The organism is Nitrospira sp. Ecomares 2.1 (assembly GCF_965152585.1).
In genome coordinates, this window is the sequence record NZ_OZ224219.1 from 1,843,807 (window position 1) to 1,900,621 (window position 56,815).

A 56,815-nucleotide genomic window follows, 5' to 3' on the forward strand; every position below is an offset into this window, starting at 1 on the left:
ACTCAGAAACATATTCTGATACCGCTGAATAGGCTGCAATTCCCCCTTTCATGGCTTCCTTGGCCATGGACCGCACCCCCGAAGTAACTGTCGAAATAAGTGATGGGGCTGCTACCGCTGCAATCGCACCAACGACTATACCACCAATGATTGGTAACATGAATTCTTACTCCCTTCTTGAATGAATTTGCGTTGTATCCTGAAGGCTGAACCCGGCCAAGCTGACAAAAACCAGGTACATTCCTCAGGTCTGAATCCCTTGCCTTACGCGGAAAGCTCTATGAGTTCTTTCTCGGAAACCGGCTGACGTTCTTCTGCTGTCTCATTTTCCCAACTGTCGCTTTTTATAACCTGTGATTCCAGAACCCGTATGGTCCGTGGCGGTTCGGCAGGCTTCCCCATAATAGGTCGAAGGCCATTCAAGGTGGCAATGATGGCTGAACCATTACTGAGTAGGGTGGCACCGATGGGTCCGAGAATTCCAATACAGGCCAATCCCAGTGCAACGGTATTGGGGATAGAAATTATTTTCCAGTTCTGATGGATCAAGCTGATGGCTTCGCGGCTAATATCAATGGCTGCGGGAATTTTCCACAGGCCTCCATGTAACAAGGTCACATGGGCCGTATCCTGAGCCACCTGGGTTCCCCCCTCCACGGCAATTCCGACATCGGCAAAGGCAAGGGCCGGTGAGTCGTTAATTCCATCTCCTACGACCGCCACCTTGTATCCCTGTCGCTGAAGGTCCTTCACCACATCCGCTTTATGGCCGGGGAAGACTTCGGCAATGTAGCGGTCAATCCCTAAATCCATGGCCACCCGTTTCGCGACTTTTTCATGATCCCCTGTGAGCATGACGATTTCTTTAATTCCGCGTTCCTTGAGAGCGTGAATTACCTCAGCGGCCTCTGGCCTGATAGGGTCGGTGTAGGACAACAAGCCTGCCAGTTTCCCGTCCACGGCTACACAGAGGGGAGAAACGGCACGGTCTTCCAATTCACTGATTTGCTTTTTGATCTTTTTCGAAAGAGGAATGCGTTGTCCGGTCATATACCGGTGATTCCCAACCAGCACGATTCGACCGTCCACTATCGATTCAACACCCAGTCCCAGTGTGTAGTCCGAGGTGGTTCGCTCCGAGATGATCAGCCCGCGTTCCTGCGCTGCCCTGACAATCGCCTGGGCCACAGGATGTGTCAATCGATTCTCCGCAGCCGCGGCCAGACTCAGGACTTCATCTGCTGAGAATGAGCCAAGTGGGCAAATGTCCACCACGTCGGGGTGTCCCATGGTGAGGGTGCCCGTTTTATCAAAGACCACGGCATCAACCTCAGCCAGATTTTCCATATGGCGCCCGCCTTTAATCAAAATGCCATGGCGGATCGCCTTGGTCATGGAACACAGGACTGTCGTGGGAGCCGCGATTCTGATTCCCGTTCCATAGTCCACAATCAACACCGCGGCTGCGCCGGGAATACCTCCGCCAATCACGGCTCCGACCGCACCTAGACCAAAACTATAGGGGACCAGGTCATTGGCCCATTTCACGGCATAGTTTTGAATTTTGGTCTCTCTGGCGGGAGCGCCCTCCACCAACCGCACAATTCGAGCGGCCTCTGTTTCATCGCCGATTTGCTCAGCCTGAATGTACAGTTCCCCTTCACGGAGGACTGTAGCGGCATAGACCGGATCGCCGGTATTTTTTTCGACCGGCATGGATTCGCCGGTTAAGGTCGCCTGATCCACCAGGGCTTTACCCGATTGGACAGTCCCGTCTATGGAAATCCGTTCCCCGGGAAAGACCACCACGGTTTCTCCGCGTTGAATCTCGCTGACAGGAATCTGAATTGTTTGACCGTCCCGAATGACCCAAGCCCGGGTCTTCTGGTAGGCCAGAACTTCTTCGATCGCCTTTTTGGACTGTAACACCGTCAGGTCACGAATATAGTCCGCCACATTGATTAAAAAGACCATACCGGTCGCCATGGGAAAGGCGCCTTGTATCGACATCAGAGCGGTCGCAGAGGCATCGAGAACATCCACATTGAGTTTCCCCTCAACCGCGACGGAATGGTAGGCCCGTTTGAGCATCGGCAGTGCGGCAGCCAGGAGGAAGGCGGGAACAGCGATAGCAGCTAGGGGTTCAACGAACAGAGCGATGGCAATTCCGGTGCTTGAATACCACAGTTCCGGGCCAGATTCCTCATCGACGGCATTCTCTTCCTGTTCTTGCATGACCTGTTTGGGCTGGTAAGCCTCAATCTCTTCATGCCGAAAGCCCCGGAGAAAGTGACATAACTTTTCTCCATTCCACGTGATCGAGTCAAAGGTCACCGTGACGCTCGAGCAGCTGGAGTTAACACTGACTTCCTGAATGCCTTCCTGGTCCTGTAAAAAGATAGGGAGGGCATCGGCAAGCTGGGCACGAATCTGCAAGGCAGGGACACGAAGACGCACTCGCTCTGGAAGTGAGTGGACGACCTCAATGGAGGCCAGGATGTTGGGCATTGTGGCAGGTAATGTCACAGGTTTTCTGTTGGAAGCTGGCTCCACGCCATTCCCGTTCCTCTCGTCATGCTCTGCTTCCCCTAATGCTGTGTTGAAATTGTCGATGCAAATATCCTTGGGTGAAACTCCAAGGGTTTTCGCGATCATGCGAAAGAACTTCGGATTGGTAGCCTGATATTGGTCATAGTGAAGAATGAGGTGCCCTGTCGCTGGATTTTTCGAAACTTCATCCACCCCGTCCAGTCTGGACAGTTTGAGATCGATCCCCTCTCCGGAGTCAATGTGTTGTTCAAATCCCGACAATTTTAATCGAAGACGGCCGGGGAGAGCATGGACGATGGAAGCCGAGGGGGTGCTCATTATGATAAATCCTTTGCAGAAGAGATGAGAAATAAAAGGGAAACCAATTGAAATCCGGACGCAATTTTTCAGTCGCTTTTCATCTCGTGGGATGAATCAACCGGGTTGGTATACCCACTATTGTTAGATCTAGGATTTGCCTCGTGTTTTCTTTAAAGGCTTCTTTGGTAAAGCCTTTTTGGATGCTTTTGCCTTGTCTGTTCGCGCTGTTTTTGAGGATGTCGTGTGCTTTTCTGAGCGGGAACTTTTCCTGACGGTGTTTTTACATTGGAGAGAGGTAAGCCTAAGAAGGACGCAACAGAAGAATGGAGGCCTAGGACTTCTACAATATTTTGATCGTATTCAATGAGGAGGCTGCTTGTTTGGGTATTCGCCGCCACATGTTTCATTCCCGACATTTCAAGAAGGTCGCGTTGAATTTCAGCAGCATTCGCAATGTTGTTTTTCAGCCGGTGAAGCTTAAGACGCACCCGACCGGGCAGGGCATGAACAATCTGAGCATCACTCTCCTGATTCATCTCTTTTCATCCTTGGCCTTTTGTCCCTTTTGTCGGTTGGCATCAGCTTTTCCCCGGGCCATACTTCGCTTTCCCGGTTTTACTTCCCCTGGCTTTTTTATTCGTTCCTCCCTGGGTACTGTCAGGGGAGGGTGTTTTGAGAGTTTCCGAGCGTGCCTCTTCCAAAAGTTCATTGAATTGTTTCGTCACCATTGAAGTCTTCTCGGAGACTGTGTCGAAAGCCACAAGGCCGGCTTTGACAAGCTCTTTGACTAATGGGCGAAATGCACCGGAAATTCCGGTGGAACCGTCCTCGGATTGCGGGTTGTCCGTTGAGGCAGAATCTTCTTTATCTGGCTGAGACATGGTCTAACCTATTTCTGCTTCATTTTGAGGATTTGGCTTTTGCTGGTTTAGCAATTTCTGCTTTTGCTTCAGCGACAATGTCATTGAATTGTTCCCCGGTCTCAGCAACCATTTCCGAAACGGCGGCATAGGCCACAATGCCTCCCTTTAAAACTTCCTTAATTAAAGGACGAAATACTCCACCGAAACCGGACAGAAGGGACGGGGCTGCTACTCCTACCACTGCTCCAACAACCGCACCGCCAATTACAGCTTCCATTTGTCAAACCCTCCTTCAAGAAATGGTTATTCACACCTTTTCCACGCAGCGATTACTTCTAAATTAAAATCAAATTTTTTGCAAGGGATTTTTCATGAAATAGGTGAGGTTTTCAGGGAATTACACATTCCATATTCCAAATTCGTCACTAAGGTATTAGCACTTAGGTGTTTGCCTGGCGCATTCACTCTACTCCAAAACAATGGTATGTCGATTTCCGTCGCGAACCCAGTAGGTCTCTCCAGGCCAGATATACTCCATGCCCTGGGGCCCATGAATTTGGATGCCCGTGAGAACTGCATAGTCATTCTGCACGGGATCAACGGTTAATTGGATCATTCTTTCAAGTTCCTCAAGAATGACAGCATACGCGGTTTTCGTCAGACTCAGGAGGTCCGGAATGTCACCGTAGGTGAGTTTGCGAAAGAGATGTTGCTTCAGCAGGCTTTGTTCGATGTCATCAAGATCGATTCCCAAAGAGACGCACCGATTGGCCAGTTCAGCTTGGAATCCGTGCAATGCCCCGCAGGCATGGGACGGTTGCAAACGCCCGGGACGATCATGGCGACCAATTTCGCCTTGTGTATCCACGCCGATGTGCGGCAGGGCAAAATACACATAGCGTTCACGCCCATCTTCATTCGGCGCATGGTGTTGCGCGGCTAAAAATCCGGTCTTTCCCAGAAAGAGCATGCCGCCAAGACTGGAAAAAATAAAGGCTTCTCCCCAGGTTTTTTTCACGTCCTCGACGAAGGGCAATGTCAGCTCATCCCGGCACAGGCTGACGAAGGCAATGGTGTTTTCAGCCCGGAAGCCTTCAGCCTGCAAGAGATCATAAGAGCGTTTGACAAAATCCCCTTGTGGTATCGCCTTCGGAAAGTGTGTGGAGAGGACTGTGTTAAAGCTTGCCATGGATTTGCCTGGCTACATCGGGAGAAAGAAAAATCCAATGCCCAAAATTACATAAACCCCCAATAACATCACGCCTTCCATCCAGTGGGATTCGCCATCTTTGGTGAGGTTCCCGTTGACGAGAATCGCGATGACAATGGCCGCAATTTCAAATGGCACGAAAAGCAAATCCAAGGGTTTAGGGCCGAGAAGGTAACTGACGAAAACGAGCATCGGCGCCACAAACATCACCACCTGAATACTCGCCCCGACGGCAATGCCCATGACCAGATCCATTTGATTATTCCTGGCGAACCGCACCGAGTTCATTAGCTCTGCCGCATTCCCGAATACGGCCAGAAAAATCACACCGGCAAAGATGGGGGTAAGGCCGATGCCTGCGGCGGCGGGTTCAATCGCTCCGGTTAATATTTCGCTCATGAAGGCAATGCCCACTGTCACGGCGGCCAACATTCCAATGGCTTTGTTTTTACTCCATACCTCTTCTTTTTCTTCCTCTTTTTGTGGTGCGCTCCCTTCGATCGGTTCTTCGGCTTCCGTGCGAAATAAATGCTGATGAGTTTTCAGGGTAAATACCAGGCTTAGGAGGTAGGCGATGAAGAGCACAACGGCGATTTCGGTACTGAGTTCTGTTTCCTGTTTGGAAGTGAAATGAAACAGAGCAGGGACGATGAGTCCGACACCTGCGAGGGTTAAGAGTCCCGAACTCATCCCGGCCGCCGTCGCATTGAATTTTTGTTGTTTATGGCGAAGACCCCCGAGGAGTATCGCAAGCCCCATGCCGAGCAACAGGTTTCCCAAAATGGATCCCGTGATTGAGGCTTTGACCACATCGTACAGCCCCGCTTTCAAGGCAAAGATCGAAATAATCAATTCCGGGGCATTTCCCATTGTGGCAGCGAGTAATCCTCCCAGGGTGGCCCCGATGTAGACCGACAGGTTTTCCGTCGATCGCCCCATCAACCCGGCTAAGGGCACAATGGCGAGGCCCGAGACGATGAAGACGAGAATGGGGTTGGCTTCATACCAGTCCAGTCCTATTGCAATGGGGATGAAGACCAGGAGTAAATTAAGTCCCATCGTTGCCCTCTATATTGAAGTGGTTAAGGGAACCCGAAATTTCGGCAGTGTACTTAATACCTACCACACTATTCATTACCTGTCTGTATAAAAGTATTTTCGCGAGCGAGAATTGAAACCTCCTTGAGGGCGGGATGTAATGGACCTCCAACTCACAAAGAGAAAAGGAATCCGAAATAGAGTATGGCGCTTCCGCTCAACAGCCATGGCCGCCAATGTCCAAGCCATTTCAAATGGACATAACATACGCCCATAGCCAGGAGCGACAATATCATTGGCGTCAGAGCTTGAGAGTCCAGGTTCCAGTCGGTCCCCACCAGTCCTATGGCCACAGGAATGGTCCCCTGAAACACCATGGCCCCGGTGATAATACTAATCGCGAGGGTATCTTTTCGGTGTTGGAGCCAGAGCACACTATTGGCTAATTCCGGCAACTCCGTGGCCAGTGGGGCAATTAATAAGGTGAGAAGAAGTGGTGAGACCGCTAAGGTCGATGCGAGATTCTCCGCCACGTACACGAAGATTTGAGAGCCTAAAATCAAGGTTGTGACGCCAACCATTCCTTGTAAAAGAATGATACCGTAAGAAGGGAGTGTGGTCTTTCGTGCAAAAATCAGGGGAACGGGATTGAAATCTCCACCGGACTGACCGGAAAGCTTTTTTACGACATAGTAAACATACAGACCAATTAAAAATACTGCGCCAATCAGGTGCAGCCAGCGATAAGGGAGAAAGGCGCAACCAATTCCCAAACTAAATGCCAGGAGGAAACAACGCAAATCGGTTCGTACCGCTAGGACATTCAGCTTAAAGGTTGGTGGACGTCTGCCGTATCGAGAGAACACCAAAAGCAGGATCGCCAGGATTGGCAAAATCAGCGTACTCTGGGTGAAGGGAGCACCAAGAATCGCGCCCATTCCCACATTTGTTTTGGGAGCACCCGCAGTTAAAAAGAATGCACTAACAGGAATGGCCGTTTCCGGTAGAGTCGTACCCAACGCCGCATAAATGCTACCCACGGCACCTTCTGAAGTGCTGGTCCGTTTCCCCAGCCACTCAACAGCATTGGTAAAAACGGAACAACCCCAAAGGATGATCAATACCGCGCATAGGAAACCACCCACATAAAAAATAATGTTCATGATTCAACGCGGAAACGATATTCGGATTATGTGTAAGGGGAGAAAACGGTAGGAGTAAAGGTCCGTCCGCGACTATAAATAATTCAATTTTTCAATGACAAAAAAGGGATGATAGATAACAAAAGTGCGTGGGGAGTGGCAAGTGTTTCCAGGACAAAAAAATTTCCATGAATTTTTATGCCTGAAAATCTGAGGCATGAACTCCCAGACAGCATCTCATGAAAGGGGATCATGTTGAGTGTCGAAAATGGAAGACCTTTTACTGTTCTTTCGGGTAAATCGTGATCTCTCTTCTTCGTCATTCCCGACAACCTTTGGTATCTAGGCTTTCCTTTGGATGGGTACCCGCCTGAAACCGCGGGTATGACGGCAACAGGATGAATACCTGCCAATGACTACAGGGCAAGCTCCATCTCCGGAGATATGAGCCAGGGTGTTCTGTCAGTGCTGGTGAAATCTCAATTGTTTCCGACGGTGTCTGACAACTGCATGTGTTTCTTACTCTGGGATCAATGAAGTAGGAAAGTCCGAGCGTTGCACAACCTTATCGACCTGAAGGCACCCTGCACCTAAGACGAACAACGCTAGTTTTTCCGACTCTTCGCAAGGTTCCGCCCAACTTCGACTCGGTCGGTATGCCGGTATCTTCTATGCTTCAGGTATTACACAATTCGATTCACCGCGCAGCATGCACAACCGATAGCGAGAAGCGGCCGCCCAATAGATGTAAGCTTTCTCCACATCATTCCATTCGTTGGTCATTCCGCTGAGATCTTTGGTCCCCCCGCGCCGGTCGACGGCCATCGCCAGAATCTTTCCGGTCTGGGCGTCAGTAATCTTGACCTCCATACCGGCCGTTCCCACAAAGCCCGGCTTGCCGCCCACGACCAGGCCTTTGACGCCGGTCAGGATTCTGGTTTGAGGAATAATCGACGTCACCACATCCGCCCCCGGACTTGAAGCCTCCGCTTCGGTAATGGCAAAGGTTGCACGCATGACGCCAGGTCCGGGTAGGCCCACAATGGCATAGTCTTTGGTCAAGGCCTCATGGAGGTGGCTATAGGCAAAATCGGTCAGCATTTGAAGATTCTCGGGAGAGACATCTTTCGTTTCTTTGTCTTTCCAGACCTCCACGGAATCAAGAATTATCCTGTCGTAGGAACGCCAGTCTGCATCTGGGTTGATGTAGCGAAGCAGGGCCTCGTGGTCACCCTTCCCTTCTGTGAGCATGGATTGTTCACTCGCACTCAGAAAACCGGTTTTGACTACGTCTCGTCGTTGTTGCGTGGCCGCGCATCCCTGTAAAAGGAAAAGAAAGATGACCAACATCAGGGTTGTGCGATGAATATTCATCTTCATGAAAGTATTTCTCCTTTATGTGTAAGGAAAATTAGTACGTTGTACAGTTAAGAAGAACACTACCTTAGCAATTTCAGGGAAACATCCCAAATAAGTACATTCAGAGAACGTAGGGTTCATGTCGTTCAATGTACGTCGCTACCAAGCCTCTGAATGGCCAACGTGTTAATCCGGGAGTCTCGGTCAATAATTACAGCGGACGCAAAAGAAATGTTGGCAGTAAAGAAAGTCCTCTTGGGTCTATGGCATGTGGCAACGGACCGAATATTTGAGCTATGCTGGCGCCATGTATTTCGCCATGTAGCTATGGGGATATTGGGTTGGACCAGAACGACAGCCCGGGTTAGCCTGCCCGTGAAATCTGCCCTCGCATGTCTGTCCTGTCGCGCGTCGACGCGCACGGGGGAAGCGTGGTGCAGGCACGAGAACGGATCTTTTGCTTGGTGAGTTGTCAGGAGGGAGGAAACGCATGACCAGAGGTTGGGCTACACCCTATCCCTATCCGGTGAGAGATACTCGGGGATGGACATGGTGCGGGGAGACATGGTTTCTCACGATGGTGATGATCGTCGCGGGGGTCTTGAGTCTGAATCCAGCGGTGGCTGCAACAGGGGAGGAGAGCTTGAAGAAGCAGAATTCCACGGTGCTGCGTCTGAGTTTGGATGATGCGATTGCCTTGTTTCTCCGTCAAAATCTGGATCTTCTTCAAACCAAATATGGCATTGATACCGCCAAGGCCAAACGAATTACCGCCGGCCTCTTCCCGAATCCCGAACTCTCCATCAATACCCTCAGCGCGTACACCCAGGATTGTAACCTGAGTAAATGCGGAGGAATTATGCCCGTGATCAGTCAACTGTTTCTGGTGGCGGGTAAACGCGGATTCCGTGTTGAAAGTGCGGAGTTCGGGACGCAATCAGCCGAAGCCGGATTCGAAGATACGCTTAGACAACTCAGTTTTGCCGTGAAGGATGCCTATTATCGGGTTCAAGTGGGGCATCGCCTTCTGGAGGATGATGAACAGAGGTCCAGCCGGATCAACCGTGCTATCGAGAAACTAGGTGGTACATTGGCAAAGACACAAAATCCGGAGGATTTAATCCGCCTTCAAATTCGAGCGGTTAAAACACATGCTAATATTATCCGGGATATTCAACAGATTGATTCGGACCGATCCGATCTCCTCCTGCTCTTGGCCCTCTCACCGGAAACGGAATTAGAACTGACGACGGATCTGACGTTCGAGCCGATCGCCCCCGATATTGTGGCTCTGAAGAAGCGCGTCGAGGATGCCAGACCGGATCTTCGCGCCAAGCGTCTGCTCTTGGCCAAGCGGCGTTCAGAATCGAAGCTGGCGATAGCCAACCAGTACCCGGATGTAACGGTGGACCTCGGGTACAATGTCCAGGGACCTCAAGGACCTGACAACCAGCAACAATGGACCATCAATTTGGGCATGCCTATTCCCGTGTTCGACAGAAATCAGGGAGGCATCAAGGAAGCAGCCGCCACAGTGCATATTGCAGAAGCCGACCTGCGCAAGACCGTGAATGAAGTTCATCACCAAATAAACACGGTCTATCGGCATTTAGGCCAAAGCCGTCTGCTGGTCGAGACCTACCGCGCGGGTGCCTTCGAGGCCAGCGAAGCCTTGTTCAATAGGGTGGAGCAGGACTTCCATTCGGGAAAGACGACGATTCTGCATTTGCTCGATGCCTTTCAGGCAAAAATTGATATTGATAAGGCATACATCAACGCACTCTATGAATATCAACGCGATATTCTGCTTCTTGAGAGTGCGGCTGCTCAGCCAGTCAGCTAAAGATCCCGGCCTATGATGTGTTCCCAATCTTCCTTTTGTCCTTTTTCACGCGTTCGCGACCCCGCAAAACCAGTGCCGGTGATTCGGTTCTTCCTGAAGGCATGCATCATCATGGGCTTTCTTGGCTGGCTGGGGTTGGGAAGCGTTGGCAGCGTCATGGCGGGAAAACAGGAAGACAGGCCTGCAGAACAGAAGCCCGCAGTCCAGCCTCTGAGTCTGGATGATGCGATTGTCTTGTTTCTCCGTCAAAATCTGGATCTTCTTCAAACCAAATATGGCATTGATACCGCCAAGGCCAAACGAATTACCGCCGGCCTCTTTCCGAACCCGGAATTTTCTATCAATACCCTGAGTTCCTACACCCAAAATTGCGAACTCTCTGATTGTGGAGCGATTAGCTCCGTCCTGAGCCAACAGTTTGTCGTGGCGGGCAAACGCGGGTTCCGTATTGAAAGTGCGGAGTTCGGCATGCAATCAGCCGAAGCCGGATTTGAGGACTCGCTTCGACAGCTCAGTTTCGCCCTGAAGGATGCGTATTACCGTGTTCAGGTCGCACGTCGTCATTTGGCTTTCGATCAAGAGACTCGTGATCTCCTCTCTCGTGTGGTGGAAAAAATGACGGATGAGTTACAAGGGATGGGCAACTACAAAGACCTTACCCGGCTCAAACTTCAAATGGTGGATGCACAATATGAGTTAATCCGTGATGTTCAGCGAATTGATTCCGACACCGCCGACCTCCTCTTGCTCTTATCCCTCTCCCCCGAAACTAAATTGGACCTCACAACGGACCTCACGTTCCAGTCGATCGCCCCTGATATGAATGCATTGAAAACACGGGTTGAAGAGACACGACCGGACGTTCGAGCCAAGCGTCTTTTGTACGCGAAGCGTCGCGCCGAATTGAAGCTTGCTTTCGCCATTCAATACCCGGATGTGACGGTGAACCTCGGGTTCATGGTCCAGGGATCCAGGGGACCTGACAACCAACAGCAATGGACCTTCAACGTGGGTATGCCCCTTCCCGTGTTCGACCGGAATCAGGGCGGCATACAGGAAGCTGCCACCGTCGTTCAAATCGCCGAGGCCGATTTGCAGCAGACGCTCAATGAGGCGCATGCTCAAGTTGACTTGGCACATCGTCATCTGGTCCAAAGTCGTCGGTTAGTGGAAGCCTACCGGGCCAGGGCGTTGAATGCCGCTCAGTCCCTGTTCGATACCGTGAAGAAATCTTACGAAGCCGGGAATAGCGAAATTCTGTCCTTTCTTGATGCCCATCAGATGAGAAACGATATTCAAGAGGCATACCTTGATGCTCTCTACCAGTATCAACGTGATATCCTTCTCCTCGAAAGTGCGGCCGGACAAACCATTAGCTGAGTAGGATGGAGTGACCAATCCCAGTTCTCCTTGACTTTTTAGCCGGCTTTGCTGAAACTCGTCCATGTCTTTTTTATGTTCCACTGACCGTTTCCTGATCCAATAACAGGGGCATTCCCTTTCTCAAGCTATGGGTCGCATCATTGCCATCACCAATCAAAAGGGCGGAAGCGGGAAGACGACAACCGCCGTAAATCTTGCCGCGACACTTGGCGAACTCAAGCGTCGAGTTCTGCTGGTGGACCTCGATCCCCAGGCCTCAGCCTCCAACTGGTATGGGATTTCCGAAGAGGGAAAGGGGCTCTTCGAGGCCTTTACGGAATCCAAAAATCTCAAGGATCTCATTCAATCGACCTGTGTGCCTCGGGTTGACATGATCCCCTCTTCATCCTGGCTGGTGGGGGTCGATAAGGCGTTGGCCGGGGAAGTCGGGGCAGAGATGATTCTCAATCGTCATCTCGCTGATCTGTCTGATCAATGGGATTATATTCTTCTTGATTGTTCTCCCACGCTTGGCATTGTGACCATCAATGCGTTGGTAGCCGCCAAAGAAATTCTCATTCCCGTAGAGACACATGTGATGGCCTTGCGTGGATTGGCTCATCTGCTTCAAACGGTGGAGACGATTCGTGTCAGGTTAAACTCGGCTTTAGCCATTTCCGGGATTCTAGCCTGCCGGGTCGATGCTCGCACGCGGCATGCATTAGAAGTGGTGGCCCAACTCCGTGAGCGTTTTAAAAAGCAAGTGTTTAAAGTGGTCGTCAGAGAAAGTATTCGGTTGGCGGAATGTCCATCATTCGGGAAACCCGTGACATTGTATGATCCACAGGGGAATGGCGCAAAAGACTATCGGGCTTTGGCAAAAGAGGTAATCAGGCAGGAACGGGTGTGACTGATTGGGAAGTATTCAAGGTACCCTTTTTTTTTTAGGAGAGGTCGCGTATGACGAAACGACGTACAATTGGAACAAATCCACTGGATGAGATCATTCCGAATCCATTGGGAGCTGCGATACCTGGTCAACAGGAAGGTCCGGACCAATTCGCGCTTCAGGAATCGCGAAAACAAGGAATTGCAGGCAAAACCGCCGGTCAGCATTCTGTGCCCGATCGCGTGCAACATGACAAAAAAGAGGTGAGATTCCTTCATCTGGTTTCAAAGGATGAGGGTCTAAAAGGGAATTTCAAGAGCTCCCAAGCGGTTCCTGCAGCAGCACCTCAAGTAAGAATTGAGATGCATCCGGCGACCGGTCATTTATCGGAACGCCTTGTTGAACTCGAAGAGGAAAACCTTTGTCTGAAGTGGGCATTGGGATTGATTCTCGCGCCCTTTGTCCTTTTAGCCTTTTTGGGCTAGATCCGATTCAGTCAGATGACACCTCTATGCCGGGTAAAAGGGGCGGGTGCCTTTTCTGGTTTTCCTCAAGAAGAATCTTGCCGGACCTTTTTGAAATTCCCCTGAGAAACCTGCTTAAGGTCATGGGCAGTTTAGTCACACACACATCCCCCATTTTTATGCGTTCTGCTTTAAACAGGATCAACTTCACCGTGATCTTGGACTTCCAAGGTCTTTGATAAGATTCATCAGCATCGGAAGGTGCTCCTCATGAAAATCCATTGCTTCCGACTCCAAGAAAAGGGTTTGCTTCAACTCACCGAGGAAAGACCTACGGCATCATGGCTTGAGGATGGAATCGTCCGTTTATTGGATGTGGATTACCCAGATGTTACCAAAGATCTGCGTGAACTCCTTTCCCCCCTGAATCTGGAAGGCGCTCTGCTGGACAAGATCGAATCCCAAGCCGACGGTGTCTGTGTTGAAACATTCTTGAACGCCTTGTTTCTTCGATACCCACGCCCGGCCATTCATGATTTTAAGGATCTCTATATTTCGATGATCTGTGTGCGAGAAACCCTCATTATTCTCCACAATGGAATGCCCTTGCCCCTGGAACAAATTTTCGCGAGGATCGACCGGTTCGGAGGGATCGGAACCACTGCCATCACGGACCTTCTTCTCCATATCCTGTTATTGGTCATTAATCGTGATATCGAATTGTATCAGCAAACTCGACAATCGATCGGGGAATTGTCAAATAACTTTGATCAGTGTCTTAACACCGAAGTACTCAATGATATTCAGAATCTGACCAATCAGGTTAGTCGTCTCCAATCAACGACTGAAGATCGTCTCATTTTCTTGGGAGGCTTACTCACGTTGAAATCCCCTCTATTGGAATTGCATGACGTGCGATTGTATTTTAAAGAGGCCATGAACGAATTAATGCAAATGCAGCGTTGGTTGGAACGTCTGGAGGGAAGGCTACAGGGTTTATCTCAATACTACAATTTGTCGCTGCAGAATAGCACCAACAATCGTCTTCAAGTCCTGACAGTCATTTCGGCCATTTTTATGCCACTCACCCTTATTGCCGGTATTTACGGCATGAACTTCACAAATATGCCCGAACTTCAGATGCACTACGGCTACTTTATCATTCTCGGTTTCATGGTTTTGCTGGGTGGGGGATTGGGAATATTTTTTTATGTACGGGGCTGGTTTCATTAAAGGCCCCTTTCCATTGGCGTGACATTCTTGAAAGAGTGGTTGGGAGGCCTTTTCATTCCCAATGGTCAACCCTATTTGTCAGGGGATCGCTCATCTCCCGGTTCCGTGGCCTCACTGGCCTTGGTTTGCGGGCTGTCATCAAGAATCGATTCAAACTCATCCCAGGAAATGGCACCGTCCTTGTCCTTGTCGAGTACCTTCAGGACGCCTTCCATCCATAGTTTTCGGGTCAGGAAGTTTCCGACCTTGGCATCGGCTAAGAGTTGCTCCAAGGCGGATGAGCCGATCTTGAAATCCTCTCCATCGATTTTATCGTAGTGGTCGAAGCCTTTACGAAAGTCACCGTCAAACCGTTCATTGACCAGTTGACGAATTTTTGTTTTCAACTCTTCCTCTTCGGCTCCCACTGGTATCTCCTTTCTATCGTTTGCAGGGCTTGGCATCCGCATCGGCTTGGTGCGGGACCTTTCGAAAATCGAACATAAAACCATCCGGGCTTTTCAGTTGGAGTTGATGACCAATGAAGGCATACCGGAGGATGACTGTTTCACCTTCCGGCTCAGTCAAAAGGAGGGTGTGGTCTTGGACACGATAGGTTCCGAAGTGGCAAACCTCTTGGGGGGCAAGCCACACAAACCCACCGGCCTGGTCAAAGATAAGGGTGATAGGTTTGTGCCGGTCGTCGCCCAGAGTCTCAGTAAAGAAGGGCGACGGATGTGTCATTTCTGCACTCACCCACGACCCTGTCAATACCAGGTCCTGGGAGGCACAGGCAAAAAGGCCGACCCCCCACCATATGGTTAATATGACCCAGAATCGGCTCAGTGATAGCTGTTTCAGTTGATTGGAATTCATCATCTTTTTCTCTGACCGGATGTGTGTTCTTGTTCTAAGTCCGATTACTTCTGTGAGAAAAGACGTGTCCAGAGCGGGGCGAGGAACCAGAAGGCAATCGCTCCATTGACGCTGTTGAAAGAGATGAGGATAGAACCTATCGCGAAAAGTGGTGCGGGGTACATGGCCCACAAGTTCGGGTTCGTCCAGAGCTTGGGAGCACCCTCCAGATGCCAATCGCGTTTGGCGGCCACATACTGGTGGAGGATAAGTAAAGAAAAACTGGCCAGACCAAGAGTTGAGGAGAAAATGATGACCGCAACGGCATCTTCTTCGTAATGTCCGAGCAACGAGGCCGCGTACGGGATGAGGGATACAAACATCAGATGAACAAAGTTTAACCAGAATGTCTTTTCATCGCATTTCCCAATGTGCTTGAGAATCCAAAAATTCCGCATCCACAGAAACGCCGCCATATAAAAACTGAGTATCCAGGCAGCAAAGTTTGGGATCTGCTCCTGCAGATCGGAAAGAAGCTGTCCTGTGGTCAGTCCAGGAGTTTCCGGCACCTTCAGATCCAACACCAGAAGCGTGATCACAATTGCGTACACACCGTCAGTGAGGGCATTGAGCCGTTCCAGTGAGGTGAGATGGCCTAAAAAAATCCCTCTGCTCCAATTCCTCATAAGCGCGTTTGGTTCATGAACATGAGTGGATTCCTACACCCCTCTGGTCTTGAGCATCCAAGGGTGAGTGATGAATTTGGGGACGTTGAGGTGGTTGCCCGGGTGATAGAATCGGTGAAAATTATAAACGGAAACTGGAAAATATTACCCCAAAGAATACTACGAGTGCCACTCCGGCCGTCCCCCGGTTGTATGGATACTCGCAAAACGCCGCCCAATAGATAAAATGGAGGGTCTTGAGAACAACATAACGAAGAGATAGCTTCAAGTAATCAGAACCGGTAAAGATTGGGGGACAGGGGAGGAGGTCGATATGACCATGTGGAAAAGAAACTGGAACATGTCATTCCCCCTGACAATCTGATAAATTATCCTCGCGGTTAAAGATATGGCATGTTGTTTTTTCCGGCTTATCATTCCAAATTCAAGAAAGAGATTTGACGAATGCGGAACAACGTGTTCACGAACACATTGTTACTCGTGTGTGTGGTGGGTCGTTCGGTGGCTGTGGCGCCACTCGCGAAGCCCGGTCGGTGGAACAGTCGGGCTTCCTGGGTGATGTGTATTCCCAGATGCATGCAGGCAAGGACGATGAAGCCCTGCTGGTTTATCGAAATGAAAAGGCCGACTGGAAGTCGTATGAAAAGGTGATGATTGCCCCGGTGACGGTTTGGGTGGGGACGAAAGATTCCCAACTTGAGTACGTGTCCCCGCTGGATCGCCAGCGTCTGGCAAACGATCTTTGGGGTAAGCTGCATGAGGCTCTTCAAACCGATTACGAAATCGTTGATGAGCCGGGTCCTGGTGTGCTGCTCATCAAAGCGGCTATTACGGAGGGGGAAGCCTCCTGGCCGGTTATCGATGCTGTTTCGACCATTGTGCCGCAAATGCACGTCCTGAGTGAATTGAAATATCTGGCCACGGGCACGGCTTCCTTTGTAGGGAAAGCCAGCGGGGAGATCAAGGTGACTGATGGCCAAACAGGAGAGCTGCTCTTAGCTGCGGCTGATCGTCGAGCAGGGGGCAAGAGACTGGAGGGCGTGACACATTCCTGGGACGATGTGGAAGAGGTCTATCGCTATTGGGCAGAGCAAAGCCGATGGCGGTTGTGCAAATTACGTGATGCACCAGATTGCGTCGAACCAGAATCATGAGAAGGCGGTTGATATGTGATCATTGGCCTTTTGGCGTCAGAACGTCTAACGTCCTGTCCTGATGACTGACTCTCAACTGTCCTGACCCCATACCTCATTCTTCGCAGGTCGGAGAGTTATTCGAAAACGTTCCCACTCAACAACGTTCCTCGCTTTCCTCCCTTGAACAGGCGTGGTCAGCTATGCTATGCCTTCCGTGTTAATGGTTTTTGTCAATTACTAGGGAGAGGCCCATGACCAAGGCTATTCACAGAATCGCACGAACACTGGTCTTCATGGTCCTTATCGTTCCGGGCATTGGCCTCGCACCGGCACAGGCAATGACCGCAGCTGAAATTAATTCGGAAGTTCAAGAAGCCCTGGCCAAACTCTATGCGCATAGCAAAACCGCCAAAGACTTTGGCGCGGTCGCCAAGGGAATTCTTGTTTTTCCGGACGTCTATAAGGCTGGTTTTTTGGTAGGTGCAAGTTTTGGCGACGGTGCGCTTCTGGAAAATGGAAAGACTGCAGGGTATTACCGTACGGTTGAGGCTTCATATGGATTACAGGCCGGTGTCCAATCTTTTGGCTATGTGTTGTTTTTTATGCAGGATGAGTCACTTGATTATCTCGACAAAAGTGATGGATGGGAAATCGGGGTGGGCCCGAGCCTCGTCGTCGTGGACAAGGGCTTTGCAGGATCCATGACGACCACAACTGCGAAAGACGACATCTATGCATTCATTTTTGATCAGAAAGGGTTGATGGGGGGTATCGGGATCAAAGGCTCCAAAATTACCCGTATTCATCCTGACTAGGGAAAGCCCGTGATGAATTACAACGTGTAAGTACAAGTCTTCGTCGAAACGGCGGTCTCCTTTGAAGTTGAAGTCATACCGGGAAAATCCCATTACAGGTCCTGGTTGATCTGAAAGGCGGCGCCGGTACGAAGCGAGCTATTGTTCCCATCACTCCCAGAGTCATCGTGGAAATCCCACGTGCTTCCGAAGCCTGTCTTGTTTCAATCAAACCGGAATTTGCCATCCACTCCAAAAACTGTGGGGAATGTAGAGGCCAAAGGTAATTTCGCAGCCGACGCTTTCCTCGCCGTCCTCGCAATACATCCGGATGCGAATGGGTTCCCATCGACCGGTGTTTTTCACGGTTTCTTGGATTGTCCTGGTGTCACCTGCTTGACAACTCTTCTGAACGCTGAGTCTGGACATTCAGGAGTCAGCAGGTGCAATCCCGGTTAATTCACCCAGTGCAGGACGTCACGGATGACGGACCACCGGAGAGTTTTCTTCTTTGCCCCCCTGCCCAAAATCCAATGTTCAAAAACCGCGTCAAGCGTTCCATCTCGTTTTTTTAATCTCAGCCAGGCATTCACAAAATCCGCAAAGTTCCGATGACTTTTGGGCATGGGATACACAAGAGGGATTTTGATGGGGTTGGGTAGAGGGACTGCCACCGAATAAGCCGGGTAGATTAAGGTCCAAGCCGAGCCGGCTTCGGCGATATACATGAGTGCGTCAAAATCCTTTCCGTGTTCCTTGAAGAACTCACGCGGCGAATTGACAGGTATTAACGTAGCCTGGGGCAACAAACTTCGGGCAAAGGCTTGATAGTACTGTGAATGAGAGGAAACTCCGATCTTCAAATCACCAGCACTCCGAATTTTTTCCCACGAACTAAAGACATCATGGTCATGATCTCTCACCAGGAAGGCTATTGTCGCATCCATGTAGCCGTCGGAAAAAATTACACTTTCGGTCATTTCCGGTCTGAGCGCTGAACCGGACATCACGATATCACAAACATTGTCGTTTAAATATTCCACAATCTTGTCCCGATCCGGAAGCCGGACAAATTCAACATTCACTCCGAGATCATTGGCGAGCAAGTGGGCCATTTCGATGTCGAATCCTACTAGTTCGCTCGTCTCATTCTGGAACACAAACGGCAGACTGTTCTTGAAAAATCCGACTCGAAGCACGCCCCTCTGCCGTATGGCTTCCATGTCCGTGTTTTCTGACGGTGCAACGGTTTTCTCATCGGGAGTCAACTCGCGAATCCCGGTTTCTGCAGGTTCAAATCTCAATGCCATTTCGACAAAGGATTGATACTTGGTGTATTCGGACTCGATCGCATAGGTAAAAAACAGACGTGTTCCTCCGAGAAGGACGATGCCCGTCAGGAAACAGACAGTCAGATAGCCCGCTAGTTTTCTCCATCGAACCCGCAATTTTCCAGCCAGGGCGCAACTTCCAAGAAGACCAAGCACCCACATGTGCATGGCGGCTGTCATGGTCCCCAAGCGCCCGGTGAAGACATCCACGGTCACGAAAAGCTGAAACATGTCTGCAGGAATACGGAATAGGTCTAACAAAAAGGGAATACCGATCATCGAGCCCCCGAAGAAACTCGCCAGACCCGATACCAGGAACCCCGGGTAATGCGCCGGAGAAAGAGTCGACCCGGCAAACCATCCGGCAAACGGAATGAACGCCAGGCTGAGTAACAAGCCGGAGGAAGGAAACGTATACGAAGTCGGCACAATGACTTCAATTGCGGAGGTCGTTTCTTCATTGGCCAATTCGGCTTCTTCCAGCAATTTCCGGCCTCCCTCAGTCAGCAGGGGAAGAATGATCATGGAATTACCCGTCGCAAAGGCTGTCACGAGTGCGCCACGCACCGACCGAAGAATTTTCATGTAAGGCAACGGGGTGAGGCTAGCTACCAGAGCCGGCAGGACCCAGAACGTGAGGAAGACCGCCGCAACCATCTGGGAAATGAGGAATATTTGTAAACGTCCCAATTCCTCGAAGTTCAAGGTTCCCGCCGCGCTCGCGGCGATGGCGAACACACCGACGGGGGCCAATTTCATCACAAATTCCGTCACTCTGGTCATGACTTTCATGATGACCGATAGCAGATCAAGCATGGACTGTTTTTTTTCGATGCCGATCAACGCAATGCCTACCACGATGCTAAACAGCACCACGGCCGGAACGATACTGTTGGCAAGAGAAAAAAATGGATTGGAAGGGATATACAGTTGAAGGAAATCGAGCGGTTGAGTTTCTTCGATCAGGGAGGGGCTGAAAAACATTGCCGATGGCCACTGAGGAAAGGTCAGGGGAAGAACCGCCACCACGGTTAGTGCGATTACCCATAAGAGCGCTAAAATCCCTCCGGCCTTCTTGCCCATGGAGATAGCATCTTCATACGTCAGGCTCCCTAGTCCGCTCATCAGAGAGGCCATCAAGAACGGCAGAATAGCCATCTGCAATAATTGAATAAAAGCCTGGCCGACAATACCGATCGGTTGGGTTAGTTCCCCGAAAAAAATTCCGGCGATAATGCCTAGACCCATTCCAAGAAGAATTTTGGCAGAAAGGCTCAGGCGGGGAGTTTTGGGAAGAGGCTGTTCCATAGTTATGAACTAAGAGGAATCCCGATATCTTTCCATGCGACCTCTTTTACCCTAATTCTTTCACTCAAGTACAGATTGTAAGCTTCCCCCAATCGAGGACAAGTCAAATGTAGACCTTTTTGGGGGTGACGTCAGGGGCGACGTCAGCACCATGGCGCCAGGAGGTTCTTCTGAAACGGACGCGGTTCAGTGAAACGCAGAGCTTGTGGGGATCCTGTAACAAGTAGAGGCGGGGATCAAGGTCAACGAGATCTGTCGCGCGCATGGAAGCAGGGGGCCCTCCTCTCAGAGCTAGCACCGAGGACCACATGTCGTAACCCCGCAGGTGTCTACTATCCGGATTTTGATTTTTGGGAGCGGACCGTGCGAAATCCAAGATGACTGGTTCCCGTGTTGATTTCACCCTTGCCGCGCGTGCCGACCATGTAGCGGGAGCAGTATTGCTCGGTGCACAAAAACGACCCGCCACGGTGCACGCGTTTTTTTTCGCCGGGTTCGGTGGGATCGAACGGGGAGTCGGGCCCTTGGGGATTGTGGGCGACCCCGCCTGCTATTGTGAGTCGTGCGTAATAATCGGGCCGATACCAGTCACTCGTCCATTCCCATACGTTCCCGGCCACATCATACAGTCCGTACCCGTTAGGTGGAAATTTCGCCACCGGTCCGATGCCCGTATACCGATCATCTCCCGTGTCTTGTTGTGGGAATTGACCTTGAAAGCTATTGGCCATCCATTGGCCGTCTTTTCGAAACTCATCGCCCCAGGGATAGACCTTCCCGCTTAATCCCCCACGCGCGGCGAATTCCCATTCGGCCTCAGTAGGGAGGCGCTTCCCGGCCCACTTGGCATAGGCCTCCGCGTCCTCATACGCGATGTGAACAACGGGATATTCTTCCCTACCATTAAGGTCGCTGGTTGGACCAAGAGGATGACGCCAGTTGGCACCCTTAATGTAGCTCCACCATCGAAAATGGGTATCAAGCGGCACGGAATGGTCCGGTGGAGAAAACACAACGGAACCGGCCACCAGGTTCTCCGTCGGGGCACCTGGAAAATCCTCCGCGCGCGGTGTGCGCTCCGCGACTGTGACATAGCCGGTGGCGTCGACGAACAGGGTAAATTGGGCATTGGTGACTTCGGTTTTATCCATCCAGAATCCATCGACGTAAACAGGATGGATCGGACGGGAATCGCGCGTGGCCTGCATGCCCACGTCATTCATTTCATTATCCGAAGAATCGGCTGCCCCCATGGAGAATTCGCCCCCAGGAATCCAGACCATGCCATCCGGCGCCGGATCGGACGGAGGCGACGAGTGCGCGGAGCCTGATGAAGCATTTGCGGATGGCACCGATGTGTTCACAGACGTGAGTGGAGGCGCACTCGGGGTGGCCGGGACTCGTCCGGACTTCGCAGCAGTAATCCCCATATCGCAGGTTATGCCGACTTGTTGATTCGGCACGGATGACCTGTCTGATTGCGCCGTGCTGTACCACCAGATTCCCAGTCCCAGGATTATGGCGAATGCTGCAGCGCCAAGGGGTATGAACGGGTGGGATGGCTTGGGTCCACCTTCTTTTTTCAAGCGACGGTCGGATTTCATGATGATCTTACAAACATTTGGAGATAACCTCGGTAGTCCGCTTCCATTACTTTTCGATTGTAGGGAATACTATTGTAACATGCACGCTCAGGGCATCGTCGACATACAGGACGGTGGAGGCGCGGTTCCCGTTCTGATGCGTGCATGATGTTCAGTTCGACCACGCTTTCATGCGCCAAAATTTCAAGAGATAGCCCCGGATCACGATATCGTTGGTTTCGGGTTTTGTGCCACTTGAAGCCCGCAATCCCGGCATTCCCATGCCGCGGATCTTTTCGGGGGTTTGGGGCGTGGGGGTGATGGACATGTTGCCCGGCGAATCCCGAGTCGGTCGGAATCTCGGCGGGCGTGGCGGCGAAGTCGTTCACCTAGATGTGACCAGGTCGAGGAAGCATTTCGCCCACGGTCTGTGGCTGGGTGATGAACTTGGTTGAGGCGCATTCGGCAGCGATGAACAATACGAAGAGACAGGAGTAAATATGAATACAAGAATTCATGGTGAATGTCCTATGGTGAAGTGGTGGGGGTGGAGTTGCTTCCGATAGTCCTGGAGTTTTTAGAGGACGAAAAATAGGATACCGATTTTCAAAACGATCAATGGTTCACTATTACGCTTCTGTTCTTTCTCAACTTTATGCCAGGCCTTTTTCCCAGCCATTTCGGTATTTGAAATAATAGATGATACGTTCCGGCGCCTGCTTGATTAACTCCTTGAACACGGTTCATGTGGGCTACATGTTGTTGGAAACGCATTCTTGGTAAAACTTGGCAAGTAGGGTCACGGCGTAACTGCATTAGGCGCGGGCTCAGCCAGCTCTTCACAGACCCAGGCTTGAAGCAGGCGGTATGAGACCGCCAACAGCATCGGACCGATAAAGATCCCTACCAGACCGAATGCGATGAGTCCTCCAATCACCCCTGTCAAGATTAAGAGGAGCGGCAGGTCGGCGCCTCTTTTTATGAGGATCGGCCGGATCACATTGTCCAAAGTACCGACCATAATCGACCAGACCAGCAGAGCCGTCGCCCAGCCCGCGAATCCCGCCCAATAAAGCCATCCAACTCCGAACAGCAACACAAGTAGCGGTCCGATCTGTGCTATGCAGAGCAGGAACATCATGGCTGTCAGGATCGTCGCGAAGGGCACGCCGGTGACGGCAAGGCCTATGCCTCCTAGTGTGGCCTGGACGAATGCGGTCCCAACCACTCCGAGCGCAACGCCTCGAATCGCCTGACCGGCAAGGATTACGGCATTCTCCCCGTGGATTCCGGCCAGCCTTCGTCCAAAGCGACGCACGCTTTCGGTCACCGTCTCTCCGGTCGCGAACAAAATAGCGGCCATGACTACCGTGAGCAGGAACTGCATGGCGATCATGCCGAAACTACCGAGCTGGTCCACGGACCAACGAACAAGCCCCGCTGCGTAAGGCGCGAGCCTATTGGCAAGGTCCTCCTGCCCTGAGGCAGCCCATTCGCCCCACGTCTGCGCCGCTTGCCTGCCGACGAGTGGGATGGTCTGAAGCCAATCCGGTGGTGGTGGCAGTTGAAGCGTGCCAACCGCCTCGACCCAGCCAGCGATGATGTTGGAGTTGGTTACGATGGTGACGATTGCCAGCGAGAACGGCACGACAAAGATAAGGAGGAGTATGCACGTCATCACGGTGACGGCGAGCCACCGCCGCCCCCATAACCACTCTTGAATTCGCAAGAGGACCGGCCAGGACGCGACGACGATCATCGTCGCCCAGATCACCGCAGGAAGAAACGGCCGAAGAATCCAGAGCGAACCGGCGATGAGCCCGCCAATGAACAACACCGCCAATACCGTGCGCGTGATGTCCTGTGTGTGGAAAGGACTATTCATGAGCGGAACCCATTCCCTATTCCAACGAATACGTCACAATTCATAGGAAGCCTCTTAACTTGATTTGGTGTGTGATCACGGCTCAATTGGCCTGGATCGTGACGAGCGGGGATGGGCCTGCTCGCCGGTATCGACCATGGTCATAAAGCCGAAAAGCCATGTGAATGCCATTTCCCTTTTGCCTCCGGACCATCCTGACGAAGATACAACGGCTCGTATATATCAGCGATCGCGGCGGGCGAAATAGAAATAGGCGCCCACACTAGAAATTCGTCGCCACCGCGATGATGTGCCAAAGGATCACGGGTCTCAAAACGATTAACAACCCATAGTAAACCCAGAGGATTTGGAGGGCGCCCATAATGGCAGCCATCCTCGGATTCATTCCCTTGCTTGACCTCCGCCTGAGCATTCCGATTAAGTCGGGAAGGGCGGCAAAGGTGGTTCCTAAGCCCGCCACAAAGCCGATGATTTCAGACCGTCGAAAGTTGTGGATTAACAGGCTTTCCGTATCCGGTGGCTAACTCCCCACAGCCAGCAAGAATGAACGCGCTGAATAGAACACTAAGGATTTGAAGTCTCTTTGGAAATACCATGGTTATCTCTATTTTCGTCAGGCACTCTCTTTGAGTCCTGACTCTTTCGATCAATTCGGCCTCCGTTAGAGCCGCCACTGTACCACTCCTCTTGCCTCCACGATCAAGTCCCGACGTTCACCTCGAAGACGTGATAGCCCCAGGCCGGCAGATCGAGATAAAAACCTTGTGAGAAAAGATCGTTTCCATCGCGATTATAGGAGGTGTCGCCCATCTGGTCCTTGAGCCGTATGGTGCAACCCATCAGTTCCGGAAACGGAAAACGGATATAGCATTGGCTCGGGTTGGCGGCAACGTTCACCATGACCAGCAGCCGCTCCTCTCTTGGGCCTTGCCAGGCATAGACCAGGAAACTATCCGATGTTCCGTTACCCTCCCACGCGGGTAAGCCTTCGAGCAGGGCCCAGTGACCTTCACGAATCGCCGGTTGCTGGAACACCGTGAGCAAGCGCTCGTAGAATCGATGAAGGGATTTGTCCGATGATTCCCCTTCGGCGCGCGGGCCAGATCTAGTTCGCTTCCAGCGATGGAATACTCGGGATGCGTTTCCACCCAAGGATGATCCAGACCGGTATGATTGGGGACGAAGTCAAGCATCAGCTTCAAACCCCGCTTGCGGAGTCGTTCGCGGAGACGGGCCAGCGGGGCATCGCCTCCCAGATCGGGATGCACAGTATAGCCGGTAATGGCAAAGCCGGAACCGGCAATATCCTTTTCATGTAAATCCGGCAGCGTCTCTTCGAACTCTCTGCGCCATTCGTGATGGCTGCGCGATACCTGTTGTCCTGCCGGGCCGGTTCGCCAGACGCTCAAGAACCAGATCCAGTCGAAGCCCATTTTCGCCAGACGGTCCAGTTCGGCGTCAGGAAGGTCGTCCAGCGTCGCCCGGCGGCCAAGAGGTTGGGATAACTCCGTCAACCACACCCGGGTATTGATCTGATAGAGCGAAGGAGAGATCGGTGTGGTCATGATGGGGAATCAGCACGCGGACCGCACGGCGCTCAACCATCCCATCGAAGTCTCCCCTAATTTCCCTTGACGGGATGGGCAGCGCACGCCGTGGTGGTGAAGAGCAGCAAGACGGCGGCGAGACAAAGAGACTGCAATGGGGGGAACTCTTTTAGGTGCGGGATGTTGTCCTCTGATTATCTCTGGATATCGGAGACGCTGTTCATTTTTGCTCAATCTCACCTTCGTCATGACGGAATCCAGGCTCTTCCAGCGCCGCCTGTTACCGTTCCGGAGCCTCGGATGAGGATAAAGGCGATGATATATATCATCATCAGTATTGTAAATTGCCGGACTGTGAGCGATGCGCACTGGTGACAACTAGACCGATGATCGATGCGGATACTTATGGCTCCCCGCGTGGCGCCTTTCATCAAGCTCAACTATGTTGACGGCTGTTGGGATGGTGCGGCTCTTTCGGTTGAGGGGTTTGGCTTGGCGGACCCACATTCGGTCTGATCCGGTTTGGTTACTTGATCCACCCCTGTTGCTGGAATCTGGGCTTGATCTTATCGGCGATTTCTTTGGCAATCGCCTTTTCCCGGCCTTCAATTTTGGCGCTACCGCTGTATTCCCCGTATGCCTTCATCCCGCCTCCAACGATAAGGCCTACGGGGTTGGCCGTGGCAATGAGGGCGGCGGTTCCTACTGCGGCTCCGGGGGTTTGACTGCCTCCGGAATGTACGGTGCCGGATCCAAGTTTTCGTAGCCCTTGGGCCGTCATTTGGAAGCCTTCGGCCGCCACCGTCAACTCCGACCCACCGGAGCCAAATCCCACCGCGACGCGCTTGACCACACTGCCTTCATCGATTGCGAGGAGGTAGCCCCGGATCACGAGGTCGTTGATTTGCGGGGTGGTTCCACTCAAAGCCCGCCTGGCCGGCAGTCCCATGTAGCGAATCTCCTCGACCAGTTGTTCTGCAATGTGAGTACCCACCTGCCGACCGGCCTCGATCTGCTCGGGGGTTTGGGGAGTCGGATGATCGGTATGTTGTCCGGCGAGCACGGAGTCGGCCGGAACGTCGGCGGAGCTGGCGGCGAAGTCGTATACCCAGATGTGAGCGGGTCGAGCGACTTTTTCGGTCACGAGTATCTCGCGGTTCGATGTCTCGGTCGAGGCGCATCCTGAAGCCACGAGGGACAACATACATACTGCGGACCGCATTAAGACCTTCATGGCGGATCTCCTTTGGTTAGAGGGCATATGCAACGCCTTCGGTTTCATACCAGACATCGGGCGGACCTTCCAATGGGCAAGGAGGAGGACCTCGCCGCACATGATATTTTGAATATAGAAAATTAATGGATCGACCAATTCATTTTCTGCCGGTCGATTATGACCGTTTCGATAACTAAGGTTATTCCTGTTTTCGAATTTATGTTCCCGGACTGTACCAGATGGGTGAAGTGTACGCCCGTTCCTGGGGCACCATTTTGGTATCCGGTAGGGGGTTCACGTCAAAACGTTTGGCATCGTAGGCGGTCCAACGAGGCGTCGGAATCCCAAGGACACGTGCATAGTAAAAGGCACGAACCGATGGGTCAAAGTCCGGATCCGTCCTGACCGTGATTAATTCCGGATCGCCGATATTGTTAGTCCAGGTGGCGTTTTCGAGATCCACGGTGCTACCCACAGGTGGCAGTTTGTCATCAGACCCGGGCTGACGTTTTTCGACGTCTCCCCAAACAACATCGTAGACCTTTTTCCGAAAAGCCCCGTCCATGGCCAACCATCCTTTGATAATTTGGTTTCGAGCGAGGTTAGCCCCGACACATCCTTGAGTGCGGCGACGTTCCCTCCGACTTGAATTGACTGTCAGGTTGGGCAATAGCTTAATGGATCCACCCCTGTTCCTTGAATTTTCCCTCAAGGTGCTCGGCGATGGCCTCCGCCGTTCGTTTCCCTGCACCTTCAACGGTATCCTTTCCGGACATCTCCCCATACACCTTCGCGCCTCCACCAACGATCAATCCGATCGGATTGGCAGTGGCTGCCAGGACGACAATAGGTAAGGCAACCCCGGGCATTTTATTTCCTGCGGAATCCATCTTCCCGGATCCGAGTTGACGGGGACCATTGGCTGTCCACTGGTAGCCTTCCGCTGCCGTGGTGATTTCGGCCGCTCCGGATCCGAACCCTAATGACATCCTTTTGAGTCTGCTGCCTTCGTCAAATGTTCCAAAGTACCCCACAATCAACAGGTCATTGACCCGGGGTGTGGTCTGTTTACCAGCCACCAAGGACGAAAGACCCATCTGCTGAATTTTGGATACCAGTTCCTCCGCGACGGTGAGCCCCAGTTTGCGTCCCGCCTCGAGATGTTCTGGCGATGGGGGTTCGCCAGGGGGATCATGGTGTTTGGCGGCCGAGGACCAGGCCGGGAGATCTCCCTGGGTGGCGGCAAAGGGATACACATAGATGCGGTCCGGCTTGGGAAGTTTCTCCTTCCCGTACATGGGATGTGTTTCGGTGATCTTGGTTGAGGAGCAACCTGCCGCCACAGTCATGGCAAAGATACCTAGGACGAGACCCGTGAGGGATTTCATGACAGACCTCCAGTGGTTGGATGATTATTGAATTTGCTAATTGTTTGTGCAGGATTTTCCGTTAGGGTATTGGATTAGCAAGAATGCTTTTCAATCGGTAGTAGTGACAGTTCAAAACGGATCAGGAAAAATCTGTGAAGCTTATCAGTGGGGCATTGTAGGTTAAGCAGTCCTAAAAATCGAGAACATGCCACAGGCTTTTTGGTCTGAGCTTTTTCCCTTACACAATTTTGTGAGTCTGGGGGCGGAAAATATCGTGGCGAACACAAATTGGCTGCCGTTCGGCTATTGAAGTGATGACGAGTTGAAGTGCCGGTTAGAGCACGGGCTTTTTGATCGGATTTTTTAGACGAAAGTGCGGATCAGGCTTGGTCATGCGTGGCATGGGAACCGGCTATCATTATTCATGACAAGCCATTAGATTTTGAAAGATACCGAACGCGCTTTGCTTTTCCCAAAGAACGAAGTCGCTGCTCGAATGTGCTGTATGGAAATAAAGGATTTTGTGGTCCGGCATGAGATGCAGCTTTTGCCCTCGTAAAAAATTTTGCTATATTGGCCTGCATCGTTACATTTTAGCTTATACAAAGGAGAAAGAATCTATGAAGCGATTGGTGAGCGGAATCATAACAATGACAGTTCTCATTGCGGTCACGTTGGTGCTGAGCGTGAATGGTTATGCAGAAGAAGGCAGCGTTAAAGCGATGTCCCCGTGGAAGGGGGTCGGCTTTGCCTTTCCGGTTGGACCTGATCAAGTGTATATGGTGGCCGTTTACAGTGGCGTGATGTTGATGGATGACGCCAAGGGAGCGCTCCATGCGGCGTCGATCGTCTGTCCAGGCACCGTAGATGCCGATATGAAAAAGGGAACGAAAACGGGTTATGCCAAATGCGTTATCACGGGAGAACAGGGCAATCGTGTCTTTGCGGAGTTCAATTGCACCGGTGATGTGGAAGGGTGCCGGGGGATATTTAAGATCACCGGCGGCACCGGCAAATTTGCCGGAATTACGGGTGAGGGCGAAATGATTTCGAAGATCCAGGCGCGAGAAATTACGATGGTCAGCGGGGTTGAGTCGGCCCAACAACTCGGAGAGGGAGTCGCGGTGTGGCCTAACCTGACCTACCATATTCCTGACCAGAAGTAAGTGCTGAACGAATCATTCTCTAGATGTGGAGGCATTGATGCGTACGTATATGGTCTTGGGGCTGGCGCTTGGATTCGGGATGCTTCTCCATGTGTCCCACTTGTCGGCGCAGACCTTTGTGTTCCCTGAAAAGGGACAGAGTCCGGAACAGCAGGAATTGGACGACTTTACTTGTTTTAAATGGGCCAAGCAGCAGACGGGCTACGATCCGGAACATCCGGACCTGGCCGCAACGCCGCCGCCGCCATCGGGCGGTGGTGCGATGCGTGGGGCGATGGGTGGTGCCGCACTCGGAGCCATTGGCGGCGCCATCGCTGGCGATGCAGGTAAAGGTGCGGCGATCGGTGCCGCTGCCGGCGGCGGAATGGGCATGATGCGACAACGGCGGGTTGAGCGAGGGTATCAGGAAGAGGTCCAACAAACCTCGGCTAAGAACCAGCAGACCCGGGCCACCTTTGATCGTGCGCATAACGTGTGTATGGAAGCCAAAGGCTACAAGATTGGTTAGGGCATTGGTCCTTGACCGAATAAAGGAGAAAACGATGAGGGTACAGCGGTCGTGTATTATCCTGTCATGCGTGGTCATGCTGGCAGGCTGTGTGGGCACTCAGCAGGGTGGGCGACAGCCATCGGGTTCTTCTGTCGACTCCGCGCCTCCTCCTCAGGCGCGGACCTTTGTATTTCCGGAAAAGGGACAGAGTCCGGAACAGCAAGAGCAGGATGATTTTATTTGCTATAAATGGGCTAAGCAGCAAACGGGTTACGATCCGGAACATCCGAATCTGGCTGCAGCGCCTCCTCCGCCATCAGGCGGGGGTGCGTTGTTCGGCGCGATGGGTGGTGCCGCGCTCGGTGCTATCGGAGGGGCCATTGCAGGCGATCCAGGTATGGGAGCCGCCATCGGTGCCGCTGCCGGCGGCGGGCTGGGCATGATGGGACAGCGGGGTGCTGAGCAAGAGTATCAGCAGCAGGTCCAACAGGCAGGAGCCCAGAATCAGCGCACCCGGGAAACGTTTGATCGTGCCCATCGTACCTGCATGGAGGGAAAAGGGTATAAGGTCGGCTAAAGCAGACGGTCCCTGACCACCGGGATTGTGCCGCAAAAAAAATTCATTGCCCCGTGCTTCATCTGTTTGTAACGTAAGTGGGCCAATGCCAAAGCGGTGGAACCCCAGGCTCATACAGTCAGTCGAATATACCTTGCCCTTTCCACCGTGATCAGGCCGAAAATGGGCAGATAGCCATCATGATCCAATACCAGGTGCAACTCCACCAATAAGCCTGTCGGACTTAGGATGAACCGGCTGCAAGAGCGTCTAAGCAATCCATATTTCGCCGCTTTCCTGGTCCATAGTCCCATTATGGGCCGGCAAAACCGTCAAAATTCGGATTCGCTCATCCGCTTTTTCGCTCTCGATCCCCTAAGTCCGACAGGTTCCTAGCCCTTGGTGCACCTAAGCTTCCCTCAGTTATTCCGCAAAAGACACAGATCGATCACGGAGGAATGCTAGCTGACCGGTGTATGTTTGAATCGGAACTTGCGTGTCCGGCTTCCTTCACCCGTGACAACTTCATGGGGCCTGCGGCTTATCCGCGCAAAGGGCATTTCCATTCGGCAAATTGGCTTAAGACAGGGACGAATGAGAGGGGGCAGTCATACCCAAACGGACCAGTTTCCCTTCACCGCTTTTCAGGCCCCCCTTCGATCTGCACCGATGCTTGGGGCAATAAGGTCGAGCAGATTTCTTTATGAGAGATCCTGGACATCGGGAGATGGAAGGTCCCGTTCGTTCCGCTTGATAGCCGCATATGGATGTAAGGAACAAGTGAAAGTTAACCGTTCTGTAACAAACCCTTGACCCTTCCGCAATAAGTTCGAGGTAGGCTAGGTCTCTCAAATGAGAAAAAAATCGTCCATGCAAGGGGAATCAATATCATGCTGTTTCCTTCTGCATTGTCAGGACTTTTTGCTTAACACAAAGGAGGATGTTCATGAGGACAGGGATGATCGCACTTGGAATATTTGGACTCGTGAGTCTGCAGATGGGATGCGCGGCATTACCAGGCTCTGATCTTTTGTCGTCCAAAGCGAATGGGACAAAGACGGTGACCACCGACCAGCAGTTCGATGAATTAGCTGACAATTCGTCAAGTTTCCTGAACGAGGAAAAGAAGCTCGCAGGTGCAGTGGTGAGTATTGATCAAACAGACGAAGGGTATCTTATATTAGCTGAATGGCTGCCCTATCCAAAAACAGAACTTGCGGAAGGACCCAAAATCGGTCAATCCGATATGAGCAGACATTTTCTTATTCGTTTTATTGGAAAACGGGAAAAAGAATTTTACACCACTCGGGGGAATATATTTCTTTTAGAAGGGACGGTTGAAGGAACAAAAAAAGCATTAGTAAATGTTTTTGGTCCACGAAAAGATCTGCTCTATGTTAAGGCGAAATGTATCCGTATCTGGGACACCGGACAAGATAGGGACCCCTCCAGCCAATTGGACTCCCAGTATCCTCCACGGATAAGTAGAACACTCTGTGCGGATTAACATCAGAGTCCTCTTGGGTTGGGGATTGTACTTTTGCTCCATGCCATGGCCGCAAGGGGATGTTCTTCCTCCCTATACGGCCAAGGAGGTTCCGAAACAGCGGGAGGATAAAATGGAAAAATGATGGATGCCGGTTAAGCGGGCTTATCTGGAAACAGGATTTGAAATTGGAGCTGTAGCGTCCAATCGGGCGCCCGGTCAGGTTTTTCCAGATAATAAAATCCCTGGAGTTTGATGTTGATCGGACGTTTTTCTCCACGGAACACCACTTTTCCGAATCCGCCTCCAAGGGGTACCGTCCACCGGTTCCTCCTGTCCTCCGCCTCCCAGTTTGCGGTGATTGCCGGGGTAGAGGTCAGGTACCAACCATTGGAAAAGTTGTAATTCACAAATGGCTGAAGTGTAAACAGGTTGACCTTCGGGCGTTGTTTCTCTCCCGCAAATGACCAGACATTTCTGATGACGGCCCCCACTACCCATGGGTCCGGTATGCTGACAAGCGCAAGTGTGGGACCCACGCTCCATTTTCCCAGGCCCAGATGATCATCAGTCGCGGTATTCAAAATAAAAGTCGGGCCTATACCACCAATCAGTTTAAACCGTCGTTTGGATTCGTCACGGGCAAAGAATCCCGTGTACTCAATATCTCCTAACCCGGTCATACTGCCCGTTTTATCCTCTATGGCATTGGCCGGAATATATGGGATGGGAATAGTGAGGCGATTGAGGAGGGCCCAGTTGCCAAATCTTCTTGTGGTGGAGGCCTGAAGATTGAATACATTGACGAGATGGTTGTTGGCCCCGGCCCCGAAAAGCGTACCATTTACAAACCCCACCCGCACAAGGTCGGACACGGGGTTCTGCACTTCTTCGGCTAGTTTTGTAATCTCCTCCGCATGGGTTGATTGACTTCCGAAGAATCCCAGGATCACTCCTATCATGACCCAGCTTCTACATGGTTTTTTCGAGGCCACCGAATATTCCTTTGAGCCCACTAACAATCATGCAGGTGATAAATCGTGGGGAATAACCAATGGGAGGGTTGGGTAGAATCATGAATCGTGTGATTTTTGGGGAGTGTAGCATGGACGTTTGAGAAAGATCTGTCTTGTATTCAGCCACCTATTCCCGGCAAATTGAAAACCCCAGGTAGGAGGAACCTTCGGGGCCATGCGAGTAGATTCGCACCTTACCGGGTTTTTCTCCTCAGAGACGAGCTCCCGACCGTTGTCGACTCCTATGGCGTAGGTGGCACACAACTGTGTTCGCCGCGCCATTGGCACAGGCGATAGCGTAGAGTATTGGCCCAGTATTCAAATGATTCTTCGACGTCATTCCATTCTGAAGTGACTCCTGACAAAGATTTTGCACCGCCCCGGCGATCGACCGCGGCGGCCAAAAGCGTCCCAAGTTCCGCATCCGAAATTTTAGCTTCTATGCTGGCACTGCCAACAAATGTTCCGGTCCCGGTTGTGAGAGATTTGGTGCCAGAAATGACATACCCGGTTGGGAGGACACTGGAAAGGGTATCTAACACCGTATTTGAGGCTTCGGCTTCTGTGAGTGCCACACTCAAACGCATGACACGAGGCCCGGCCTTACGAACAATCCGGTAATCTGCCAAGAGCGCATTCTGTAGTTTGCCCGAGAGGAGCGAGGTCAACCGAATACGGTCTTCTTGGGGAATGTCCCGAAGAGAAGATCCCTCTCCCAGCCAGAGCTGGATCGGGTCAATCATGATTTTGGAATAGTGTTTCCAATCTGCAACCGGGTTGACGTATCGCAGAAGGGCTTCACTGTCTCCCACGCCTTTTTGAAGCATCGAATAATCCTCGAGAAACCCGGATCTGTTGACAGTGTTTGCCTGTTGAGTTGTCGCACAAGCCGTCATGGCAAAAAAAACAAGAGCCAGTAAAAATCGCTCACTCCTGGGCATGAATGCTCTCCTTTGTTTCGACAAATGGTTTGATGATTTGGAAAACGGCGGAATGAAATTTTTTGTTTCTCCGTTAGCTTTCTTGGTTCTTGAGAAGCCTGGCTGATTGCAGAAAGGGGCATATGTGAAATTGTCCTTATGTGTAGAGGCCTTTTCCAATAACATGGGCAATGGTAAAAAATAGGATAGCCGTTGGATGGCAATGTCAGGTGAGATTGAGCCTGTGGCTAAAACAAAAAACAGACGTGTGATCAATCCCGGTAGTTCGTAGTGGAGGTTCAGATTGTGGTTTCATTTGATCTTAACTGTAATCAAGTGTTGGATTCCATATATTAAAAATAGTCATAATGGCACTTCGGACCTTGCACATGATAGGTTTTAGGTATATGACCACGCTGATTCCAAAACTTCAAAAGCCCACATGGCTCGCTTGTCTTGCGCTGTCGATCCTGATCCTTATTCCTGGCTCTGAGTTAGGGGCTTCTCAGGAGTCGGAGAATCAACTGTTCAGCCCGAAGTTTCCTCAGGCTCTGAAGCCGTGGACGGGCGATTGGGATGGGATGGTCAGCCGCAATCAAATTCGGGTGCTTGTTCCCTTTAGCAAAACATATTACTTTTTAGACCGCGGCAGACAGCGTGGCCTTACATACGACCTTATGAAAATATTTGCCAAGCAGATTAACGAAGATTTGCAGCGGAAGATCGTGCAGGTTCAGTTCATTTTCATTCCCGTGAACCGTGATGAACTCATTCCGGATTTGCTCAATGGGGTAGGGGATATTGCCGCTGGTGCTCTTACGATTACACCTGAACGAAAGAAACGTGTAGATTTTTCCGACCCGCTTCTCACCGGGGTACGCGAAATTATCGTCACGGGTCCTAGCAGTCCTCCGCTCTCTAGTCTGGATGATCTGGCCGGCAAGTCCATCCATGTGCGGAAGTCCAGTAGTTTTTACGAACACCTTGTTCGCTTGAATGCCTCGTTCGCCACTACCGGGAAGCCGGAGATCACGCTCATCCCTGAGGAGGAGAATCTTGAAGACGAGGACCTTCTCGAAATGGTGAACGCCGGTTTATTGCCAATGCTGGTCATGGATAGCCCCAAGGCGGAATTTTGGGCGAAAATTTTTGAGCATATTCGTCTGCATCCGGACATTACTCTTAATACCGGCGGGGAAATCGCTTGGGCCTTTCGCAAAAACAGTCCAAAGCTGAAAAGAGTAATAAACCGGTTTGTGAGTAAAAATAAGAAAGGCACCTTAATCGGGAATTTGTTATTCACCCGGTATTTAAAAAACACCCGGTACGTTGAAAATGCCGTGTCAACGCAAGAACGCAAAAAATTTCAGAATCTCATGCATGTATTTAAACAAAGTGCCCGACCGTATGGGTTTGATTGGGTGCTTGCCATGGCCCTTGGCTATCAGGAGTCCATGTTGGACCAACGAAAGCGAAGTTCTGCGGGTGCAATTGGTGTGATGCAGCTCTTGCCCAGTACTGCTAGGGATCCCAACGTCAATATTCCCAATATTAAACAGCTTGAGCCTAATATTCATGCCGGAGTCAAGTATTTGCATTTTCTTCATGACCGGTATTTTAAAGACCCCAAAATCAGCCTGTTGAATCAATGGCTTTTTGCCGTAGCCTCCTATAATGCGGGACCTGCCAGGATCGCGAAACTTCGGACGAAGGCGCCGTCGATGGGCTTGAATCCGAATCAATGGTTTAAAAATGTGGAGATCGTGGCGGCGAAGCATATTGGTCGGGAGACCGTTCAATACGTGAGTAATATTTACAAATATTTCATTGCATATCGCCTGATTCTGGAAAAAGAGGAAAAGAAATCAACAGTGCAATATTAAGCTCTGTGAGGGGCACCGACCGGAATAGTCTTCCTTGGGTAAGTGTGGACATTTAGGAGCATCTTGAGACATTCCCGCCTCATTCTTCCCATTCATCCCGCTCCCGGCTCCACTTATTTGAAATAGAATACTGCCTGCCACATCAATGGCAACCCGGCCACTTTCATTCCGTTTCTTCCCTGTTCTATGGGTTGACCGAATTCACGTGCGAGGTCGTTTCGCCAGCATAGCCTTGGGTCTGGCATTAGTCACATGGACATTATTGGGACATGTGGCAATCAGTGAGGCTGATGTCGTTTTTCTTGAAAACGGTGACCGCGTGAGTGGGGACCTTATCGCCTTTGATGACACGGTTCTCGCTATCGACACGGATTACGCCGACATTGTCAATATCGACTGTGATGATGTTGCGGGATTAACTCCTGACAGCCCTCTCTGGTTGGCGTTTCATGATGGGGCTATAATTCCAGATGGCTTAGGCACTCGGGATGGCGATCGCCTGATTCTTCCGGCCTGACCCGGATGGCCCGATTCAACTAAATCAGGTCAGAGCGATTCATCTCTTTGAACTGTCCTACCGCGGCAACATTGGGCTTGGCAAAAACGTTTTTTCCCAACATCAAACCAACCAATAACAGGCTCATCCTCATTGTCATCAGTTGTCCTGCCAGTATGGTTCCCATACGCTTTTCCTCCTTTCGGTCTTCATTCTCTGCATTCGTATACGTTGGGAGTGAGTCGGGAGCCCTTAAAATAAAACTTGAAGTTCAACATGACATATTGACATGTGTGAATCGTAGTGGGCTTTTTGCTTTTTCATGGTTACTTTTATGAAAGGATTTTGTTAGGATTTTCCGCTCTCAGGGATACTCGAGAGGTTCCTTCAGGTTTTCGCAAGCTTGCGTTTCATTGCCCTCAAACAAAAAGGATCGGTTGCCTGAGGACGTCGCCAAAAACCTGATTGGTGAAGCGCTCAAAACCGAAGGAGCGGACGTCAATATGCGGCACGAATATGCGGAAAAATTCACTCACGTGATTCCTGTGATCAACGTCGCACGGTATTCTTCAAACGGAGAACAAAAGCCGGACTGCGATTCAAGGGCAAACTTGCGACGAATATTCACTTGATCTATTCAGGAACAAACGGAACGGTGTGGTTGCTCTTGCCTTCAATTAACTTTCAATCTTTTGATGAACATTGTGAAGTTTTCCATTTTACTCCTTGTTGAAGAAAGGAAATTGCTTATGGTTCAAAAACGCCTCGCGAATATCTCGGGTCACAGTCTTCTGGCCTTGGCCGGGCTGGTGTTATGTGCGGGACTGTCGCCCGCTTTTGCTCAGGACAAGCCCAATATCCTGGTCATTTGGGGCGATGATATCGGGCAATCCAATATCAGCGCTTACACCAAAGGCATGATGGGGTATCGGACCCCCAATATCGACCGGATTGCCGATGAAGGGATGATTTTTACGGATTATTACGGTGAGCAAAGTTGTACGGCTGGACGGTCCTCATTTATCACGGGCCAAAGTGTGTATCGTACCGGTCTCAGTAAAGTCGGTTTGCCCGGCGCAGAGCTAGGGCTCAAAGGGGAAGATCCCACGATTGCGGAAGTGCTCAAGCCCTTAGGTTACGCAACAGGGCAATTTGGCAAAAACCATCTCGGAGATAAGGATGAACATCTACCCTCCAATCATGGGTTCGACGAATTTTTTGGGAATCTCTATCACCTGAATGCCGAAGAGGAGCCTGAACTTCCTGACTATCCAAACGCCAAGGACTATCCGAATTTTCAAAAACGATACGGGCCTCGTGGTGTGATTCATTCCTATGCCGATGGAAAAATTGAAGACACCGGTCCATTGACGAAGAAACGGATGGAAACTGTCGATGACGAGACTTCCGCTGCGGCGCTTGATTTTATTGATCGCCAACACCAAGCGAAAAAACCATTTTTCGTCTGGTGGAACGGGACGCGGATGCATTTCCGCACCCATGTGAAACCTGAACTTAGAGGGATTTCCGGCCAGGACGAGTACAGCGACGGCATGGTCGAGCATGATAGGCACATCGGGCTGTTTTTAAAAAAACTGGATGATCTGGGCATCACCGACAATACCATCGTTTTTTACTCGACCGATAATGGCCCACATATGAACAGTTGGCCTGATGCGGCGATGACGCCGTTTCGGGGAGAAAAGAACACCAATTGGGAAGGCGGCTGGCGGGTGCCCGCCATGGTCCGGTGGCCAGGTAAAATCCAACCAGGGTCGGTCTCGAATGAAATCATGCATCATATGGATTGGTTGCCCACATTCGCGGCAATCGCCGGAGATTCCGACATCAAGGAAAAACTGCTGAAGGGCCATCAGGCCGGTAACAAAACCTTCAAGGTTCATTTGGATGGGTACAATTTTCTTCCATACCTCACGGGGAAGGAGAAAAAAGGCAGCCGGGACGAAATTTTTTATTTTACCGACGATGGAGATCTCAGCGCCTTGCGCTACAGGGATTGGAAATTGGTCTTTTTGGAGCAACGGGCGGAAGGAACATTGAAACTTTGGTCCAATCCCTTTACCTCCTTACGGATTCCCTTAATGTTCAATTTGCGCCGTGATCCCTATGAGCGAGCACAACTCACCTCCAATACCTATTACGATTGGTTGCTGGACCATGTCTTCCTGCTTGTTCCAGCCCAGGAGTATGTCGGAAAATTCCTGGCCACGTTCAAGGAATTTCCACCACGCCAAAAAGCGGCGAGTTTTAGTCTGGATCAGGTAATGGAAAAACTTAAGGAAGGGGGAGGATCCCAATAATTCTTCTGGTGCAGGAACGGCCCCGGTCAGAATGTCTTGGTCGGGGCCGTTTTTTTACGGGTTCACCAATGGTTTTTGGACAATTGAGGACACTATGATTGCTCGCGATTCCATTCTTGAGTTGAAGTCCAGGATGTCGCGCTCCATTCTCGGACAGGAGCATGTGGTTGAGCGGCTCCTGATCGGGCTCCTGGCCAATGGAAACCTGTTGGTTGAAGGTCTCCCGGGCCTTGCGAAAACCCGAGCAGTCAAAAGTCTGGCCCGCCAACTTAACGCTGATTTTTCCCGCATTCAATTCACTCCGGATTTGCTTCCATCCGACATTACCGGGACCGAGGTCTACCATAATGTGGATGGGCGTGGGGAGTTTCATTTCGAGCCAGGGCCTTTATTTGCCAACATTGTTCTGGCCGACGAAATCAACAGGGCTCCGGCCAAGGTGCAAGCCGCGCTTCTGGAGGCCATGGAAGAACGGCAGGTCACGGTCGCGAAGAAAACGCATAAGCTCCCTGATCTGTTTATGGTCATGGCCACTCAAAATCCGATCGAACAGGAGGGAACGTATCCTCTGCCTGAAGCCCAGATGGATCGTTTTCTCATGCACGTCTATATCGACTATCCCGACGAAGCCTCCGAGATCGAAGTGATTCGCCTGGTACGCAGAGAGGAACGGCCACAGCCGGCTATTCATGAGGCGAAGGCGTCCTCAGCAGAGGCTGCCCCTATTTCGCAGGAGGTGGTCTTCGCGGCGAGGGATGAAATTCATAAAGTATACGTTTCCGAAAATATCGAAAAGTATATTATCGACCTGATCAGTGCCACCCGGCATTCCGATCGCTATGGCGAGGAAATGGGAAAGTTGATTCAGATCGGCGCGAGTCCGCGCGGGGGCTTGGGACTTGATAAATGTTCCCGGGTTCATGCCTGGCTCAACGGGCGCGACCACGTGACTCCGGATAACGTGCGCGCCGTGGTCAACGATGTGCTGCGGCACCGGATTATGCTGAGCTATGAGGCGAATGCATCCGGGGTGACAGCGGATCAGGTGATCGAGAAATTGATCAAGGTGGTGGCGGTAGCCTGAAGAGCTGGCGTCTGGCCGGCCGTGAAGGTTGGAAATGCAAGAGCTTACCGGCGCGGCACATTCCCATAGTCGTTCACGATCACATCACTCCGGGATCATGAAGGTATGATGATCTCATGCCATTTCTGGATGATCTGAGCCGGAAGTTTTAACCCGGTATGTTGAGTAGAACGCAGGCAAATCTCACATGGAAATCTTGACCCGCGATGATCGACACCGGCGTTTACGTAGAGCTTAACGAACTCGTTGCCCTTCAATACAAAGCCCGAGGGGTTTCCTTCCTGCCTCGTCAGCCTGTTCACAGCATCCTTTCCGGACGACATGCCTCACGAATGCGCGGACGTGGCCTGGACTTTGAAGAAATCCGCGGTTACCTCCCCGGAGACGATCCCCGCACTATTGATTGGAAGGTCACGGCTCGAACACGAAAACCCCATGTTCGTGTCTATACGGAAGAGCGGGATCGGCCGGCAATCGTGGTAGTGGATCAACGACTTGAAATGTTTTTCGGGAGCAAGCGGGCCATGAAATCGGTAGTGGCCGCGCAGGTCGCGGCACTCGCCTCCTGGAGAGTTCTCAGCATGGGCGATCGTGTGGGGGGCATCCTGTTCAACGATTCCGATCTGGTGGAAATCAGGCCGCATCGTAGCCGTCGGAATGTCCTTCATATTCTCCGCACTCTTGTGGAAATGAACCACTCGCTCCAGGCTGATTCCGATGTGGGCTCCAACCCCTCCATGTTGAATCGGGTACTGAAGAACCTTCTCCGGCTGGTCAAGCACGATTGCCTGATTATCATCATCAGTGATTTCGACGGAATCGATGGAGAGACCCGCCCCCTGATCACTCAACTGTCAGGTCATAACGATCTGATCGTCGTGCCCGTCTTCGACCGGTTGTCGAGGGAACTGCCGGATCGCGGCCGACTGGTGGTAAGCGACGGCACTTTGCAGGTGGAGGTGGACACCGCAAAAGGGTCCATACGAAAGAAGTTACTGGAAACGTGCGAACGCCGGATGAAGACTCTCATGGAATGGTGGGAGGAATTGGCTATTCCGGTGGCGCCCCTGTTGACTGATCGCGATCCGGTCGACCAGATACGTGAATTGTTAGGTCAGGCGCAGGCTCGAAGGAGCAAGAGGCGGTAACCATCTTTAGAATGAAACTCTATGGACGAGATACACGGCCGACAGGACTTCCCATCCCTCCCTGGGTTGCATGATATTGTCATGCCGGAGCCCGTTGCATGGGTCCCGCAGACGCCCGGGTGGTATTTGGTGGCTTTTCTGCTCAGTGTAGGGCTGGTATGGACTGCTGTATGTTTTCGGCGCCGTTGGATGCTCAGCCGGTATCGAAAATCGGCCTTAATCGAGCTTGATCGTATTGAAGCTCTTGCCCTCCATCCTGAGTCACAGGTCAAGGGCCTGGCCGAACTACCGGTGTTGGTCAAACGAACCGCTCTTTCCTTTAAATCACGAGAAGAGGTCGCAGCCCTCACGGGTGAAGCATGGCTTCGCTTCCTGGATACCTCCTACGGAGGCACCGGATTCGCTCAAGGAGTCGGTAGACTTCTTATCCACGCCGGGTATGAGGTCCCAACAAGCTCCCCTCATGAGAAGCAGGAAAAAATTGTAGACTTGTTCCGTCTGGTCCGGTATTGGATCAGGAGGCACCATGCTTGAATTCGAATATCTTTGGATATTCTTTCTGCTTCCTGCCCCTCTACTCATTTGGTTGTTTTTTCCGCCTTACCATGAACCTCAGGAATCCGTACGCATTCCGAGGTTCGAGCTATTAACGGGCGCTATCGGGGGCAGACCGACACGCGGGGCAGTGGTTTTGCGTCGGAATTGGCTTCAAGGATTCCTGGCGCCTGTCTTTTGGATTCTGATCATCATCGCCTTGGCCCGACCGGTGTGGATTGAGGAGCCGATCGAACGGATCGAGTCCGGCCGGGATCTTTTGTTGGCCGTTGATCTCTCGGGCTCGATGGAGACCCGCGACATGCGGGATCTGGATGGACGGCAGATAGAGCGTCTTGAGGCGGTGAAAGGAGTCCTTGATAATTTTATCGCCCGGCGCCCGGGAGACCGGATCGGGTTGTTGTTTTTCGGGACCGCTCCGTTTATGCAGGTTGGTTTTACCCTCGACCATGAAGTGGTTCGCACGCTTCTTTCCGAGGCCGAGGTGGGAATGCCCGGACCGCAGACGATGATGGGAGATGCCATCGGCTTGGCGATTAATGTCTTCGAAAACAGCGAGGCCGAGGAACGGGTGTTGGTCCTTCTAACCGACGGGGTAGATACCAACAGTAAAGTTCCACCTGAAAAAGCTGCGGACCTGGCCAAAACCAAGGACATCACCATTCACACGATAGGATTCGGTGACCCGAGCCTGGCCGGGGAGGACCTATTTGATGAGGCTGTACTACAGACCATCGCGGAGAAAACGAAAGGGCTTTCCTTCATGGCAGAAAATCGTGAAGCACTGGAAGCCGTCTACCGTGAACTGGATAAACTGGAGCCGCAAAATTTTGAGACACTCTCCTATCGCCCGACACATCCGCTGTATTTTTGGTCTTTTGGAGCCGCTGTGATTTTACTTCTTTTCTATCATGCCAGCTTGACCGTATGGCTGGCTTTGCGGAGTAGGGGAGGGCGCGATGCTTGACCAGGTGACGGAACTGCATTTTCTCCGGCCGCTCTGGTTACTGGGTCTGGGAGCCGCCCTTTTTCTCTATCTGCTGATTCGCCTGAGGACAAGTGTCGACCGCCAATGGCATGGAATTATTGAGCCCCACCTGTTGAAGCATTTAAAAATTCATGGCGATGGAGGCTCCCGATTCCAGCCCTTGCACCTGATCACTTTGGTGGTTGCCCTAGGATCCCTGGGGATGGCGGGACCGGCCTGGGAACGGGAACAGACGCCGTTTACCGAAGATCTTGCTCCTCTCGTCATTGTTCTTGACCTTTCATCTACGATGAATGCCATTGACGTGCCTCCTACACGGCTTGAACGGGTCAAACAAAAAATCCGCGATCTTCTCGCGCAACGCAAAAATGCCCGTACGGGACTGCTCGTCTATGCCGGATCCGCCCACTCTGTATTGCCTCTTACCAATGATCCGTCGATTTTGGATTTGTATGTGTCGGACCTCAGGACGGACGTGATGCCTGTACAGGGGAAAAATCCGGCTCTCGCCTTGCAGGTTGCCGAAGGCATGTTGCAACGGGATACCGTTGCCGGAACGATTCTTTTTGTGACCGATGGAATTGCCCTCGAGCATCTGCCGGTTTTCAGAACTCATCAGGAATCCACCCGGGATCAGGTCATGGTGCTGGCCGTCGGCACACGGGAAGGCGCCCCGGTTCGCATTGGCGATAACCGGTTTCTTAACGACGCCAATGGCCGTCGCCTGATAGCCCGACTTGACTATGAAGGGCTTGAAGCATTGAGCAAACAAGCCGCCATCAAGGTCATCAGCACGACTATCGATGACAAGGATGTGGAGCGGATTCAAGACAGTGTTCAGAGTCATTTACAAGCTGTGCTGGCTAAGGATGAGCAGGTTCGCTGGAAGGACTTCGGCTATTTTTTCACGATCCCGGTGGGATTGCTTGCATTATTCTGGTTTCGAAAAGGCTGGACAGTCCCATGGATACCGATGTTTTTGCTCTTTTTGCTTCCCGGATGCTCCGCCAACGACGGCGAATTTTCCTTCATAGATCTGTGGCTGACAGCGGACCAGCAGGGCCGGTTCTATTTGGAGCGACAGGATTATGCGACGGCGGCAGATCGTTTTGATAATCCGATGTGGAAAGGCATCACCTACTATCAGGCCGGTGAGTATGAATCCGCCATTGACTGGTTTGCACGCCTCTCTACGCCGGAAGGGTATTTTAATCTGGGCAATGCCTACGCGAAAATCGGCGATTATCCTCAGGCGGTGCAGTCCTATGACATGGCCTTAAAACTCCGGCCGGATTGGTCGGAGGCTCTGGAGAATAAGGCATTAGTCGCGGGGCTTATTCCTGCCTCTCCGGAGGAGCCACCCGGGTCGGATGACCCTGGCGGACCAACCTTCGATCCGGATGCCATTGAATTCAGCGAAAAAGGAAAAGAAGGTCAATCGGGCGAGGTGGAGATGGAGCAACTGAGCGATGAACAGATTGCCGAAATGTGGCTGCGCCGGTTACACACCACCCCGGCTGATTTTCTGCGAACCAAATTTGCGTTGCAAGCGGAGCAGCCGGGTGAACGTTGAGGCAATGGGTAAACTCAGGACCAGGAGGGTGGGAGGCTGGTGGAGGGCATGGGTCCCGCTTGTCATCACTCCAATAATCCTGATCATGACCGTGCCTCCGGCAACCGCGCAAGAGCCTTTTGCCAGAGCCCGTATTCACCCCGAAGGTCTGGTGACGGTGGGTCAGCCTGTCGAGCTGGTAGTCGAGGTATTTGTCTCCACCTGGTTTGCCGGGGCGCCGCAGTTCCCGAGTCTCAATATAGATAACGCCCTCGTGATTCCTCCCGGACGCTCCTCCAACCTGAATGAAGAGGTCAACGGTGAAAAATTTTTCGGTATCACCCGTTCGTATACCCTCTATCCTCAAGTCCCCGGTCGTTATCAGGTACCCTCGATCGAGGTGAGAATAAAGCCTGGTCTTGCCAAGACTACCACGGTGGTTCGAACTCCTCCACTGACCCTGGAAGCCGGCATTCCCAGGGAAGCCAGAGGGCTGCCCTACTTTATCGGGGCCAAAGAACTTACGGTTTCCCAAATCGTGCAACCTACAAATCGCCTCTTCAAGGTTGGGGACGTTATCACCCGGACAGTGACCACCACCGTATATGATTCGTTATCCCTGGTGCTGCCATCCGTTAAGTTCTTGGCGCTTCCCGGTCTGGCCGTCTATCCCTCTCCCCCTGTCGTGACGGATGAAGGCGGGGAGCGAGGCGAACGTATCAAGGGCCAACGGACCGATGCCGCCACCTATGTCATGCAAGAGGAAGGCGATTACGAGTTGCCCGCAGTTGAAGTGGTCTGGTGGGATGTGGCGAACCTACGAATTCAACGGTCCACTGCTCCTTCTATTTCGTTCCATGTTGACCCTGATCCCGCCTATGGGGCCGAGTTTGCTCTTTCCGACAAGCCCGATTCGGGGTTAGAGAAAGATATGTCAGGTGGGAACGGTCGTGAGTGGGGGCCGTGGGTTCTCACCATCATCCCTCTTATGGTGGCGGCTATCCTCTTAGGGTTGAACTTTCGCTACGGATCACATCTCACCGCCTGGTGGCAGGAAAAACAACGCCGGCATCGGCAGTCGGAGAGTGTTCATTTTTCAGCTTTTAGAAGAGCCTGTCGAAAGCATGACCCTCGGGAAGCCATGCAGTGCCTGCTTACCTGGCTTGAACACGTCTGTCCATTCGACCGGACAGTGACCGTATCCTGGCTTGTCACAGAAAATTCGGCTCCTGACCTGGCTGCTGCGGTTTCGGAGTTGGAGGCTCGTTTGTACGGGCCCTCTCCACCTGCAGAGTCCTGGAACGGTGACGCATTGTATCAGTCCGTCAGCCGTCAGCGAAAAAGGTTGCTGTCATCGTCTTCAATCCAACAAACACAGACTATGCTCCAACCTCTCAATCCTTCTACAGGGGTGTCGGGATAGTGCCTGGTATAATCAGATTCTCTGTTGTCTGAGCGCCATATCTTTCATGTTCATAAAATGTTCAAGAGAAACCTACATCATCTTCGACCCACATTTGGTCATCAATGATTTTGGCGAGTTGCCCATGGCGATCGCTCATGGTTCCTATTGGGGGTAGGGGAAGTATGCCTCTGGTGTTTTTGGAATATGGCATGCCCCCTCAGAATATCCACAGCTCTTCCCTCTCCCCCTTCAAGCATACTTTCCCTACACAGATAGCATTTGAGCCAATTTCTACAGTTCTGTGAAATGTCCCTTCTTATATAATGAATGGCAGTCATTTTGTGACGCATTGAAAAAAATTGACTAAACGTCAAATGTTTGCTACAAATGACTTATGGCTGTGTCAGAACGGAAGAAACGTGAATATGCCCAACGAGAGAGTCTGATTATTGATACGGCCAGAAAGCTCTTGCTGGACCGTGGCTATCTGGAACTCAATATGGATCAAATCGCTGAAGTGACAGAATATTCAAAAGGTACCATCTATCAACATTTCTCATGCAAGGAAGAAATTTTAGTGGCGATGCTTTCCGAGTCAGCCGATAAAGCCGGCCAATTTCTTCTCAGGGGTTCAAGCCTGAAAGGCAATCCGCGTGAACGGATGGCAGCCATGGCGTTGGGCTATGACCTCTTTGTGTGTCTGAACCCGGACCACTTTAAAGCGAAACTCCTGGTTCAAAATGAATCAATCATGAGAAAGGCCTCGCCGACTTTTCAAAAAAAAATGGATGCCTCGAATCAGGAAAACATGCGCCTCGTGGCCGGCGTGTTGCGTGATGCGGTGGCGGAGGGACATGTTCAATTGAAAGAGGGCATCACCCCTGAGGAAGTCGCGTTTGGTTTATGGACAGGGGCCTTGGGGGCATACGTGTTAATGTCCTCCGAAGTGAACCTTCATGCTCTGGGAATAACCGATCCGAGAAAAGCAGTCTGGGAAAATATGCATGCATTACTTGATGGATTCGGCTGGCGTCCATTGTCCAGCGAATTGGATTATGAGCAGACCAGAATCCGGATTTTGAAGGAAGTGTTTCCCCAGGAAGCCGCTCAGGTAGGAAAGGCCTGAGGCCACTCTTTTTTTATTCTCTGTTGACGAAAAGTCAAAATTTGACGAAGCAGAACATTGGAATATGGGAGGATCAGTTGCCGGCTGCTTTTCTTTTTGTTGTAAAAGCAAGCCTGATGATTTGGATTAGAAACGAAGCATGTGGTTATGAACCGTTTACCATTTAAGGAGGTGTCCAATGGATAAAGTCATGTGGAAGGTCTCAGGGCTTGTATTTGTCACCAGCTCCCTGGTCGGTCTCATAGGTGGACTGCTTGCGGCTCCGCAGTCCGGTTTACGAACCCGGAAAAAAATTCACCGTGGGTATGAGCATATTAAGAAGGATATTAAGGGGCAAGTGAAACAGGAGGTCCATGATCTTAAGGGGGCGGTGGCCAACGTGGCGAGGCAAGGGAATGCCTATCGGGAAAAATTGTTGGCCTGGAAGGGATTCTCAGAATGGCAACAGGGGTTTTTAGATTTCCCACGGGCTGCACCGGTCAAGGTCCTTCGCTGGCATCCCAAAGATGTTCAGTGATAATCTTTCTGGAGTCGCAACGTGTCAATTACAAACATGCTTTGAGTGGTCATCCTGGGGGGTAGAGACCCCAGGATGCGGGGATGAACAAAAAACTCTTTTATGATAATCGTGAGGTCATCCAAGTATCGGCATTGGTGAATAGTCATCATAAACGGGAGAGCAACAAGGGAGTAGATTTATGCGGACATTGATAAGTAAAAGAGTGGTACTCGCCACCATTATGTCCCTTGCAGGGTTTCTTCAGGGCGGTCTGGACCGTGCATCTGTCCAAGCTGCCGTGAAGGGGCAGGAGGTTTTGATGGCAGAGGTGTATCCACCTCCGGAAATTGAGGGATACAAATCCTATCCCAATTTATCCAATAACGATGGAGAAGGTGCGGAAGAAAAGGTAATAGGGGAGAGATTGTTTCAACGGAATCTTCAAAGTGGGGTATTGCAGCAATCGGGGAATGGAGCTCGTCTTCAACTGAAATCTCCCGGCAAGTTGCCGGGGATTGAATTGGGGGTCGAAATGCACAGCCTCCAGGCTTTTCAATCCGTCATTCCGTCAGAGAATCTGCCGCAGGGCCTGGATGTCAAACAGAAGCAACCCATTCTGCTCCGCCCTTCCATCAATGCTCCTGACTATAACGGTGGGTTCCTCCGGTTTACATGGTAAAACCGGAAATTATTTTTTACTCTTGTGCTGCCGGCGCAAAATGGAGGTCCACTTCTCCGCTATCGTCGAAGGGGATGGTGAAGTTGCCGGGGGATTCAGCGAAGGCTGTGCCTTGGAGATGATACCGCAGTTTGGCGGCCGTGGAATTCATTCCTTGAACCTGACGAAGGAAGCTGTCGAGGCCGGTAATCACCTCTCCCGTGACCACCTCGGATCCCAATCGCGGGACGATCACTTTTGCTGGTGACATGCCGTTGCCGAATTCCTTGTCGTTCAGCTCAATATCAAAACGAATACCGTTGAGACCCAGATCGAAATTATTGGGATTCTGGATCCGGAGTTACACCTCAAAACGCTGTTCAAAGAGGGTGACATCTTTCGGAGTAATGCCGGCAATAGAGATCTTTGGTGTCTCAAAATTCCCAGGGAGAGTTGAGCAGGCCGACATAAACCCGATAACGAGTAGGATGAGGCCGGATATTCGCAACCTCCTGCTGAACACAATCGGCATAGATTTTTTCCCTTCATGGTGAAGTGCGGTTACGCTGCACCTGCAAAGAATCTCCCGTCTAGTCCAGTCTAGCATGCGAATCCCCACTAAATGCGTGCGCCAGATTTTATATTCCCATTCACATCAGCACAACTGCCATCAAAGTCCATTCCCGATGGTTCTGATAGAATTCCCCCCTCCGAGGAAGAGAGCCGAAGACAATTCAGCGTGTTATTCAGATGTGCTCTCGAAATTTTTCAGGCGTGACTTTTCCCGAAAGTCGATGAATCGCGGAAAAGATACATCTTCATGATAGTGAGAAGGTCCGGGTCTTTCGGATTTATTTTGAGTTTATGTCCGAGGGATATGACAGGAGAAATTGGATATTTCCGCAAACCATATTTGACTCCCATTGCATAACTTCTGGGAATTGATGACTATGTGTGTTGTCTCGATCACGTTTTCAAGTATGCTGTTCAATGAGCCAGAAAAATTTCCCGAAGCCTGCCGCAGTATCTTTCGGACAAAGATCCGATAATTCCAGATGACACCCGGCCTGTTGATTGTCGTTTCCCGGGTATGTCAATCTTCCGGAATCTTCTGCTTAGCTCGCGAATGGCATGTCTCTTGTTTGGTAGGTTTTGCCAAGAGCAAGAGTAAAGTGCACTTCATTTCTGACACATGCTCCTAAAGGAATTTTTCTGCGACAGATAATAAGGTACGTCGGTCTTTCTCTGGGAGCATTCCTGATTCTTGGAATGGGGGGCTGGGGCACCTTCGCGTTATATTTTGACGGGCCGGGATCTGACATGCTCCGGACGCTCCTGGCTGCATGCTTTGCCGTAGCCGGCCTTGTGGCGTTGGTCGGCTTTTGCACCGGTCGGTTTCGATGGATGGCCGCCGGGTCTTATCTCAGCCTGTTTATCCTGCTCTTTGTCTGGTGGAGCATGATCGAGCCGTCCAATGATCGCGTGTGGCAAGCGGAAGTGGCCATGCTTCCCTATGCCACCTTCGACGGAAATTTGATCACCGTTCACAATATTCGAAACTTTGACTACCGTACCGAAACCGACTTTACGCCCGCCTATTACGACCAGACCTACGATCTCACCAAACTGGATTCAGTGGACCTTGTGGCCGCCTATTGGATGGGTCCGATGATCGCGCATATTTTTCTCACGTTCGGATTCGGTGATGACCACTTGGCCATTTCCATCGAAGCCAGAAAGGAAGCCACTGAAGGCTATTCTTCCATCAAAGGATTTTTTAAACAGTATGAGCTGATCTATATCGTGGGCGATGAACGGGATCTGATCCGGGTCCGGACGAATTATCGAAAAGATCCTCCTGAAGATGTGTACCTGTATTCAGTAACCGGGTCTCCTGAAAACCTCAAACGGATTTTTCTGGGGTACATGAAGACCATCAACGAACTCCGCGAGCGACCGAAGTTCTACAATACCCTCACCGCCAACTGCACGAATGTCATCTGGATGCACACGCGTCTGAACCCCGGCCATGTGCCTTTTTCCTGGAAAATTCTGTTAAGCGGATACACTCCTGCCTACCTCCACGAACAGGGAAAGTTGGGTGCCGGTCCTTCGTTCGAAGCATTGCAGGCTCGTGCCCATATTAACGAACGGGCCTGGCAGGCCGACCAAGCTCCTGATTTTTCCAGTCGCATCCGTGCCCATCTTCTCTCTCCCTGATATCTGCAACCAGGATTTAAGTTGATTCTCAATCTGTAACCGTTGTGCTATTTCAGTTTTCCCAGTTCCCACAGACAGGCTGAATATACTTTTCTCTAGCGTTTACTTTAATTTATGCCTTTGCTACGCTTGCTGCCGCCGATTCAGGCGAAGATGTGAGAGAATTTCATTCTCTCATCTAGCATTCACCATCATCTACCCACAACCAAGGAGTATTAGCGTTATGAAGCAGTTCATCATGTGTACCGTTGCCGCCGTCATTCTGTGCGTGACTCCAGTTTTCGCGGAGAATGCACAAATCACCAATATGCAAATATTGATCGATAAGGTCAAAGCTGATAAGAAGCTGCTCATCGCCAGCAATATGGATTTGACGGACAAAGAATCCAAGGATTTCTGGCCACTCTACGAGGGCTATCAAAAAGAACTGGAGCATTTAAACCAGCATCTTGGCGGACTCATCAACGAATATGCGGAAGCCTACAATAAAGGGTCCGTGCCTGATAAGGTGGCCAAAGATCTCATCAACGAATCAATTAAAACGGAAGGGGCGGAAGTCAAAATGCGGAGGGAATATGCTGAAAAACTCAGCGCAGTCCTTCCGGCTCATAAAGTGGCTCGCTATCTGCAAATGGAGAATAAGATCCGGGCTGCGATCAAGTTTGATCTCGCGGCCAATATTCCATTGATGGATTAGTCGGGAATTCAGCAATGTGTTCTGAATTGTGCCTCAGCAAGATGGTATAGGTTGTGTTCCTCGATTGTTCGCAGATTGGGCCGACTTGCTCCTCCGTGAATGGAGGAGTAAGTCGGTGGGCCGAGGGTGGCAATAGTTGCCCCACCTCGGAGAAAAAGTGGATTTATGTTTGGCCGGAGTCAGTATTTACCCGATTTTATCAAAGGAATCGCAAGGAACATGACACGTACACAATCTCACGGTCTCTGGTTTTTTATCATCTTCACCGCCGTCATGATGACCGGTTGCCAGTCGCCGGTAGGCGTGACTCGTGTCGATTCTGAGACCGTTCGGCACCAATTAACCAAAAACGTCATTTCTTCAGGGGAAACCAGCCCCTATACCGAAAATGTGCTCCGTGTCACCGATCTGACTGAGGCTTATTTTGATGATCCCCGTGAGGCGTTGAACACCTTGCACCATATCTTCCTCGCTGAAGAGCAACGAAAAGGTCCCGTGGCGTTCGCGCTCGCTGAATTGTCTTTTCTCTATGCGCATAAAACCAACCAACCGACCTATTATCTGGCCGCGGCCTTGTATGCGTATCTCTATTTGTTTCCCGAAGATTCGAGCAATCATTTCAACCCATTTGATCCTCGTGTCCGGATTGCGGCTGATTTGTACAATAGGAGTCTGACGACGGGATTCATTTCCAAAGAGCGTTCCGTCATGATTCTGCAATCGGGAAGCTATACCCTTCCCTTCGGAACCCTCCAGGTGGCCCTTCCGGAAAATCGGCTCCAGTGGGAAAACCGGACTCTCACCAATTTCATCCCCGTCGCAGAGTTGGAAGTCCGTGGGTTACATAACCGTTATCGGCAGGCCGGAATCGGGGTTCCGTTAGCGGCCGATCAAATCCCCTTAGGTCAGGAGGAAGGGTTACAGATTGCCAAAGGCAAAATGCCTGTCACGGCCTTCATGAGGCTTCCCAATCTTATGGAACAATTGAAGAAGGGGACTATTCAGGGAGACTGGGAGGTGTATAACGCTTATGACCGGAGGACGGTCAGTATCCAGGGAAGTGATGTGCCGTTGGAAATTGAATTTACCTCTTCTCTGGCAGCTAGTTTGGCCGATGACCGGGTCTGGGCACGGGAACTGAAGGGGTTTTTTATGGGAGATTCGTTGGCCGGTGAGTCAGGGGAATTAATTGCTCTGGAGCCGTATAGACCTGGCCGTATTCCGGTCGTCTTTGTCCATGGGACGGCCTCCGGCTCCGGAAGGTGGGCAGACATGACCAACGATCTGATGGCGGACCCCTCAGTTCGTGATCGATTTCAGTTCTGGTTTTTCACATATGATACCGGCAATCCCATTTTGTATTCTGCGGCTTTGCTGCGGGAAACCCTGCAAACAACTGTGAGTGACCTCGAGCGGAAATATCAGGATCCTGCTCTCCAGGCGATGGTCGTCCTTGGACATAGTCAGGGTGGGCTGTTGAGCAGACTCACGGCCGTCGAAACCGGAAATATCTTTTGGGATGAAGTGAGCAACCAACCACTTGACGACATCAAGGTATCCGACCAGACCCGGGACTTACTGGAACGAATGCTGTTTATTACCCCACTTCCCACGGTCAAACGCCTTATCTTTATTGCCACGCCCCATCATGGGAGTTATGTGGCTGGTAGTTGGGGTGCCCATCAACTGGCCAAGTTCGTAAAGCTGCCGGGCCGATTGATGTCAGGTGTCACAGATCTCCTGTCGTTAAACCTCGACACACTCAAGCTGGATTTACAAGGAATGAATGTGGGAAGTGTGTCGGCGATGGAACCGGGAAGCCCCCTGGCGAAAGGCCTGGCTCAGACCCCTTTGGCTCCCGGAGTTTCCGGCCACTCAATTATAGCGGTGGAGGGCGATGGTCCCATGGAGGATGGGAACGATGGAGTGGTGGCGTATCAGAGTGCTCATCTGGAGGGAATGGAATCGGAATTCATTGTCCGGTCCGGCCATTCCTGTCAATCGAATACGCATACGATCCAGGAAGTCAGACGGATTTTATTGCTTCATGCCTTGGAAACCTGCAAGACCCATGGCCTCTGCGCCTGATGTGGGGGGGGTGGGAGGATTGCACGAGGGTCTGTTCATAAGCCCTGGCATCTTCCTGAGCCAACATTTTTCGAGGTTACCGATCCGCGAGGAGTTTTTCAGTTGGCGGCATGATACAACACGTTAACCGTGCCTGTTATTCCTCGTATTTTTTCCATGATGATATCGCTATAATCCAGATAAAGACAACTGCCTTTGACGAGCCTCTTATCAATCTTAAGCGAGGAGAAAAGCGTGATGATCCGTTTACCGTTACATGTGGTTCTCATCCTGTTGGTAGGTGTATCGGGTTGTGCCAGCACTCAGCAAACTCGGAGCGTGGAACAATCAGGATTTCTTGGAGACTATTCCATGTTAAAAGAAGGGAAAAAAGACGAAACCCTTTTGATCTATAAAAATCCTCAAGCCGATTGGAGAAAATACCAGAAAATCATTCTTGATCCCGTCACCCTCTGGATCGGCAAGGACTCCCAATTGAAAGACGTGTCCGCGGAAGATCGTCAACGGATGGCGGATCTCTTCTGGGCCAAATTGCATGAAGCCTTAAAAACCGATTATGAAATTGTGACCACACCCGGTCCGGATGTTATGCGTCTCCAGGCCGCCATTACGGAAGCCGAAACCTCCAATCCCGTTCTAGATACGGTTTCAAGCATCGTTCCTCAGTTGAGAGTCTTAACCGGAGTAAAAGGTTTCGCTACAGGCGTGTCCGGTTTTACAGGGTCGGCGAGTGTGGAGTTGAAAGTCACGGATTCCTCGGACAAAACCCTGCTGGCCGCTGCGGTGGATCGCCGGGGAGGGACGAAAAGTCTGAGCGGAGTCACCAATTCGTGGAACGATGTCGAGGAAGCCTACCGGTATTGGGCGGAAAAAGTTCGCTGGCGGGCATGTCTGCTTCGAGGTGGAGAAAATTGTGTGGAGCCGGAGGCGTAATGGCGCGGCATCCCCAGCATGATCCGGTCGAATCATCCCGTTGTTCACTGAAAAGGAGATTCCTATGAAAGTCGTGCCCTGGTGGTCCAGTTGCGTGATCCTCGCCTTAGCGTCCTGTGGTGGAGGGAATCTCCAGCATATGGATGCCACACCGTATGCTCAAATGATCGAGCGTCCTAACGGGGAGTGTCCTCATTCCAAGATTGAACAGGGAATTGTCAACAAGCATCCGGATGCGACCATCATGGCAACCGTTTCCGAAATCACAGGAGACAACGTGGTCACGACCGCCCAAATCCCGGTGAAAGCAAAGGAAACGGTGTATCTCGGATGCGCCGTCCTGCCTTCCGGCCAGGATGCGGATCGAAAGATTCTCGACGTCCAATTTGAATAAACGATTTCAGGGCCACATCAAACGTGTGGTCCTGGACATTCCAGCAGGCCATCCCTCAGATGAAGGAAGAATCATGAATGAAGTTGTTGCGGTGAGAGCCCGGTTACACATCCTGGGTCTTCTCTTGATGGGAGCATTGATTCTGCCTCCATCAATTCAAGCCGGAGGTCTCTTCCTGACTGAAATCGGCACACCGGACGTAGGACTCGCCGGGGCGGGATGGGCGGCTCGCGCTCAGGATGCGTCAACCTTATTTAAGAATCCGGCCGGCATGTCCCTCCTGGAGGGCGCTCAATTCCAGGGTGGCGCTCAACTGTTATATGGTGATATAGGATTCACCTCCAACGGCAAGTCCACCCCGTCCGGCGGAGGAGGCGGGAATCCCATTGATGTGTTTCCCGGAGCCAGTGGATTTTACGTGCATCCCCTGGGAGATGATTGGAGAGTGGGCTTTGGCATATTTTCCAATTTCGGTCTGGGATTGAAATACAAAGGGGAATGGGTCGGTCGCTACTACGTGAAAGATGCGCTGCTGGCCGGAGTCAGTTTTATGCCCACGGCCAGCTATCGTGTCAATGAATACCTGTCTGTCGGCGGAGGGGTCAACGTGATGCTGGGCGCCGTCAAACAAACGGTTGGTATCAACAATCTCGGGAGTACCAACGACGGGCAAATGCAAATCAAAGATCAGGCTGTCGGGGTTGGGGGCAATATTGGCGTCCTGTTCACGCCGACCCGAGGGACACGCTTCGGACTCACGTATCAATCTCCCATTGACTTGAATTTTTCCGATAAGCCGAAGTTTTCGAATCTCGGACCCATCGGGACCGCTCTGCAGAATAACGGCCTGTTGAATAAGAAACTCGATGTCGGCATGACGGTTCCCCAGTCGTTGATGTTCAGCGCCTACCATGACCTGACCGGGGCATGGGCTATCATGGGTGATTTTGGTTGGCAGGACTGGTCTGAATTCGGGAAGGTGGATATCGGCGTAGATACGGCCAATCCCACAAACCTGGTCGCCAACCTGAACTACCAGGATACCTGGCATGTGGCATTCGGGACCCAATATCGTGTGAACCCCGCATGGGTGGTCTCGACCGGTTTTGCCTACGATAGTTCCATGGTGAAGGATAAAAATCGTACACTCAGTATACCGGTTGGTGAAACCTACAAATTCGGGTTTGGGGCACTCTGGCAAGCGACGCGCACCCTCAATCTTGGGTTTTCCTATGAACTGACCTGGATAGGAGATATGCCGGTTGATCAAAATCGTGGACCGCTTTCCGGCCGGGTGTCCGGTGACTTTAAGAATACGACGCTCAACTTTTTTGCCTTGACCGTCACCTGGGGAGAAGGGGTGAAGATGGGGCCGGGAGGAGCTTAACTCCACAGTCCTTCTGGCGAGCATCTGTGACACGGTCGAGGGGGAATGGTTTGTTGCCGGGCTCAGGACCGATGCCTCCTCCCTGCACTTCGATCATGACAGGATGAGAGAACCCATTCCTCTGACTCATTGCGTTGGCATCGGGTGAAGGGTGCGAGGATTGGTCACTTGAAGCCTCATGTGAACAGGAAGGCCAATCACGCGATGGCTCCGAGGCGCTTTCGGGTTTTCCTCTTCAGTCGATTTCCATCTTCATGTTGAAACAATCTCCTGCCACGTGGTTGACGAACGTCCAATCGATCAAAAGATTTTTTGCTTCTGTATAGATAACAAACGAGCACTTTCGTGATGGGTTTCTGGCTCTCTATGCGAGCCGGGACCATGGTAACAAAAAACCGACGCTCGCCGGTTTACCATATCCTGCGCTGAAATAACGGCCATTCAGAAAGTTCGCCAACTTCGCTACCCGTTAGATATAGTGGGGGACCGTGAACGAAAAACATGGACCTGAACAATAGAGAAGCAACCCTGAGGAGATAAGATGACAGATCGTCCATACGCCCGTATTGTGTTTATCCTGCTTCTCACGATCATCGTGGGTGGTTGCGCCCTCTATGCCGGGATGCAGCTGGAACAACAATTCGGGCCTTCCTCCCCGCAAAACCGGCTGACAAAAACAACCGGGGTGACCACAGTCAGTTACCGGCAGGATGTGAAACCGATTCTTGAGGCTCGATGTATCGTCTGTCATGGATGTTACGATGCCCCATGTCAACTCAATCTCAGTGCCCATGAAGGGATTGAACGCGGTGCCAACAAAGAACTGATTTATAACCCCGGTCGATTATTGGCCATGGAACCCACCCGGCTTTTTGTCGATGCGCATTCACCCTCCGAATGGCGGGAGAAGCAGTTTTTTCCGGTGTTGAACGAACGGGTGCAGACGAAAGAGGCCAATCTCCAAGCGAGCCTGATGGCGAAGATGTTGCTCCTGAAGCGACAGCACCCGCTTCCCGCTGTCAGCCCGCTCCCCCCCAGTTTTGATTTTGGCATCGAGCGGCCTCAATATTGCCCGACGCTTCCGGAGTTTGACGCGTTCGCGCGGGACAATCCCTTATGGGGGATGCCCTTTGGATTACCCGGTTTAGGCGATGAGGAACACGCCACATTGATGAAGTGGTTGGAGGAGGGCGCCGACGATGAAGCACCAGCTCCGGTGACCGCAGGTGTCCTGTCAAACATTTCGGAGTGGGAAACGTTTTTGAATGGCCAGACACCGAAAGAACAATTAATGAGCCGGTATCTCTACGAGCATCTCTTCCTGGCCCATCTTTATTTTGATGACCTCACCCCCAAGCAGTTCTTTCGTCTCGTACGATCCACAACCCCTCCAGGTGAAGCCATTGATCTCATTGCCACCAGACGGCCTTATGATGACCCGAAAGTGGATCGTTTTTTTTATCGCTTTGAGCCGGTCCGGACCACGATTTTGGCCAAAACCCACATGCCGTATGCGCTCAATCCCGACCGGATGTCCCGGTATCGCACCCTCTTTTTAGAACCAGCCTATGGGGTGCCGACCTTGCCGTCTTATGACCCGGAGACGTCGGCCAATCCTTTTGAAACCTTCAAATTGATTCCGGTGAAATCCCGGTATCAGTTTCTGCTCGATGAAGCCCAGTTTACCCTGATGAATTTCATCAAGGGACCTGTCTGCCGGGGACAGGTGGCGCTCAATGTGATTAATGAGCGGTTCTGGATAGTTTTTTCAAACCCCAATAGCACGACCATTGCCCAGGGGGCC

At 51.5% G+C, this 56,815-nt stretch carries 57 protein-coding genes and 1 pseudogene (2 of these 58 running past the window's edge); 33 read left to right on the top strand and 25 right to left on the bottom strand.

Going from position 1 to position 56,815, the window contains the following annotated elements:
• The 9 genes from ACWHYD_RS07990 to ACWHYD_RS08030 form a co-directional block, all read right to left on the bottom strand.
• Window positions 1–160 carry the 5' portion of a DUF5132 domain-containing protein gene (locus tag ACWHYD_RS07990; RefSeq protein WP_447965374.1) on the bottom strand. Its footprint begins 80 nt before the window's first position, so 160 of the gene's 240 nt are visible here — the first part of the coding sequence; the start codon lies at window positions 158–160; its stop codon lies off the left edge, out of view.
• Between the two features lie 104 nt (window positions 161–264).
• Window positions 265–2,868 carry a heavy metal translocating P-type ATPase gene (locus ACWHYD_RS07995; RefSeq protein ID WP_447965375.1) on the bottom strand — a complete coding sequence of 868 codons (2,604 nt, stop codon included), beginning with the start codon at window positions 2,866–2,868 and terminating at the stop codon, window positions 265–267.
• 152 nt (window positions 2,869–3,020) lie between these two features.
• Window positions 3,021–3,386, bottom strand: a complete 366-nt coding sequence (locus ACWHYD_RS08000) for an HMA2 domain-containing protein (RefSeq protein WP_447965376.1) — start codon at window positions 3,384–3,386, stop codon at window positions 3,021–3,023.
• 42 nt (window positions 3,387–3,428) lie between these two features.
• Window positions 3,429–3,731, bottom strand: a complete 303-nt coding sequence (locus tag ACWHYD_RS08005; RefSeq protein WP_447965377.1) for a hypothetical protein — start codon at window positions 3,729–3,731, stop codon at window positions 3,429–3,431.
• A 19-nt stretch (window positions 3,732–3,750) separates the two neighbouring features.
• Window positions 3,751–3,990, bottom strand: a complete 240-nt coding sequence (locus ACWHYD_RS08010; RefSeq protein ID WP_447965378.1) for a DUF5132 domain-containing protein — start codon at window positions 3,988–3,990, stop codon at window positions 3,751–3,753.
• A gap of 189 nt (window positions 3,991–4,179) precedes the next feature.
• A complete protein-coding gene (locus ACWHYD_RS08015) occupies window positions 4,180–4,902 on the bottom strand; it encodes a hypothetical protein (RefSeq protein WP_447965379.1) in 723 nt (240 codons plus the stop codon).
• Between the two features lie 12 nt (window positions 4,903–4,914).
• Window positions 4,915–5,982 carry a calcium/proton exchanger gene (cax, locus tag ACWHYD_RS08020; RefSeq protein WP_447965380.1) on the bottom strand — a complete coding sequence of 356 codons (1,068 nt, stop codon included), beginning with the start codon at window positions 5,980–5,982 and terminating at the stop codon, window positions 4,915–4,917.
• Window positions 5,983–6,134: 152 nt separating this feature from the next.
• Window positions 6,135–7,124, bottom strand: a complete 990-nt coding sequence (locus ACWHYD_RS08025) for a sodium:calcium antiporter (protein ID WP_447965381.1) — start codon at window positions 7,122–7,124, stop codon at window positions 6,135–6,137.
• Window positions 7,125–7,772: 648 nt separating this feature from the next.
• Complete coding sequence (locus ACWHYD_RS08030) at window positions 7,773–8,483, bottom strand: DUF3313 domain-containing protein (protein WP_447965382.1); 711 nt, start codon at window positions 8,481–8,483, stop codon at window positions 7,773–7,775.
• Window positions 8,484–8,952: 469 nt separating this feature from the next.
• Here ACWHYD_RS08030 and ACWHYD_RS08035 point away from each other — a divergent pair, with 469 nt between their 5' ends.
• The 5 genes from ACWHYD_RS08035 (at window position 8,953) to ACWHYD_RS08055 (ending at window position 14,253) form a co-directional block, all read left to right on the top strand.
• Window positions 8,953–10,305, top strand: coding sequence for a TolC family protein (locus ACWHYD_RS08035; protein ID WP_447965383.1), 1,353 nt, complete (start codon window positions 8,953–8,955; stop codon window positions 10,303–10,305).
• A 111-nt stretch (window positions 10,306–10,416) separates the two neighbouring features.
• Window positions 10,417–11,685, top strand: a complete 1,269-nt coding sequence (locus ACWHYD_RS08040; protein ID WP_447965384.1) for a TolC family protein — start codon at window positions 10,417–10,419, stop codon at window positions 11,683–11,685.
• Between the two features lie 130 nt (window positions 11,686–11,815).
• Complete coding sequence (locus ACWHYD_RS08045) at window positions 11,816–12,577, top strand: ParA family protein (protein WP_447965385.1); 762 nt, start codon at window positions 11,816–11,818, stop codon at window positions 12,575–12,577.
• Window positions 12,578–12,627: 50 nt separating this feature from the next.
• A complete protein-coding gene (locus ACWHYD_RS08050) occupies window positions 12,628–13,041 on the top strand; it encodes a hypothetical protein (RefSeq protein ID WP_447965386.1) in 414 nt (137 codons plus the stop codon).
• Window positions 13,042–13,290: 249 nt separating this feature from the next.
• Complete coding sequence (locus ACWHYD_RS08055; RefSeq protein ID WP_447965387.1) at window positions 13,291–14,253, top strand: magnesium transporter CorA family protein; 963 nt, start codon at window positions 13,291–13,293, stop codon at window positions 14,251–14,253.
• 71 nt (window positions 14,254–14,324) lie between these two features.
• Here ACWHYD_RS08055 and ACWHYD_RS08060 read toward each other — a convergent pair whose 3' ends face one another.
• From ACWHYD_RS08060 to ACWHYD_RS08070, 3 genes are read right to left on the bottom strand one after another with little or no spacing between them, the layout of a single operon-like run.
• A complete protein-coding gene (locus ACWHYD_RS08060) occupies window positions 14,325–14,660 on the bottom strand; it encodes a hypothetical protein (protein WP_447965388.1) in 336 nt (111 codons plus the stop codon).
• Between the two features lie 13 nt (window positions 14,661–14,673).
• Entirely contained in the window at window positions 14,674–15,111 is a 438-nt protein-coding gene (locus tag ACWHYD_RS08065) for a hypothetical protein (protein ID WP_447965389.1), read from the bottom strand.
• Between the two features lie 41 nt (window positions 15,112–15,152).
• The gene (locus ACWHYD_RS08070; RefSeq protein WP_447965390.1) at window positions 15,153–15,773 is read right to left on the bottom strand and encodes a TMEM175 family protein; all 621 of its coding nucleotides are present in this window, start codon (window positions 15,771–15,773) and stop codon (window positions 15,153–15,155) included.
• A 437-nt stretch (window positions 15,774–16,210) separates the two neighbouring features.
• Here ACWHYD_RS08070 and ACWHYD_RS08075 point away from each other — a divergent pair, with 437 nt between their 5' ends.
• The gene (locus ACWHYD_RS08075; protein ID WP_447965391.1) at window positions 16,211–16,927 is read left to right on the top strand and encodes a DUF3313 domain-containing protein; all 717 of its coding nucleotides are present in this window, start codon (window positions 16,211–16,213) and stop codon (window positions 16,925–16,927) included.
• Between the two features lie 233 nt (window positions 16,928–17,160).
• Window positions 17,161–17,724 (top strand): lipid-binding SYLF domain-containing protein, encoded by a 564-nt coding sequence (locus ACWHYD_RS08080; protein WP_447965392.1) that lies wholly within the window; start codon window positions 17,161–17,163, stop codon window positions 17,722–17,724.
• Window positions 17,725–18,158: 434 nt separating this feature from the next.
• Here the strand turns inward: ACWHYD_RS08080 and ACWHYD_RS08085 are convergent, their stop codons facing one another.
• Together ACWHYD_RS08085 and ACWHYD_RS08090 are read right to left on the bottom strand one after the other, a co-directional pair.
• Window positions 18,159–20,342 carry a cation:dicarboxylate symporter family transporter gene (locus ACWHYD_RS08085; protein WP_447965393.1) on the bottom strand — a complete coding sequence of 728 codons (2,184 nt, stop codon included), beginning with the start codon at window positions 20,340–20,342 and terminating at the stop codon, window positions 18,159–18,161.
• Between the two features lie 332 nt (window positions 20,343–20,674).
• Complete coding sequence (locus ACWHYD_RS08090) at window positions 20,675–21,946, bottom strand: formylglycine-generating enzyme family protein (RefSeq protein ID WP_447965394.1); 1,272 nt, start codon at window positions 21,944–21,946, stop codon at window positions 20,675–20,677.
• 227 nt (window positions 21,947–22,173) lie between these two features.
• Between ACWHYD_RS08090 and ACWHYD_RS08095 the strand changes: the two genes are divergently transcribed.
• Window positions 22,174–22,380, top strand: coding sequence for a hypothetical protein (locus ACWHYD_RS08095; protein ID WP_447965395.1), 207 nt, complete (start codon window positions 22,174–22,176; stop codon window positions 22,378–22,380).
• A 344-nt stretch (window positions 22,381–22,724) separates the two neighbouring features.
• Here the strand turns inward: ACWHYD_RS08095 and ydiK are convergent, their stop codons facing one another.
• Entirely contained in the window at window positions 22,725–23,810 is a 1,086-nt protein-coding gene (gene ydiK, locus ACWHYD_RS08100; protein ID WP_447965396.1) for an AI-2E family transporter YdiK, read from the bottom strand.
• A 362-nt stretch (window positions 23,811–24,172) separates the two neighbouring features.
• On the opposite strand from ydiK, the gene ACWHYD_RS08105 reads away from it, so the two are divergent.
• Window positions 24,173–24,334 carry a hypothetical protein gene (locus ACWHYD_RS08105; protein ID WP_447965397.1) on the top strand — a complete coding sequence of 54 codons (162 nt, stop codon included), beginning with the start codon at window positions 24,173–24,175 and terminating at the stop codon, window positions 24,332–24,334.
• A 175-nt stretch (window positions 24,335–24,509) separates the two neighbouring features.
• On the opposite strand, the gene ACWHYD_RS08110 is transcribed toward ACWHYD_RS08105, so the two are convergent.
• The 5 genes and pseudogenes from ACWHYD_RS08110 to ACWHYD_RS08130 all read right to left on the bottom strand — a co-directional run bounded on the left by ACWHYD_RS08110 (window position 24,510) and on the right by ACWHYD_RS08130 (window position 27,961).
• Window positions 24,510–24,710, bottom strand: a complete 201-nt coding sequence (locus tag ACWHYD_RS08110; RefSeq protein WP_447965398.1) for a hypothetical protein — start codon at window positions 24,708–24,710, stop codon at window positions 24,510–24,512.
• Window positions 24,704–25,375, bottom strand: a complete 672-nt coding sequence (locus ACWHYD_RS08115) for an alpha-amylase family glycosyl hydrolase (RefSeq protein ID WP_447965399.1) — start codon at window positions 25,373–25,375, stop codon at window positions 24,704–24,706. Before ACWHYD_RS08115 ends, ACWHYD_RS08110 begins: the two co-directional genes overlap by 7 nt.
• Window positions 25,376–25,883: 508 nt before the next feature.
• Window positions 25,884–26,591 (bottom strand): DUF4410 domain-containing protein, encoded by a 708-nt coding sequence (locus tag ACWHYD_RS08120; RefSeq protein ID WP_447965400.1) that lies wholly within the window; start codon window positions 26,589–26,591, stop codon window positions 25,884–25,886.
• A gap of 199 nt (window positions 26,592–26,790) precedes the next feature.
• Window positions 26,791–27,206: pseudogene (locus ACWHYD_RS08125) on the bottom strand (DUF3604 domain-containing protein); the annotation flags it as partial.
• 41 nt (window positions 27,207–27,247) lie between these two features.
• A complete protein-coding gene (locus ACWHYD_RS08130; RefSeq protein WP_447965401.1) occupies window positions 27,248–27,961 on the bottom strand; it encodes a DUF4410 domain-containing protein in 714 nt (237 codons plus the stop codon).
• Window positions 27,962–28,563: 602 nt separating this feature from the next.
• Here ACWHYD_RS08130 and ACWHYD_RS08135 point away from each other — a divergent pair.
• The 4 genes from ACWHYD_RS08135 (at window position 28,564) to ACWHYD_RS08150 (ending at window position 31,662) form a co-directional block, all read left to right on the top strand.
• On the top strand, window positions 28,564–29,109 hold the full coding sequence (locus tag ACWHYD_RS08135) for a hypothetical protein (RefSeq protein WP_447965402.1): 546 nt from the start codon (window positions 28,564–28,566) through the stop codon (window positions 29,107–29,109).
• Between the two features lie 37 nt (window positions 29,110–29,146).
• Complete coding sequence (locus ACWHYD_RS08140; RefSeq protein WP_447965403.1) at window positions 29,147–29,617, top strand: glycine zipper domain-containing protein; 471 nt, start codon at window positions 29,147–29,149, stop codon at window positions 29,615–29,617.
• 34 nt (window positions 29,618–29,651) lie between these two features.
• The gene (locus ACWHYD_RS08145) at window positions 29,652–30,176 is read left to right on the top strand and encodes a hypothetical protein (RefSeq protein ID WP_447965404.1); all 525 of its coding nucleotides are present in this window, start codon (window positions 29,652–29,654) and stop codon (window positions 30,174–30,176) included.
• A gap of 925 nt (window positions 30,177–31,101) precedes the next feature.
• Window positions 31,102–31,662 carry a hypothetical protein gene (locus tag ACWHYD_RS08150; RefSeq protein ID WP_447965405.1) on the top strand — a complete coding sequence of 187 codons (561 nt, stop codon included), beginning with the start codon at window positions 31,102–31,104 and terminating at the stop codon, window positions 31,660–31,662.
• A gap of 134 nt (window positions 31,663–31,796) precedes the next feature.
• Here the strand turns inward: ACWHYD_RS08150 and ACWHYD_RS08155 are convergent, their stop codons facing one another.
• Entirely contained in the window at window positions 31,797–32,603 is an 807-nt protein-coding gene (locus tag ACWHYD_RS08155; RefSeq protein ID WP_447965406.1) for a neuromedin U, read from the bottom strand.
• A 296-nt stretch (window positions 32,604–32,899) separates the two neighbouring features.
• A complete protein-coding gene (locus ACWHYD_RS08160) occupies window positions 32,900–33,598 on the bottom strand; it encodes a DUF3313 domain-containing protein (RefSeq protein ID WP_447965407.1) in 699 nt (232 codons plus the stop codon).
• Window positions 33,599–33,984: 386 nt separating this feature from the next.
• On the opposite strand from ACWHYD_RS08160, the gene ACWHYD_RS08165 reads away from it, so the two are divergent.
• Together ACWHYD_RS08165 and ACWHYD_RS08170 are read left to right on the top strand one after the other, a co-directional pair.
• Complete coding sequence (locus tag ACWHYD_RS08165; RefSeq protein WP_447965408.1) at window positions 33,985–35,460, top strand: transglycosylase SLT domain-containing protein; 1,476 nt, start codon at window positions 33,985–33,987, stop codon at window positions 35,458–35,460.
• Window positions 35,461–35,665: 205 nt separating this feature from the next.
• The gene (locus ACWHYD_RS08170) at window positions 35,666–35,977 is read left to right on the top strand and encodes a hypothetical protein (RefSeq protein ID WP_447965409.1); all 312 of its coding nucleotides are present in this window, start codon (window positions 35,666–35,668) and stop codon (window positions 35,975–35,977) included.
• A gap of 19 nt (window positions 35,978–35,996) precedes the next feature.
• Here ACWHYD_RS08170 and ACWHYD_RS08175 read toward each other — a convergent pair whose 3' ends face one another.
• On the bottom strand, window positions 35,997–36,143 hold the full coding sequence (locus ACWHYD_RS08175; RefSeq protein ID WP_447965410.1) for a hypothetical protein: 147 nt from the start codon (window positions 36,141–36,143) through the stop codon (window positions 35,997–35,999).
• Window positions 36,144–36,393: 250 nt separating this feature from the next.
• Here ACWHYD_RS08175 and ACWHYD_RS08180 point away from each other — a divergent pair, with 250 nt between their 5' ends.
• From ACWHYD_RS08180 to ACWHYD_RS08230, 11 genes are all read left to right on the top strand, one after another.
• On the top strand, window positions 36,394–36,588 hold the full coding sequence (locus ACWHYD_RS08180; RefSeq protein ID WP_447965411.1) for a hypothetical protein: 195 nt from the start codon (window positions 36,394–36,396) through the stop codon (window positions 36,586–36,588).
• Between the two features lie 117 nt (window positions 36,589–36,705).
• Entirely contained in the window at window positions 36,706–38,277 is a 1,572-nt protein-coding gene (locus ACWHYD_RS08185) for an arylsulfatase (protein WP_447965412.1), read from the top strand.
• 94 nt (window positions 38,278–38,371) lie between these two features.
• Window positions 38,372–39,361, top strand: coding sequence for an AAA family ATPase (locus tag ACWHYD_RS08190; RefSeq protein ID WP_447965413.1), 990 nt, complete (start codon window positions 38,372–38,374; stop codon window positions 39,359–39,361).
• A gap of 206 nt (window positions 39,362–39,567) precedes the next feature.
• Window positions 39,568–40,509, top strand: a complete 942-nt coding sequence (locus ACWHYD_RS08195; RefSeq protein WP_447965414.1) for a DUF58 domain-containing protein — start codon at window positions 39,568–39,570, stop codon at window positions 40,507–40,509.
• Window positions 40,510–40,530: 21 nt separating this feature from the next.
• Window positions 40,531–41,043, top strand: coding sequence for a DUF4381 domain-containing protein (locus ACWHYD_RS08200; protein WP_447965415.1), 513 nt, complete (start codon window positions 40,531–40,533; stop codon window positions 41,041–41,043).
• Entirely contained in the window at window positions 41,036–42,031 is a 996-nt protein-coding gene (locus ACWHYD_RS08205) for a vWA domain-containing protein (RefSeq protein ID WP_447965416.1), read from the top strand. The genes ACWHYD_RS08200 and ACWHYD_RS08205 overlap by 8 nt, the downstream gene beginning before the upstream one ends.
• Window positions 42,024–43,625 (top strand): VWA domain-containing protein, encoded by a 1,602-nt coding sequence (locus tag ACWHYD_RS08210; protein WP_447965417.1) that lies wholly within the window; start codon window positions 42,024–42,026, stop codon window positions 43,623–43,625. The genes ACWHYD_RS08205 and ACWHYD_RS08210 overlap by 8 nt, the downstream gene beginning before the upstream one ends.
• 4 nt (window positions 43,626–43,629) lie before the next feature.
• On the top strand, window positions 43,630–45,027 hold the full coding sequence (locus ACWHYD_RS08215) for a BatD family protein (RefSeq protein ID WP_447965418.1): 1,398 nt from the start codon (window positions 43,630–43,632) through the stop codon (window positions 45,025–45,027).
• 376 nt (window positions 45,028–45,403) lie between these two features.
• The gene (locus ACWHYD_RS08220) at window positions 45,404–46,135 is read left to right on the top strand and encodes a TetR/AcrR family transcriptional regulator (protein WP_447965419.1); all 732 of its coding nucleotides are present in this window, start codon (window positions 45,404–45,406) and stop codon (window positions 46,133–46,135) included.
• Between the two features lie 178 nt (window positions 46,136–46,313).
• Complete coding sequence (locus ACWHYD_RS08225; RefSeq protein WP_447965420.1) at window positions 46,314–46,652, top strand: YtxH domain-containing protein; 339 nt, start codon at window positions 46,314–46,316, stop codon at window positions 46,650–46,652.
• A gap of 181 nt (window positions 46,653–46,833) precedes the next feature.
• A complete protein-coding gene (locus ACWHYD_RS08230; RefSeq protein ID WP_447965421.1) occupies window positions 46,834–47,313 on the top strand; it encodes a hypothetical protein in 480 nt (159 codons plus the stop codon).
• 16 nt (window positions 47,314–47,329) lie between these two features.
• Here ACWHYD_RS08230 and ACWHYD_RS08235 read toward each other — a convergent pair whose 3' ends face one another.
• Complete coding sequence (locus ACWHYD_RS08235) at window positions 47,330–47,647, bottom strand: LEA type 2 family protein (RefSeq protein ID WP_447965846.1); 318 nt, start codon at window positions 47,645–47,647, stop codon at window positions 47,330–47,332.
• 6 nt (window positions 47,648–47,653) lie between these two features.
• On the bottom strand, window positions 47,654–47,824 hold the full coding sequence (locus ACWHYD_RS08240; protein WP_447965422.1) for a hypothetical protein: 171 nt from the start codon (window positions 47,822–47,824) through the stop codon (window positions 47,654–47,656).
• A 788-nt stretch (window positions 47,825–48,612) separates the two neighbouring features.
• Here ACWHYD_RS08240 and ACWHYD_RS08245 point away from each other — a divergent pair.
• The 7 genes from ACWHYD_RS08245 to ACWHYD_RS08275 all read left to right on the top strand — a co-directional run.
• A complete protein-coding gene (locus ACWHYD_RS08245) occupies window positions 48,613–49,512 on the top strand; it encodes an Lnb N-terminal periplasmic domain-containing protein (protein WP_447965423.1) in 900 nt (299 codons plus the stop codon).
• Between the two features lie 223 nt (window positions 49,513–49,735).
• Entirely contained in the window at window positions 49,736–50,209 is a 474-nt protein-coding gene (locus ACWHYD_RS08250; RefSeq protein ID WP_447965424.1) for a hypothetical protein, read from the top strand.
• A gap of 219 nt (window positions 50,210–50,428) precedes the next feature.
• Entirely contained in the window at window positions 50,429–52,297 is a 1,869-nt protein-coding gene (locus tag ACWHYD_RS08255; protein ID WP_447965425.1) for an esterase/lipase family protein, read from the top strand.
• A 237-nt stretch (window positions 52,298–52,534) separates the two neighbouring features.
• Window positions 52,535–53,230 carry a DUF3313 domain-containing protein gene (locus ACWHYD_RS08260; protein WP_447965426.1) on the top strand — a complete coding sequence of 232 codons (696 nt, stop codon included), beginning with the start codon at window positions 52,535–52,537 and terminating at the stop codon, window positions 53,228–53,230.
• 64 nt (window positions 53,231–53,294) lie between these two features.
• Window positions 53,295–53,624, top strand: coding sequence for a hypothetical protein (locus ACWHYD_RS08265; protein ID WP_447965427.1), 330 nt, complete (start codon window positions 53,295–53,297; stop codon window positions 53,622–53,624).
• A 73-nt stretch (window positions 53,625–53,697) separates the two neighbouring features.
• Complete coding sequence (locus tag ACWHYD_RS08270) at window positions 53,698–55,011, top strand: OmpP1/FadL family transporter (protein ID WP_447965428.1); 1,314 nt, start codon at window positions 53,698–53,700, stop codon at window positions 55,009–55,011.
• Between the two features lie 541 nt (window positions 55,012–55,552).
• Window positions 55,553–56,815: the 5' portion of a fatty acid cis/trans isomerase gene (locus ACWHYD_RS08275; RefSeq protein ID WP_447965429.1), read on the top strand. The gene runs 1,095 nt beyond the window's last position; 1,263 of the gene's 2,358 nt are visible here — the first part of the coding sequence; the start codon lies at window positions 55,553–55,555; the stop codon falls past the right edge of the window.

Excerpts from the sequence above, each read along its gene's own strand:
- ACWHYD_RS08175 (WP_447965410.1), bottom strand. The coding sequence starts at position 36,143 with ATGGGAACCATACTGGCAGGACAACTGATGACAATGAGGATGAGCCTG.
- ACWHYD_RS08165 (WP_447965408.1), top strand. The coding sequence starts at position 33,985 with ATGACCACGCTGATTCCAAAACTTCAAAAGCCCACATGGCTCGCTTGT.
- ACWHYD_RS08135 (WP_447965402.1), top strand. The coding sequence starts at position 28,564 with ATGAAGCGATTGGTGAGCGGAATCATAACAATGACAGTTCTCATTGCG.
- ACWHYD_RS08255 (WP_447965425.1), top strand. The coding sequence starts at position 50,429 with ATGACACGTACACAATCTCACGGTCTCTGGTTTTTTATCATCTTCACC.
- ACWHYD_RS08000 (WP_447965376.1), bottom strand. The coding sequence starts at position 3,386 with ATGAATCAGGAGAGTGATGCTCAGATTGTTCATGCCCTGCCCGGTCGG.
- ACWHYD_RS08200 (WP_447965415.1), top strand. The coding sequence starts at position 40,531 with ATGGACGAGATACACGGCCGACAGGACTTCCCATCCCTCCCTGGGTTG.
- cax (WP_447965380.1), bottom strand. The coding sequence starts at position 5,982 with ATGGGACTTAATTTACTCCTGGTCTTCATCCCCATTGCAATAGGACTG.
- ACWHYD_RS08145 (WP_447965404.1), top strand. The coding sequence starts at position 29,652 with ATGAGGGTACAGCGGTCGTGTATTATCCTGTCATGCGTGGTCATGCTG.
- ACWHYD_RS08185 (WP_447965412.1), top strand. The coding sequence starts at position 36,706 with ATGGTTCAAAAACGCCTCGCGAATATCTCGGGTCACAGTCTTCTGGCC.
- ACWHYD_RS08215 (WP_447965418.1), top strand. The coding sequence starts at position 43,630 with ATGGGTAAACTCAGGACCAGGAGGGTGGGAGGCTGGTGGAGGGCATGG.
- ACWHYD_RS08260 (WP_447965426.1), top strand. The coding sequence starts at position 52,535 with ATGATCCGTTTACCGTTACATGTGGTTCTCATCCTGTTGGTAGGTGTA.
- ACWHYD_RS08045 (WP_447965385.1), top strand. The coding sequence starts at position 11,816 with ATGGGTCGCATCATTGCCATCACCAATCAAAAGGGCGGAAGCGGGAAG.
- ACWHYD_RS08030 (WP_447965382.1), bottom strand. The coding sequence starts at position 8,483 with ATGAAGATGAATATTCATCGCACAACCCTGATGTTGGTCATCTTTCTT.
- ACWHYD_RS08065 (WP_447965389.1), bottom strand. The coding sequence starts at position 15,111 with ATGATGAATTCCAATCAACTGAAACAGCTATCACTGAGCCGATTCTGG.
- ACWHYD_RS08010 (WP_447965378.1), bottom strand. The coding sequence starts at position 3,990 with ATGGAAGCTGTAATTGGCGGTGCGGTTGTTGGAGCAGTGGTAGGAGTA.
- ACWHYD_RS08190 (WP_447965413.1), top strand. The coding sequence starts at position 38,372 with ATGATTGCTCGCGATTCCATTCTTGAGTTGAAGTCCAGGATGTCGCGC.
- ACWHYD_RS08015 (WP_447965379.1), bottom strand. The coding sequence starts at position 4,902 with ATGGCAAGCTTTAACACAGTCCTCTCCACACACTTTCCGAAGGCGATA.
- ACWHYD_RS08055 (WP_447965387.1), top strand. The coding sequence starts at position 13,291 with ATGAAAATCCATTGCTTCCGACTCCAAGAAAAGGGTTTGCTTCAACTC.
- ACWHYD_RS08195 (WP_447965414.1), top strand. The coding sequence starts at position 39,568 with ATGATCGACACCGGCGTTTACGTAGAGCTTAACGAACTCGTTGCCCTT.
- ACWHYD_RS08210 (WP_447965417.1), top strand. The coding sequence starts at position 42,024 with ATGCTTGACCAGGTGACGGAACTGCATTTTCTCCGGCCGCTCTGGTTA.
- ACWHYD_RS08245 (WP_447965423.1), top strand. The coding sequence starts at position 48,613 with ATGCTCCGGACGCTCCTGGCTGCATGCTTTGCCGTAGCCGGCCTTGTG.
- ACWHYD_RS08040 (WP_447965384.1), top strand. The coding sequence starts at position 10,417 with ATGGGCTTTCTTGGCTGGCTGGGGTTGGGAAGCGTTGGCAGCGTCATG.
- ACWHYD_RS08250 (WP_447965424.1), top strand. The coding sequence starts at position 49,736 with ATGAAGCAGTTCATCATGTGTACCGTTGCCGCCGTCATTCTGTGCGTG.
- ACWHYD_RS08150 (WP_447965405.1), top strand. The coding sequence starts at position 31,102 with ATGAGGACAGGGATGATCGCACTTGGAATATTTGGACTCGTGAGTCTG.
- ACWHYD_RS08265 (WP_447965427.1), top strand. The coding sequence starts at position 53,295 with ATGAAAGTCGTGCCCTGGTGGTCCAGTTGCGTGATCCTCGCCTTAGCG.
- ACWHYD_RS08110 (WP_447965398.1), bottom strand. The coding sequence starts at position 24,710 with ATGGTGAACGTTGCCGCCAACCCGAGCCAATGCTATATCCGTTTTCCG.
- ACWHYD_RS08220 (WP_447965419.1), top strand. The coding sequence starts at position 45,404 with ATGGCTGTGTCAGAACGGAAGAAACGTGAATATGCCCAACGAGAGAGT.
- ACWHYD_RS08230 (WP_447965421.1), top strand. The coding sequence starts at position 46,834 with ATGCGGACATTGATAAGTAAAAGAGTGGTACTCGCCACCATTATGTCC.
- ACWHYD_RS08105 (WP_447965397.1), top strand. The coding sequence starts at position 24,173 with ATGGCAGCCATCCTCGGATTCATTCCCTTGCTTGACCTCCGCCTGAGC.
- ACWHYD_RS08160 (WP_447965407.1), bottom strand. The coding sequence starts at position 33,598 with ATGCCCAGGAGTGAGCGATTTTTACTGGCTCTTGTTTTTTTTGCCATG.
- ACWHYD_RS08240 (WP_447965422.1), bottom strand. The coding sequence starts at position 47,824 with ATGCCGATTGTGTTCAGCAGGAGGTTGCGAATATCCGGCCTCATCCTA.
- ACWHYD_RS08120 (WP_447965400.1), bottom strand. The coding sequence starts at position 26,591 with ATGAAGGTCTTAATGCGGTCCGCAGTATGTATGTTGTCCCTCGTGGCT.
- ACWHYD_RS08085 (WP_447965393.1), bottom strand. The coding sequence starts at position 20,342 with ATGGAACAGCCTCTTCCCAAAACTCCCCGCCTGAGCCTTTCTGCCAAA.
- ACWHYD_RS08205 (WP_447965416.1), top strand. The coding sequence starts at position 41,036 with ATGCTTGAATTCGAATATCTTTGGATATTCTTTCTGCTTCCTGCCCCT.
- ACWHYD_RS08025 (WP_447965381.1), bottom strand. The coding sequence starts at position 7,124 with ATGAACATTATTTTTTATGTGGGTGGTTTCCTATGCGCGGTATTGATC.
- ACWHYD_RS08090 (WP_447965394.1), bottom strand. The coding sequence starts at position 21,946 with ATGAAATCCGACCGTCGCTTGAAAAAAGAAGGTGGACCCAAGCCATCC.
- ACWHYD_RS08155 (WP_447965406.1), bottom strand. The coding sequence starts at position 32,603 with ATGATAGGAGTGATCCTGGGATTCTTCGGAAGTCAATCAACCCATGCG.
- ACWHYD_RS08080 (WP_447965392.1), top strand. The coding sequence starts at position 17,161 with ATGACCAAGGCTATTCACAGAATCGCACGAACACTGGTCTTCATGGTC.
- ACWHYD_RS08130 (WP_447965401.1), bottom strand. The coding sequence starts at position 27,961 with ATGAAATCCCTCACGGGTCTCGTCCTAGGTATCTTTGCCATGACTGTG.
- ACWHYD_RS08140 (WP_447965403.1), top strand. The coding sequence starts at position 29,147 with ATGCGTACGTATATGGTCTTGGGGCTGGCGCTTGGATTCGGGATGCTT.
- ACWHYD_RS08115 (WP_447965399.1), bottom strand. The coding sequence starts at position 25,375 with ATGACCACACCGATCTCTCCTTCGCTCTATCAGATCAATACCCGGGTG.
- ACWHYD_RS08225 (WP_447965420.1), top strand. The coding sequence starts at position 46,314 with ATGGATAAAGTCATGTGGAAGGTCTCAGGGCTTGTATTTGTCACCAGC.
- ydiK (WP_447965396.1), bottom strand. The coding sequence starts at position 23,810 with ATGAATAGTCCTTTCCACACACAGGACATCACGCGCACGGTATTGGCG.
- ACWHYD_RS08005 (WP_447965377.1), bottom strand. The coding sequence starts at position 3,731 with ATGTCTCAGCCAGATAAAGAAGATTCTGCCTCAACGGACAACCCGCAA.
- ACWHYD_RS08270 (WP_447965428.1), top strand. The coding sequence starts at position 53,698 with ATGAATGAAGTTGTTGCGGTGAGAGCCCGGTTACACATCCTGGGTCTT.
- ACWHYD_RS08035 (WP_447965383.1), top strand. The coding sequence starts at position 8,953 with ATGACCAGAGGTTGGGCTACACCCTATCCCTATCCGGTGAGAGATACT.
- ACWHYD_RS08050 (WP_447965386.1), top strand. The coding sequence starts at position 12,628 with ATGACGAAACGACGTACAATTGGAACAAATCCACTGGATGAGATCATT.
- ACWHYD_RS07995 (WP_447965375.1), bottom strand. The coding sequence starts at position 2,868 with ATGAGCACCCCCTCGGCTTCCATCGTCCATGCTCTCCCCGGCCGTCTT.
- ACWHYD_RS08070 (WP_447965390.1), bottom strand. The coding sequence starts at position 15,773 with ATGAGGAATTGGAGCAGAGGGATTTTTTTAGGCCATCTCACCTCACTG.